We start from the raw sequence: 56,721 nt of genomic DNA, 5'->3' as shown, positions 1-56,721 counted from the left end.
TGATACAGAGAGTCACGTACTGCAATTAAATCAGTATATTCCAGAGAAACTAGTTGATGAACTAGTTGCGAAAGTAGAAGCGCCAGTTTTGACGAATATTATAGAACAAGACTATTTTGGAAAACAGAATTCAAATGAATTAAGTTTATCTGGTGTTATGATTGGCTTAGCTATGTCTTCAAGTGTATCGAATGAAGAAGCTATGTCTAAAGGGTCTGAAGTTGCTAAACAACTTATTGAAGCTATTAACAAAAATGATAAGTATAACAAATCTCCAATTACGTTTGCTATCTTTAAGCAAGAAAGTACTAGTTCTTTAAAAAATGGTACGTATATTGCTAGTGCTACTGTTCAAAAGAATGATACGAACCTTGGAAATTGGAGTACAATTGATGAAAAGTCGTATTCATATCCTTCTGATGAATTTACACAAGCACATGGAGAAGATAATACAAAAATAAATAACTTTGCTAAGGAAATAAAAGGTTTTTCTAATGGAGATTTTATTCCAGTCAACGCTAAAGTTTCTTATAAGAAAGATCAAATGGATACATTAAATATGAATATTGTTATTAAATATAACGGTAAAACAGAATTAATGGCTCTTACCCAATTGGCTGCTCAAGGCATGTTAGACAAATTGCCTAAAGATGCGAAAGTACAATTACAGATTAAGTCCGAGAGTAAAATTGAGGCCGTTATTATAAAAGAGAAAAACAGTGATAAACCGTTTGTTTCCTTCTTGTAAAAAAGACAGTATGTAAACTGTCTTTTTTTTATTTTAAATAAAAATATACAATGTTTTTTGATAGTAATTCATTGCTGTATATCGTGTGACAATCGTATATGTATCAGCTATAATAAGTTATCTTAAAAAAGTAATATATAGGAATTTGAAAGAGGTGGCTTTCTTATGGCATCACAACAATTAGGTCGTTTACGTTCTAAAATTGATCAACTTAATTTACAAATATTAGAGTTACTAAACGAAAGAGGTCGTCTCGTACAAGAAGTTGGTAATTTAAAAGAAATACAAGGTGTGAAACGTTTTGATCCTGTACGTGAAAGAAATATGCTGGATTTAATTGCAGAGAATAATAATGGTCCATTTGAAACTTCGACTTTACAACATATTTTCAAACAAATTTTTCAAGCTGGTTTAGAATTACAAGAAGATGATCATCGTAAAGCATTACTTGTTTCTCGTAAGAAAAAAACAGAAGATACAATTGTTGAAATTAATGGTGAAAAAATTGGTGACGGAAATCAGCATTTTATTATGGGACCGTGTGCAGTGGAAAGTTATGAACAAGTACGTCAAGTTGCTGAAGCAATGAAAGAGCAAGGTCTGAAATTAATGCGTGGTGGTGCGTTCAAACCACGTACTTCACCGTATGATTTTCAAGGTCTTGGATTAGAGGGATTACAAATTTTGCGCCAGGTAGCAGATGAATATGATTTGGCTGTTATTAGTGAAATTTTAAATCCGAATGATATTGAGATGTCATTAGATTACGTTGATGTTATTCAAATTGGCGCTCGCAATATGCAAAACTTTGATTTGCTAAGGGCAGCTGGTGCTGTAAATAAACCAGTATTATTAAAACGTGGTCTATCAGCAACGATCGAAGAATTCATTAATGCGGCAGAATATATTATGGCAAAGGGAAATGGAAACATTATTTTATGTGAACGAGGTATTCGCACGTATGAAAGAGCGACGCGTAATACGCTTGATATTTCCGCTGTGCCGATTTTAAAGAAAGAAACACATTTACCTGTCGTTGTCGATGTAACGCATTCTACAGGGCGACGTGACCTTCTCTTACCAACTGCAAAAGCAGCGATGGCAATTGGTGCAGACGCAATTATGGCTGAAGTACATCCAGATCCAGCTGTAGCTTTATCAGATGCGGCGCAGCAAATGAATATACCGCAGTTCAATGATTTTATGAATGAATTAAAATCATTTGGAAGTAAATTATAAAAACTTTTAATGAGCTGTTCCAAGAAGGCATTTTGGAACAGCTTTCTCCTATTGTATAGCGACTGTCATTGTCGATTTTTGTTGATAAGTTGATATATTTAAAAAATCGCTGATATAATTAGAGTTGCGGTCGATATATTTGGAAAATCGCTGATATATTTCGAGTTACAGTCGATATATTCGAAAAATCGCCGATATAAATTTCATTTACTATCGTACTGTTTAAAATAAGATTTCTACTTAGGAAACATCTATTTTTTTACAAAAAATGCCCTTTTTTCATAAAAAATACGAAAATACGAGAAAAGAAGCGAATTTTTTCGAAACTTTTGCGGGAAAATATTGTATGAGCCTGCGTTTTTATCGTATCATTAGTAAAAGGAAGAACTCGGGACGATTGGTGGCATCTGCAAATAGAGTTGATGTCTTTTTTTCATTCAAGTAACCGATACATAAAAATAGATAACAAAAATAGAAGGAGTGTGCGATGAGATGAACGTAACAATATATGATGTAGCGCGCGAAGCAAACGTTTCAATGGCTACCGTATCACGCGTTGTGAACGGTAACCCAAATGTAAAGCCTACAACAAGAAAGAAAGTATTAGAAGCAATTGATCGTTTAGGATACCGCCCAAATGCGGTAGCACGTGGACTAGCAAGTAAGAAGACAACTACAGTAGGTGTTATTATTCCTGATATCTCAAATACGTTTTATGCAGAACTTGCACGTGGAATTGAAGATATCGCAACAATGTACAAATATAACATCATTTTAAGTAACTCTGATCAAAACAAAGAGAAAGAGTTCCATTTATTAAATACGATGCTTGGAAAACAAGTGGACGGAATTGTTTTCATGGGTGAAGATATTACAGACATTCACATTGAAGAATTTAAAAAATCTCCAGTACCAATTGTATTAGCAGCGTCATTTGATGAGCAAAATGAAACGCCATCAGTAAATATTGATTATACACAAGCAGCTTATGATGCAATGAAGCACTTTATTGAGCAAGGACATAAGCGTATCGGTTTCGTCTCTGGTCCTTTCATTGATAAAGCAGGAAGTGCGAAGAAGTTACAAGGTTATAAAAAAGCTCTAGAAGAAGCAAGTATTTCATATGATGAAAATCTTGTAATCGATGGAGATTACACATATGATTCAGGTATTGAAGCATTTGAAAAGCTTTGGAGCAATGATGAAAAGCCAACAGCAATCTTCGTGTCTTCTGATGAAATGGCACTAGGTGTAATCCATGCAGCACAAGACGCTGGACTAAACGTACCAACTGACGTAGAAGTACTTGGTTTCGATAATACACGTCTTGCATTAATGGTTCGTCCGCAGCTTTCAACAGTTGTTCAACCGATGTATGATATCGGTGCAGTAGCAATGCGTTTATTAACAAAGTATATGAACAAAGAAAAAGTGGAAGATCACACTGTTATCTTACCTCACCGTATCCAATTTAGAGATTCAACCAAGTAAGTATAAAAAAGCTCACAGCATTTGCTGTGAGCTTTTATTCGGATTCAGGATAGTATTTTTGTACGACTGTATCCACCGCTTTATTTTTCTTAACGTGTAAAAATCTTGCGTACAATTCTTTTCCAGTTTTAAAGGGGGTATCGTCTAATTCAAACACATGTAACACTTTTCGGAACGTCCACGTTACTTGCTCATCGTACATATTATCGTACATATCTTCAGATTGCATAGCAATTTTTTTACCAAGTTCGTGAGCATCCTCTAAACTGTTTGCTTTAACAAGAATAATGCTTTCTTCAAAAAGTGTATTGTGATTCTCTTCATAATGCCCATCAATTTTCGTAGAATTAGGCTCACTAGAATGAACAGACTCAAACAATAATTTTACAGCGTACATATTATGCTGCATGTTTCACTTTATAAACAATACTTGCGACAAGCGAAGCAGGTATTGTAAATACGTTACTTTGATAATGGTAATGTACTTGGGATTCTTCATAAGACATATTGTCATATAGTTCGTTTTGTGAGACATTCATTTTTTTCTGTTTTTCTTTGAGCATTTTAATGTAGTTGTACTGTATTGGGACGAGAATGATGAAATAAGCTAATACGATTAGTGAAATCCAAATCATTATGAACACTCCCTTACAAAGGATATTTGTATATGGTAATTATATCAATTTACATGAGGGATATCCATATTTTTCTAGTGGTCAATTTCTTTTCCAAAATGCAAAAAGTTCTTCAGGACTTCGTAAATTATGTTCAAGGCATGTTTGTGAAGTGCGTTTAAAATATCCTACAATATCATCTTCCAATTGAAATCCTCCCTAGTATATAGCTTACCTGGAAGAGTTCTCTATAGATTGTATGATTCCTTGTTATATGTCACATAAGTGTAAAAATAACTATTATAGGGCAATGTCATGTATAATAGAAAGAAAAGGCTTGTGAGGGGGGAAAAGAGATGATCGTTCTTTGGATAATTACGCTTTGTATGACTGCTATTTTTGCATATATGACGTTAAAACAAAATGGTTTAAAGCGATTTGTTCCAGGAAGTATTCTTGCAGGAATTGCCCTTATCACGTATGTAATTTCTATTTTTATTGAAAGTGTATCAGTAGATATGAGCAAAAGTTTAATGTTTATTGGTATTACACTATTTGCAGGTAGCATTATGGTACTTATGGTTGCTGGTATTATTTTGTTTATTCATATGAATTCGGAAACGTTATAGCATATAGAAAAGGCATGTCCCGAGGGACATGCCTTTTTATCCGTTCAATTATGCTCTATCTTTAGAAGAATTTTGTTGCTTTAATAAGTCACGAATTTCGCCAAGAAGTTCTTCTTCTTTTGTTGGTTCCGGAAGTGCCTCTTCTTTTTCTTCTTCTCTCTTAGATGTTAGTTTGTTGAATACTTTAACGAACATAAAGATAGCCGCTGCAATAATTAAGAAATCAAAAATAGTTTGGATGAAGTTACCGTACATAATAGATGATTTACCGAATGTAATTTTTAAATCTGTAAAGTCAACGCCACCTAATACCATACCAAGTAATGGTGTGATGATATCTTTTACTAAAGAACTAACGATTTTACCGAATGCAGCACCGATTACAACCCCGACAGCTAAATCGATTACATTCCCTTTGAAGGCGAATTTTTTAAACTCGTTCCACATGTGTTAATCCCATCCTTTCCACGATTCATTATGAAATTTATAATTCCTATCAACATATTCTATAGAAATTTGTGACAGAAATAAAGGGGGAATGGGAATGAAAGTAAATTCTGAAAAATGTATCCGTTTTAATTTTTGCTTACATTATCTAGTAGAGATTGCAATAGTTGCTGCGTTTTTAATCCTTCTAATCCATCTACAACAGGCTTTGTATCTCCGTGTACACATTCAATAAAATGACGAACAGCATCTTCAAAACCACGTTGTTTTAACGTCGTATCCCATGATGGGGAACCACTTTGTGAAACTGAGTTTTCCTGTTCAATTTCAAATGTATTCATATTTTTTACGCGAATGATTTTCCCTGGCGTTACAAGTTCAATTTGTTCTAAATTAGTACCGGCATGGCGATGCATTGCAGTAGAAAGTAATAGTCCACTTGGAGTTGTATATGTATGATGTCCGTAAAGAAGTTCATTCTTTTCATTGATTTGTATCATATTGTGAACGGCGTTAAGGTCATCATTAGCTAACCAGCGAGCAGTATCTACAATGTGTAAATAATCATCTAACATAGTGAAGTCGTACGTATATGGCCCGACTTTATTTGTACGATGCTTTTCAATGCGAATCCATGAAATATCATTAGCCTGTTCTTTGGCAGCGACATACATAGGAACGAATCTGCGATTAAATCCGACCATTAATTTTCGATTATACTTCTCGCTTAACTCGACTAGTTGCTCAGCTTGTTCCACTGTAGCTGCTAGTGGCTTATCAACATAAACGTCGATTCCCTTTTTCAGAAGTTCAGAAACGATTTCATAATGTGAAGCAGTTGAACTATGAACGAAGATTGCATCGCATTCCGAAGCTAACATTTCAATAGAATGAAAGTCTTGAATACGGTATTGCTGGCAAACTTGTTTTCTTTTCTCAGCGTTAGGTGTAAACGCCCCTACAAAATTCCAATCTGTTTCTTTTGTAAGTGTTGGAAGGTAGGCTTTTTGCGCAATACTTCCAAGTCCAATCATCCCAATTTTAGGTTTGTTCATGTGTATTCCCACCCTATTAATAGTAATGTAACGGGTTAAATGTAGCATAGGGCGGGGGAGGAAGGCAAAAAATAGCTTTTTACTTATTCCCTTCTAACAAAATCTTCTCTATCTCTTCAAAGTTATGAGCACGAGCATGCTCTAGCGGGGTAACACCATCGTTGTCTGGAATAGTTACATCTGCGCCGTGCTCAATAAGAAGGCGAATGACTTGTTGCTGTGTTTCGTTTCCGTTACTTAGTACGATGGCTTCCATTAAAGCTGTCCATCCCAGGTTATTTACATGATTTACATCAATATTTGTTCGAGTGAGGAGTTCTTTTATAACGTCAATATAGCCATGTTCTGAGGCTGGGATAAGAGCTGTTCCGCCGTAACGATTTGTAATCGTAGGATCTGCACCAGCATCAATTGTTAGTTTTAAAATGTCTAAGTAACCTTCCGCACCGGCGTATAGAAAGGGATTGTTTTTCATGTCATCTTGGATATTTACGTCAGCACCAGCTTCGATAAGTGCTTTTGCGGTTTTTACATCATTTTTGTATGTAGCAATCATAAGAGGGGTACGTCCTTGATTATCCGTCGCATTTATATTTGCACCTTGTTTTAGTAAAGATATAACAGTATTCGTTTCATTTTTTTCAGTAGCTGCTAGTAGTGCAGTCTCCATGTTTGTCATCTCCTTTTTGACTTCTTGTTCTTGCGAGCATCCTTGTAAAAAAATTACGCAACATATCATACTGAATGTTTTTTTGAACATGGAATTTCAACCTCCTAATTTCAACTGTAAAATAGGAACATTAAATTTTTATAAACTGACGCTAAAATTACTATAAAATTGCTTGAGTAATTGAACATATATTTTTATGCTTATAAATAATAAGGTTTGATAAAGTGAGGATTTAAGATATGTCTATTAAAACAAGGTTTTTATTTTCTTATATTGCTGTTATCCTCGTTTCCATTACGCTTATATTAGTCGCGGGATTTTTAATCGTTTTTTCGATAACAGGTGACTTGGAAGCAGTAAAAAATTTCTATAAAAGTTCTTATATTCAAAAGCCACTTACACCAGAAGAAGAGAATGCCTATCTTGAGTTGAAGTCAGCAGCTAAACAGCATCAATCTCAATTGTTAGATGAGTCGTTTGTCTCAGCAATAGAAAAAGAGGGTGTGAAAATAGTAGTAAGAAAAGGAGAAACACTTTCATATGCTTCAAACGTATTTGAAAGTGTATCTTTAAAAGAAGCCCTTCCGAAATTTGAAGCGGCAAATATTAATAGTCGTGGTACAACGGAACTAGGCGATACATTTTATCGATATGTAAAGTTTGATTTTTATTTTCCTCAGGAAGAAGAGGGAAGTATATTTGTACTAAAAAAGCAAAGTTCATTTGTAGATCTTACACAAAAATTATTTCCAATCTTATTCGTATCTCTCTTACTACTAGCCATTTTACTCATTGGATTATTAAGTTACCTCGTTTCAAGAAGTGTAATAAAACCAATTTTTGTATTGAAAGGCGCAACGGAGAAAATTAAAGAAGGAAATTTAGATTTTCAAATACCAGTTACATCACACGATGAAATAGGGCAATTAAATCAAGGATTTGAGGAAATGAGGAAGAGATTAAAAGAATCGATAGAGATGCAAACACAGTATGAAGAAAATAGAAAAGAGCTTATTTCAAACATCTCTCATGACTTAAAAACACCGATTACATCAATTATCGGATATGTAGAAGGAATAAAGGACGGGGTAGCAAATACGCCAGAAAAAATGGATAAGTATTTAACAACTATCCATACGAAGGCAAAACATATGGACACACTAATTGATGAACTCTTTTTGTTTTCGAAGCTCGATTTGAATCGAGTTCCCTTTCAGTTTGAAACGGTTGAATTAAATATGTTTATGCAAGAGTTAATCGAAGAGATGCAAATGGATTTAAGTAAAGAAGGTATAGAAGTTAACTTACAATTACATGCATCACCACTATATGTAACGGCTGATTGCGAAAAGATCAATAGAGTTATATCAAATTTAATTCATAATAGTGTGAAATACATGGATAAAGAAGAGAAGAAAATTACTGTAACAGTATCGAGTGATAATAATAAAGTTATTGTGAAAGTGATGGACAATGGATCAGGTATAGAATCTGATACATTGCCGTATATCTTTGAACGTTTTTATCGTGCAGAACAATCGCGGAATTCTAGCACAGGTGGAAGTGGACTTGGTTTAGCAATAGCGAAGCAAATTGTTGAAGAACATGGCGGGGAAATTTGGGCGGAAAGCGAGCTTGGTAAAGGGACAAGCATTTTCTTCTCATTGGAAAAAGTAGAGGAATGTGGTGAGTAAATTGAAAAGAATTTTACTAATAGAAGATGAAGTAAGTATTGCAGAATTACAGCGAGATTATTTAGAAATTAATGATTTCCAAGTTGATGTAGAGCATTCAGGAGAAATAGGTTTACAAACAGCCTTGCAAGAAGACTATGATTTAATTATTTTAGATATTATGCTTCCGAAAATGAACGGATTCGAAATTTGTAAACAAATACGTGCTGTAAAAGATATCCCGATTTTACTTGTTTCAGCAAAAAAAGAAGATATAGATAAAATTCGCGGACTCGGATTAGGAGCGGATGATTATATAACGAAACCGTTTAGCCCGAGTGAATTAGTCGCAAGAGTAAAAGCACATATTGCCCGTTATGAAAGATTATTAGGAAATGTGAGTAAGCAACGTGATACGCTATATATTCACGGAATTTCTATCGATCAACGAGCGAGGAAAGTTTTTATAAACAATGAAGAAATCGCGTTTACAACGAAGGAATTTGATTTATTGACATTCTTTGTAACGCATCCAAACCAAGTATTAAATAAAGAACAGTTATTTGAACGCATTTGGGGATTAGATTCCGCTGGTGATTTAGCCACTGTTGTCGTCCACATTAGAAAACTACGTGAAAAAATTGAAAGAGATCCTGCTCACCCGCAATACATTGAAACGGTATGGGGAGCTGGTTATCGTTTTAATGTGTAATATACCTGCCGAGTAATTGGCAGGTTTTTTATATGTTATTCGAATGAAAAGGAAGGAATAGGTAATTTATGTTAAAATGTAAAGAGAAACAAAACAGAGGAGAGCATGAGAGGGTGTGCTACATTTTGGGAGATACATTACAAGATAATAAATCAAACAAGGTCTTAAGGATTGGAACTAATATTATAATTATTTTATTAATTATTGGTGCAATACAAATGTTTTATGATAAAGATTATACAAATGATCATTTCGGCTGGTTATTTTTAGTATTAGGTTGGATAGTTAGAAGCATTTTTAATATTACGATAGGTTTAAAAGAAGGAGATAAAAAGTCAGTGTTGTTTGATGTAGGTTTGGTGCTCTTTTCCTTTTATCTTTTATTTTTATATAGTACGAAATATTTCTTCTGAAAATTTAGCTCATAGTCTTATAGAGACTGTGAGCTTTCCTTAATAATAACGGTACTGGCGTAATGATTTATAAAATGTTTGAGTAGTAGAAGTAAACTGAGCAGCTTCTTCTAAAAAAGGATAATGATTACTCTCTTCAAGTGTCACAAAAATAGAATTACGTATGCCCTCATGCATATCGATAGAATACTGAATCGGGCACTGCACATCGTGTCTTCCGCATATAATAAGGGTCTTTGTTTGGATGGAAGGTAAATTCTTTCTTAAATCAAATGAAAGATATTCATTGGTGAAAGCATTCATACGGCTAGCGGACATAGTTTTTTGGATTGGTTTACAAAAATAAGAATTGTAGTTTTCCGGTTTATATAATGATAATTTTGTTCTCTTAGTAGATAGCTCTTTCCGTTCTTCACTTGTAAGGAGAGGGTTTTTTAAGTTTTCGATGAGTTTTTGCATATAATGAAACTGCGGATGTTCTGGATGATAAATGCAAAAGGGTGTTTCGGTGTAGTTGCTTGCTGCAGCTCCTGCTACGACTAATGATTGTAAGGAATTTGGATATGTAATCGCATATAAAAGTCCAAGCATACCACCTGTTGAATGACCGGCGAAATGCCATGTTGGAAGTTGTAATACTTCTCGTATGGCTTCTAAGTCGTGGATTGTTTCAATCATGCTTAATTCGTTTTCTGACTGGGCGGTTACAGAGCGACCAGTATCTCGTAAATTAATGAGAAATACACGATGCGTAGCAGTAAAAACATCCGCAAAGTAATCCCCAGTTTCATTAAATTGTGAATAGTGATGTGTAATACAAAGCGATTCGCCATTTCCTTTTGTAAAGAGTTCAAATGTACCGCGTTTCGTGTTGATTATTTGTTGTGTCCACATAATATCACGACCTTTTCTCATAAAAGTTGGGCCAGACTGTTATAAAATGAAAATATATCAGCGATTATTAGAATATATCGGCGCAACTCGGAATATATCAGCGATTATCAAAATATATCGGCGTAACTCGGAATATATCAGCGATTATTAACATATATCGACTTACCGACAGAAAACGACAATAATAGCAAGCTTCAAATAAAAGGAGGCTATTCAAAAACGAGCCTCCTTTTCGTTTAGTATAAAGATTTTGTCATATTATTCCGAATAATTTCAAGGGATTTCGCTACAGTTAATGCGTTTTTTTCTTCAATTTCTGGTTTACGGGGGATAGGTTTATACATGTTGTCTGGATCTTCCCATGTGAGGGGAAGTTCTGTTTCTGCTTGTTCTTTCCAAGCTTCAATCCATTCTGGAGGGAGATAACCTGAGATGTTTTGGATGTTGTTCATTTCGAGCCAAATGAGTGCCCAAGCTCTTGGAACGACACGCCAGTGATCGTAGCCACCGCCGCCGACAGCAATCCAGCGACCGTCGCAATATTCGTTAGCGATTTCGCGAGCGAGCTTCGGTATTTCGCGGTAAATATTCATCGTCGCACAAAGATGTGTAAGTGGGTCATAATAATGTGCGTCAGCACCATTTTGCGTTAAAATAATATCCGGTTTAAAGTACGCTGCAACTTCTTTTACAACAGTTCGATATGATTCTAAGAATGATTCATCTTCTGTAAAAGCATCGAGTGGAACGTTAAAAGAATAACTATAACCATTACCTTGTCCACGTTCGTTTACAGCGCCAGTTCCAGGGAATAAATAGCGACCAGTTTCATGCAGTGAAATGGTGCATACGTTAGGGTCATCATAAAACGACCACTGTACGCCATCACCGTGATGAGCATCTGTATCAATATATAAGACGCGTAAACCGTATTTCTTCTGAATATACTTCATTGCTATGGAGCTATCGTTATAAATACAAAAGCCAGATGCTTTACCGCGGAAGCCATGATGTAAGCCGCCTCCTAAGTTAAGCGCGTGTTTTACTTTTCCGGAAAGAACAGCATCGACAGCTGTTAACGTACCACCAACGAGCAATGCACTTGCTTCGTGCATATTTGGGAACATTGGTGTATCTTCTGTTCCGAGTCCATATGTCATCGCAATTGATTTTTCTAACTTTCCTTCTCCAGCACGTTTTACCGCATTTATGTACTCCTCTGTATGAATGTAGGCAATCTCTTTATCTGTAGCCATCCGTGGTGAGATGATTTGAGAGGGAGAGATGAAACCGCCCTTTTGTAATAAATCATACGTAAGTGTGACGCGCAGTTGGTTAAAGGGATGATCAGGGCTAAATGAATAGCCCCGAAAGTCATCCGAATAAATAAACGCGCTACTCATGCCTGCATCCCCATGATGTTTGGCCATAATACGCGGTAACCTTCTGCTTCAAGTGCATCAATCACTTTTAGAGGATTCATCGTTTGAATGCGGAAAACGAGTACTTTATCATTCTCGTCTTTTGCTGGGTAGACGAGAACGCTCACGATATTTATTTGTAAATCACTAAAAATAGCAACGACTTTTCCAAGAATACCAGGTTCGTTTTTTACTTGAATTTCAATTTGCGAACTTGGTTGATGTGCTCCTGTTAATTTTACTAATGTGTGCAGTACTGTAGATTCAGAAATGATTCCAACTAACTTCCCGGCCTTTGTAACAGGAAGACAGCCAATTTTATTTTCAAAAAATAAAGTAGCAATTTCCTCAACGAAATCGAGAGGATGGCAAGTCATAACAGGATGTTTCATAATAAGTTCGAGCGGTTGCTGTAGCATATCGAGTGAAACTTGTTCATCTAGAATAGACGGACTTGCATCTCTTACATCCCGATCAGAAATAATGCCTACGACGTGATTATTTTGATCGACAATTGGAATGTGCCGAATGCCTTTCGTGCGTATCGTTCGGATTGCTGTTTCGATTGTATCGTTTGGATGTAATGTAACTACATTTTGATTCATAATTTCTTCTACAATCATTCCAGTTGCCCCCTTTATTAATACATAAAACGATTGTGAAAACGTAGACGATCAAAAGCTTGAATAGAATCCGTATCAACGCGTTTACCGATGCGGACCATTAAACAGTTGGCAGGATGTGAACAAATTTCAGGATCGTCTGTAGCCATCCATTGTAACCCGCCAGCATTCATCATCTTCTCCATTACTTTTCGGTATTCCCACACATTCAATCCTGTTTGTTTCAAATCCCAGTGCCAATAATATTCAGTCGTCAATATAATGTAATCTTCCATATAATCGTCCATCATAGAAACCTCTAGTAAGTTCTTTCCGACAGAACTCCCGCGGAAGGCTGGGACTACTTCAATTGCCCCAAGCTCAATTAAGTTTTCCATTTTTCCTTCTGACCATCGTTCAAGTGGATCAGGATACAAGTATGTAACATATCCAACAATTGTTTGGTCATGTCTAGCAATAATGAGACGAGCTTCTGGTAATTTAGAAATTTCGACAATTGCTTTATATTGTTGCTCGGCAGGACGAAACGCAATTAAGTCTGGATGAAACTCATACATTTCTAAGTTATGTGTAGAGACAGGACCTTCAATAATTAAAGTGCCTTTCGCTGTTTTTAAGTTTCTAGCATTATATATTTTTTTATGAATCAATGTATTGCTCACCACCTTGAGGGTTTGTGAATCTATTAATATCGTACTTTATAATATATGCGATGTGAATCGAAATTTGTCATTAAAAATTTGTCTAAAAATCAACAAATATACTGAAAATTTTAAATAATGTCATTATAATAGATAATAGAATACATAGGAGGGGGATGTAAAGTATGAAAGTAGAAACGCTTCCTGTCATTAAAGGAGAAAATAATTTGCCGAATTATGATGAGGCATACGCGAATTTTAACTGGGAAGAGGTTAATAAAAACTTTACTTGGAATGAAACAGGCCGAGTAAATATGGCGTATGAGGCAATTGATAAGCATGCGAAATCCGATCGAAAGAATAAAGTAGCTCTTTATTATCAAGATGGATCGCGAAAAGAGAAATATACATTTAAGGAAATGAAGGATTTTTCTAATAAAGCAGGAAACGTCCTTAAGAATTATGGTGATGTAGAAAAAGGCGATCGCGTTTTTATTTTTATGCCACGTTCTCCAGAGTTATATTTCGCACTTTTAGGTGCAGTGAAATTAGGAGCAATTGTTGGACCGCTATTTGAAGCATTTATGGAAGGCGCAGTTCGCGATCGCTTAGAAGATAGCGAAGCAAAGGTGTTAATTACAACGCCTGAATTGTTAGAGCGCGTACCATTAAATGATTTACCGGCTTTAAAAACAGTTTTCCTTGTTGGAGATAATGTAGAAGAAGGCGGTAAAACGGTAGCGTTCAATCCTTTATTTGAACAAGCTTCAAAAGAATTACATATTGAATGGTTAGGCCGTGAAGACGGCTTGATTCTACATTACACGTCTGGTTCTACTGGTAAGCCAAAAGGTGTGCTTCATGCGCAAAACGCAATGGTTCAGCACTATCAAACGGCGAAGTGGGTATTGGATTTAAAAGAAGACGATGTATATTGGTGTACTGCTGACCCGGGCTGGGTAACTGGAACAGCTTACGGTATTTTCGCACCGTGGTTAGTTGGAGCGTCAAACGTTATTTTAGGTGGACGCTTTAGTCCAGAAGCTTGGTATGAAGCACTGCAAGATTACGGTGTGACGGTTTGGTACAGCGCACCAACAGCATTCCGTATGTTAATGGGAGCTGGACAAGACGCAATTAAAAAATATGACTTATCACAAGTTCGTCACGTATTAAGCGTTGGTGAGCCGTTAAATCCAGAAGTAATTCGCTGGGGTATGAACGCATTTGGACTTCGTATTCATGATACGTGGTGGATGACAGAAACAGGTGGACAAGTTATTTGTAACTACCCTTGTATGGAAATCCGTCCAGGTTCAATGGGTAAACCAATTCCAGGTGTGAAAGCAGCGATTGTTGATAATGAAGGAAATGAAGTGCCTCCTTACACAATGGGTAACTTAGCAATTGCGAAAGGTTGGCCATCTATGATGCGCGGGATCTGGAATAACCAGCAAAAATATGAATCTTATTTCATGCCGGGAGATTGGTACGTATCAGGCGACTCTGCCTATATGGATGAAGATGGATACTTCTGGTTCCAAGGACGTATTGACGATGTAATTATGACGTCAGGTGAGCGCGTTGGTCCGTTTGAAGTAGAAAGTAAATTAATCGAGCATGCTGCTGTTGCAGAAGCCGGTGTAATTGGTATTCCTGATCCGGTGCGCGGCGAAATTATTAAAGCATTTATCGCACTTCGAGCAGGATACGAACCATCTGATGAATTAAAAGAAGAAATTCGTCAATTTGTAAAGAAAGGCCTAGCAGCTCATGCAGCGCCGAGACAAATTGAATTTAGAGATAAATTACCGAAAACGAGAAGTGGTAAAATTATGCGCCGCGTATTAAAAGCGTGGGAGTTAAACTTACCAACAGGTGACTTATCAACGATGGAAGATTAAGAGAGAAAGGTCTGAACGAAAAATGTTCAGGCCTTTCTTTTTTATGATATCATGAACTTATATATATAAGTTAAAGGGGGTAGTATGATGAAAACAGAAAAGGAAAAGATGATACTAGGAGAAATGTACATACCGGCTGATCCAGTTTTAGTACAAGAAAGAGAGCAAGCACGTATATTAACGAGAAAATTAAATGATACGCCAGAAGAGCAATTGAAAGAGCGTAGCGAAATCGTAAAAGAATTATTCGGAACGACAGGAGATAATATTCATCTTGAATCTTCTTTTAGATGTGATTACGGCTATAACATTCATGTCGGTGAAAATTTTTACGCGAACTTTGACTGTACGATTTTAGACGTATGCCCGGTAACAATCGGAGTGAACTGTATGTTAGCTCCAGGTGTTCACATTTATACAGCAACGCACCCACTTGATCCGGTAGAGCGTATAAGCGGATCAGAATACGGAAAACCAGTTACAATTGGCGATAACGTATGGATTGGCGGAAGAGCAATTATTAATCCAGGTGTAACAATTGGAGACAATGCGGTGATCGCATCTGGTGCTGTCGTAACGAAAGATGTGCCTAATAATGTAGTAGTTGGCGGGAATCCTGCAAAGATTATAAAAAAACTAAAATAATATTTGAACGAAGTGCCTTCCTCGTCTGTATACATTTATGAAAGAATAGATGAGGGAGGCTTTTATATGTCTAATAAATTACTTCTTACTTTTGCTGTAATTGGAATTATAGTTGTATTTTCTTGTGGTCTTTTCTTACCGATACCAATTGGATATAGAGTATCAATGCTTACAGCTGGAGTTATAATGGGTGTTATGTTTTCAATCATTATTCCATTTGATAGAAAACATATAGTACGGAAAAATGGATATAAAATTGATTTTACAAAAACAAAAGTGTATTTTCGCTGGAATGTATTTGACACTATTTCTATCTGCCTTGCGTTGTATGCATGCATATGTGTGCAAGCGTTAAATACTTTAGTTACAATGGGATTTACGATTCAAAACCCATATGTGCAATTTTTTACAAATCAATCACAATTGTGGATTTTTATTGCGATTGCATATTTAATTTCCCGTATTTCATTAACGTTAAAAGGAATAAAGGAGATCAAAAATCATGGCGCAGATTGGGATTGAGGAGGAGCTCATGCTTGCGTATCAAAGTGGAGATAAACAAGCAGGAGAAAGACTATATGTTTTAATCAAACCAGCGCTATACACATTTTTATATCGATTTAACCGAGATGAACAATTAAGTATCGATCTTGTGCAAGATACGTTTTTGACGCTAGAGCGTAAGAAACATATGTATGAACTTGAAAAAGGTAAAATAAAAACGTATTTATTTCAAATTGGTTATCGTCTTATGATTAATAAATTAAATAGGAGAAAAAAGTGGCGTACGCTTTTGCCATTTTTAGTGCCGATTCCGGAAAAAGAATTTTCTCACGAAGATCGGCTCACAGTAAGAGAAGCAATTTTGAAAGTTCCAGAAGAGCAAAGAGCGGTCCTAATCCTTTCTTATTATCATGACATGCAGCAAAAAGAAATTGCAGAGATATTAAACATTCCGATTGGAACGGTGAAATCGAGACTTCATAACGGGATAAAGAAATTGAAACAATTGCTGGAGGTGGACGAAATTGAGCGAAAATCCCTTTAAGAGTGAATATAAGTTAAAGCAACATTTAGATAGTGATCATGTAGAAATACCAAACTTTCCAAAAACGGTAAGTCGATTCGATCGATTAATCGGGTTTCTTGGTTCCCCAGCGAAAGATCCTGTGGAGGCGACCATTGGGAATGATTTATCGATTGTGTTTCATGTATCATTATTAGTTGGGGTTCCAATTCTTTCTCTTATTACGATACTCTTTATGGTGTTGTAAAGGATTGACAAGAAGGGAAACCTGACCTCTATTTGACACGCCTATATAAATGATGGTATAAAGAAAAGTATATGAATAATTGAGCGTGGAAAGGGAGAAGTAGTGATCATTTCCCTGTTTTAGAGAGCTGATGGCCGGTGAAAATCAGCACATAGATGATCGCGAATTACGCCCCTAGAGCATCTTTTTTCGATTGAATTGTATTCAAAAGGGAAAAGACGGTGCTAAGCCGTTATGTAAATAAGGTGGTAGGCTTTTTTTTGCCTGCAACTAGGGTGGTAACGCGATAATCAAAATCGTCCCTTATTTGAAGGGGCGATTTTTTTATGTTTTCAACTTTCACGCCAGTAATGAACTTAAAGGAGAGTATGTAGGATATGGGTATTTTACAAGATCTTGAATTTCGCGGTCTAATTAATCAGCAAACAGATGCTGAGGGCCTTGAGCAATTATTAGAAAAAGAAAGCGTTAAATTATACTGTGGTTTCGACCCGACAGCGGATAGCTTACACATTGGTCATATGTTACCAGTATTAATGTTACGTCGTTTCCAATTAGCTGGTCACCAACCAATCGCACTTGTTGGCGGTGGTACTGGTATGATCGGTGACCCAAGTGGTAAAAAAGCAGAACGTACATTAAATACGAAAGATACAGTTGCTTACTACACAGAAAGCATTAAAAACCAACTTTCAAACTTCTTAGAGTTTGAAAACGTGGACAACCCAGCAACGATGGCTAACAACTACGACTGGCTTGGTAGCTTAGATGTCATTTCATTCTTACGCGATATCGGTAAAAACTTCGGTTTAAACTATATGTTAGCAAAAGATACAGTAGCATCTCGTTTAGAAACTGGTATTTCATTCACTGAGTTCAGTTACATGATTTTACAATCATACGACTTCTTAAACTTATACCAACAACATAATTGCCGTCTGCAAATCGGTGGTAGTGACCAATGGGGTAACATTACAGCTGGTCTTGAATTAATCCGTAAATCAGAAGAAGATGCGAAAGCATTCGGTTTAACAATTCCACTTGTTACAAAATCTGACGGTACGAAGTTTGGTAAAACAGAAGGCGGCGCAATTTGGTTAGACCCAGAGAAAACAACTCCTTACGAGTTCTACCAATTCTGGATCAACACAGATGACCGCGATGTTGTTAAATACTTAAAATACTTCACATTCTTATCTCATGAAGAAATTCTTGAGCTTGAAAAGCAAGTAGCTGAAGCGCCAGAAAAACGTGCAGCACAAAAAGCGTTAGGTTCTGAAATGACAAAACTTGTTCACGGCGAAGAAGCATTAGAGCAAGCGATTAAAATTTCAGCTGCATTATTCAGCGGTTCTGTAGCAGAACTGACTGCAAGCGAAATCGAGCAAGGATTCAAAGACGTACCATCTGTAGAACGTACTGCAGAAGATACAGTATTAATCGACTTACTTGTAGAAAGCAAAATCTCTCCATCAAAACGTCAAGCACGTGAAGATGTAACGAACGGCGCAATCTACGTAAACGGTGAGCGTACACAAGCATTAGACTACGTTGTAACAGAAAACGACCGCATCGAAGGTAAATTCACAATCATTCGCCGCGGTAAGAAGAAATATTTCTTAATTCGTTACTAATAAATAAAAAGCTTTGAGGAAATTCCTCAAAGCTTTTTTGTTTTAATCTCCTTTTCGAATTCATACGGAAATCACATGTAAGCGGTATGATAAACGTATAACAATTAGAAAGGAGTGGTAAAACGAAATGTCACTAGAAGCATTGATTATTTTTTCTTTGCTAAACGCGGGTCAACTTGCAGAGAATTCGAAGGTTGATATACATAAAGAGCAGAAAGATGCTTATGTATATGTTCAAAAAGAGGAAAATAAATAACTTTAATATATATAAATAAAAGCTACTCGAAGTAACTGTTTTGGTGTCTTCGGTAGCTTTTTGAATTATGAATAAATAGGAATTAATTCTCGCTTGAAATCTTCGTACATTTCAAAGGCGATTTTCATGATTTCTTTGAGTTCATCGTAACTGTGGAAGCATACTGCCGGCAATCTTTCAGAACCATTGGATAATGCTTTTACAAACATATCCCATGAATTCCCAACTCTAACTTCACCATTATACCTTGCAGACCAAATGAACTCAACAAGCCCATATTTTAAGCTGATATTGAATCTGAAAGTATAGAAATCCTTGTTCTTTACTTCACCAACAATAAAAAAGTTTTCCTTTTTCATAAAACGAGCTTTATAGCCAAGAGACTCAAATACTGCAATTACTTTTTCGTTTTCATAGCTTTCAAATGTATTTTCTCTATCAGAAAATTTTTCTGATAAGGCTTTATATCTCTTAATAAAATCAATTTTTGTAAGACTGGCTTGTATTTCAGGTTTTAATGAATACGCCAAAAATTACTCCTCCCTAATTTTTAGTATTAGATCAAATAAAGCAGTATACATTTTAGATACATGAAGAAATCCGTCTTTTGTGAGTCGGATTTTTCTTAGTTTAATTCTATTCAAATATTATAATTGTTAATTGAAATGTAGTTATTTTTAGCAAGATTTTGCAGTTAGCTATTTAAAAGTGTAAGTATATCTCCTTTAAATATAGCAGCTATTTCCGCTTCCTCTAATGAATCTCCCCATCTAAAAACTATATCATCTTTTGGGCAGAGATGAATGGAAAGGTTAAAATAATCTATTTCATCTTTCCATTTGTTATATTCATTAAATGCTTTTTTGAAGATTTTTCTAACATTTTCTTCCGCAATTATATCATTATTTTTACTTGCAATGATTGTAAATCTTTTAGGATTACTAGAAACTATTTCAATGGCATCTGGAAGTTTCTCGAGACAAAACTCTGCAATACTTGAGTAGAAAGTTGTTCCCCCAACTTCCATTTCAACTTCTGGACCCTTATTAAATCCCTCAAGTTTCCATTTGGTTTGAAGAGCTTTCCATACCTTTCGGTATTTTTCAATTTTAGAGTTTTTGTCTTTGATTTCAATAGCTGCAAGCAAGTAGAATTTGTAGACATTAGTCAAATCATGTTTCATAAATACTTGCTTGATTTCAGTGCCGCATACTTCTTTGAATTGATTTTTTTCATCTGAGCTAAATAACATGGAGCCATTAACACTGAATAAACTTAAATTTGGTAAATTACCGACTCTTTTGATTGCTTCATCCTTACTAAACCATTTGTAGTATGAGAATGCATCTTCTTCTACTTCATTCCAACACTTCATTTTACCACCTCAATTTTAATAGTCATAATGATTCCCATGTACATCATTGAAATGTGATCCTCTGTTTTGAGATGGATCATCTGGATAAGTATGACCGCCTGAATGCTCTCTTATAATCTTACCATCTTTGAAATGATAGTCTCTTCCAGGGATAGGATTCCCTCTTTTATCTACAGCTGGTGTAACCTTAGTTGGCTGTTCATTAACAGGAATACCGCTTGCTCTCTTAGCTTCGTTGAAAGCTCCACCTCTCTTAGCTCCTTTAGGAGTAAAATTTGGCGGTCTTTGTCCTTTTTCTGCTTTTATATAGTCTTTGTAGTTAGGTTTTACTGTCTGCGTAACTCTTTCGCCAGACTTACCAAAAGAAGACTGAAACCTTTGCAAAGTATCAATACTATTTTGAACGGTATTATACCATACAAATGTACCATGTGTAGCAACACCTGCTCCAGCGGTTGTAAGAGCTAAATCAGCTGGGATAACAATTGGTGATGCTGCCCCGAAAGTTACTCCTTCTAACAATACGGTTCCAACATTTGATCCTGTTACAATAGCTATACCACCCAAAATTTCAAAAATAGATCCTACCCCTGATACAAAATTACCCACAAGATTTCCGGCTTGAAAGGTTGTTTTGTTTTCTAATTCATTGCCCATTGGTAATTCCACGCCTGTAAAGTTTTCAGCAGCTGAATTACAAATTCCTTGGAAGAATTCCCAAGCGCCAATAGCTGTTTTTTGGTACCACGGTCTATTAGCTTCTTGTTCCTGCAAAGCCATTTTTTCTTCAATTTCTTTTTTTATTTCGGCTTCTTGAACTCTTTCCTCTGCAATTTTTTGAATAGAGGCTATCCATTCCATATTCAACCCTTGTGTACTAAATGTACCACTGGCGGGACTAAAACCTTTTCCGCTTTGTACTTCAGCTAAACCTGTCGTAATACTAGCAGCTAATTGAATCGCTGTATTATAGTTATCACTAGATGTTTGATTAAATTCATATAGGTGCTCTAGCTTTTCTTGCAGTTTACGCCTCATGTCAGCAAATAGATTTACTATAGCATCCATGCCCGAGAGTGGCATAGCTTGATTGATTGTTTCCGTACTTGCTATCATTCGATCGATTTCTCGAATTTGTTCTAATATTTCCTGTTCGATAACATCTGTAGAAGCTACCTGTGATTGAAAGTCTTTTGGAAAAGCATCATTTTGAAGGATTAATTCTTCGCATAAGTAAATGATTCCTTGTGCTAACGGACGAAAGGTTTGTAAGAAATATGCTTTTGCACTGATATATGTTTGTCCTTGTAGAACAGTATCCAATGCAAAAGCGTCAATAGAATGAATAATTTGTTCCATTCCTTGAATAGTAGCGTTACAGAAAGCGTTCATACTTTCTGTTTGAGCTTGTACTTCACTGAGATACATATTTAAAGACATGAACTATCCCTCCCCCTTACAAAAAAAATACCAATTTAAGGAAGAGGTTGTAAATGTAATGTTCTAATTATTCAGTAAACAAAAAACTTGTTCATTAAGTTTTTTAATCTCATTCGGATGCTCTGGTGATGAAGAGGTTTTTAAGTTGAATGTAAATAGAAAAAGGGAAGGTATAGATTATGTACAAATAAATACGTTGTAAAAATAATGTTAAGAAAAGGAGAGTACAGCAAAGAAAAATGAGTTATGGGATAGAATGTAGTGTTTTTAAGTGTTAGAAGAAGAGGGAGGTTTTTATTAATGTGGATAAAAAATGGATGGAATTCTAGAGAGAGGGTTAAGTTTTATTAACTATAGACTTGCAGTTCTTTTTTATTTTGTTACATTGGTCTGTTTCTATACATATAATCGGTTATATTCAATAAAAAAAGCCCAGACCCCTTGATAAACAAGGTTCCTAAGGCTTTTAATACGACTCTTTTCAGAGTACCGAGATTAACGAGAGTAGAACTCTACGATTAATGCTTCGTTGATTTCAGCTGGTAACTCAGAACGCTCAGCGTGACGAGTGTAAGTAGCTTCTAATTTGTCAGCATCGAAAGTTAAGTATTCTGGTACGAAGTTGTTAACTTCGATCGCTTCTTTAACAACAACAAGGCTGTTAGATTTTTCGCGAACGCTGATAGTTTGACCAGGTTTTACACGGTAAGATGGGATATCTACGCGAGCGCCATCAACCATGATGTGACCGTGGTTTACTAATTGGCGAGCTGCACGACGAGTGCGAGCTAAGCCCATACGGTAAACTAAGTTGTCAAGACGAGCTTCAAGAAGGATCATGAAGTTTTCGCCGTGCTTACCAGGCATTTTACCTGCTTGGTCAAATGTGCGACGGAATTGACGCTCAGTCATGCCGTACATGTGACGAAGTTTTTGTTTCTCTTGTAATTGTAAACCGTATTCTGAAAGTTTCTTACGTTGGTTAGGACCGTGAGGACCTGGTGCGTAAGGGCGTTTTTCTAATTCTTTTCCTGTGCCGCTTAGAGAGATTCCAAGACGACGAGACAGTTTCCAAGCTGGACCTGTATAACGAGCCATAGTTGACTCCTCCTTTAAAAATGTTTTTATTTACGTAAAATAAAAACAGACGTAATCGATATTTACGGGCATTTTGTTTTCATGTACCTTCGCTCCAGCAGCAGGGAGTTACGAGATACACCTCCGTAGAGGAACAAAATACAAACGATAAACTCACATTACAAGGCTGCCTTTTTATTTTACACAAACGCTATTATATCTTTTACCCAGAGTTTCGTCAAGCGAGTACGTTTTTGTTTTATGCATAAAAATTTTGGGAATTAATATAAGAAGGAATTTAAAACAATATAGAAGAAGAGATAGAAACACAAATAAAACGCTTACATAAAATGAAAGAAAACGTTCATCAAATTTTTATGGATGAATATGCGGCAATAAAAACATAAGGGGGATGTTTTTATGAAAAAGAAGCATATGGAGACAGCGTTAATTCACCATGGTTATATACCTGAGGAACATAAAGGAAGTTTAACACCACCTTTATTTCAAACTTCTACATTTACATTTGAGACTGCGCAGCAAGGAGAGGCGAGTTTTGCGGGAGTGGATCCATCTTATATTTACTCACGGCTTGGAAATCCAACTGTGAAATTATTTGAAGAACGTATGGCGGTGTTAGAAGGAGGAGAAGAGGCGCTTGCCTTCGGATCTGGTATGGCAGCTATTTCAGCAACTTTAATTGGGTTTTTAAAGGCTGGAGATCATATTATTTGTTCAAATGGATTATATGGGTGTACGTACGGTTTTTTAGAAGTGTTAGAAGAAAAATTTATGATTACGCATTCGTTTTGTGATATGGAGACAGAGGTTGATATTGAAAATAAAATTCGTCCAAATACAAAGCTTATTTTCGTTGAAACACCGATTAATCCGACAATGAAATTAATTGATTTAAAACAAGTGATTCAGGTTGCGAAGCGAAAAGGTTTACTTGTTATTGTTGATAATACATTTTGTTCACCTTATTTACAAAGACCGCTTGAGCTTGGCTGTGACGCTGTTGTGCATAGTGCGACAAAATATATTGGTGGTCACGGTGACGTTGTAGCGGGTGTAACAATTTGTAAAACGAAAGCATTAGCTGAAAAGATTCGCCCGATGCGAAAAGATATCGGCGGTATTATGGCGCCGTTTGATGCGTGGTTATTATTACGCGGGTTAAAGACGTTAGCAGTAAGAATGGATCGTCATTGTGATAATGCAGAAAAAATTGTATCGTTCTTAAGAAAACATGATGCGGTAGAAGGTGTTTGGTATCCAGAAGGGGAGTTAGCATCTCGTCAAATGAAACAAGGGGGCGGTGTTATTTCTTTTTCAGTAAAAGGCGGAAAAGAAGAGACGCAAGCGTTTATTAATGATCTTCACTTTATTACAATTGCGGTGAGTTTAGGAGATACAGAAACGTTAATTCAGCATCCAGCAACGATGACGCATGCTGCGATTCCAGCTGAACTAAGAAAAGAAATGGGCATTTTCGATAATTTAATACGCTTATCAGTCGGTTTAGAATCGTGGGAGGATATCGCTTCTGATTTAGAGCAGGCATTAAAGAAAATATCTACTGTTAATCAATAAAAAAGAGTGAGCTATCGGTTTTGTACAGGACGTACTAAATCGATAACTCGCTCTTTTCTTTTTACATATGTTTTAGGAGTGTTTCCACAAACTTTTCTAAATAGCGCTGATCTACTTCATCAAAACGATTCTTTTCAGGACTATCAATGTCAAGTACACCAATGACAACTCCTTCTTTCACAATCGGTACAACGATTTCTGAATTAGAAGCACTATCGCAAGCGATGTGACCTGGGAATTGGTGAACGTCTGCTACAAGCTGTGTTGTTTTCGTTTCAGCTGCTACACCGCAAACGCCTCGTCCAAATGGAATGCGCACGCAAGCAGGCATTCCTTGGAACGGTCCAAGAACAAGCTGAGTTCCTTCTGTTACGTAAAAGCCAACCCAATTAACGCGATCTAAAAATTGGTTTAATAATGCGGACGCATTTGATAAGTTTGCGACTACGTTTGATTCGCCAGTTAATAACGCATCCAGTTGTTTAATTACTGTCTCATATTGCTGCACGCGAGATCCTGCATAACTTTCTTTAGTAAACATGGAAACAGCTCCTTTTTTATCGAGATGTGTAAAATATTAGCAAAATACGATGTATTTCACATGACTTTGTCGATAGAAAATTAAAGGAATTTGTCTTAAAAGTCAAGAAATTTAAACTATAGCTGTTCATTGAAGGGAAGTGAGCGCATGAAGCAGACGAAACAAAAAGTAATTGATGCGGCAATATCGTTGTTTAATACGAAAGGTTATGATGGAACGTCGGTGCGAGACATTGCAAAGCGAGCGGATGTGAATGTAGCGAATATTTCATATTATTTTGCTGGGAAGCAAGGTTTATTAGAACAGCTTATTACTGATTTTTTAGAAGGATATATTCATCTGATTGAAATGTCGTTTGAACAGAGAGAGTATTTGTCGGCTAAAGATGTGATGGTGCAAATGGTGCGCGGGATTTTACGATATCAATTTGAAAATAGAGAACTAACACGTTTCTTCTACCGAGAGCTTTCGCTTGATACGACATTAATTCGTGAAGTGATGACCGTTTATTTTTCTAAAGAAAGATATTATATAGAACAAATGATTAGACAAGGACAAATGAAACAAGAATTTCAGAAAGTATCATTTACAATGTTTATGACGCAATTAAAAGGTATGATAAGTATGCCGTTTTTATATCCACAATATATATCAGAAGTACTCCATTCTTTCCCGTCTGAGACATTTTTCATAGAAATGTATACGAAAGAGATTGAGCAATGGATGGAACAAGCATTATGTAAAGCGAATATGTACCATGAATGGCCAAGAGCTGTTCATATGTGAAGAATCCCCACCTAACGAACTGAGGTGGGGATTTTTATGTTTACTTTTCTTTGCCATAAATTGTTACATAATAGCGCGATAATTGTTAATGCAGCTCCAGCGATTTCAATTTTATCCACTGTATAACCTCGAAAGATAGAACCGATTAGTGCAAGGATAGGAACTAAATTCATAAATAATATGCCGTTAATAGATGAAATATAGCGATTTCCCATATTCCAGCAAAATACAGCGATAACGCCTGCGATAATCGACATATAAAAGAGCTCAAAACGAACGCTCACAACTGTACGCAGTGACGGTATAGTAACTATATTTGTGTACGTTAAGAAAGTAACAATAACGATGAGTGAAATGGAGCCAAATAAACAAGTTAATGTCGTGTACCTAAGTGGTGACCAAGATTGAAAACGAGCACCCCCGTTTGTATAAATGACCCAGCAAGTAACGCCGCATAGCATCAATATATTTGTTGATAAGTGGCTTGCAGCTCCAAATAATAAGTGAATATTTCCTTTTGAAATGACAAGTATAACACCAAGTAATGCAACAAACATACAAAGGAATGTATAGTTTTGTGGGCGGCGATTTTTCGTTATCCATTGCAGTGATAAGGCAATCAGTGGCATAAGGGATTGAATCATAGCTGCATGGATTGCTCCGGAAGGTCCGGCAAGTTGTTGTCCGTAGAAAACGAGAAAACCATACCCCGCGAAACCGACTGTCCCGTAAAAGAATAGAGAAAGTGTTCTTTTTTCTAAGCGGAGTGAAGTCTTTCCTTCAGTAATTAATAGCAAAATAAGAAAAATAATAGCTGCTGATCCATAGCGAAGCGTTGTGAAGAAGAATGGATCGATAAATTGCAGAGCATTTGCCATTACAGGAAACATAAATCCCCAGGCAGTGACGGCGAGTAAGCATAGAAAGGATCCGAGTAGCATTTGTTTTTTGTTCAAGAGTATCTTTCCCCTTTACATTTCGTTATAGTAAGTTGATGAAATAAGTATAAAGAGTAATTGTTTATAGGAGGAAATATCGATTTCTTATAACGGTTATAACTTTTTGTTAGAGGTGTGTACAATGGATTTGGAGGCAGTACGATCGTTTATTGAAGTGAAGCATACGCGAAGTTTATCAAAGGCAAGTAAGATTTTACATATATCTCAACCAGCGCTTAGTAAACAAATTCAAAAGTTAGAAGCGGATTTAGAGGTTACTTTACTTAAGCGTTCTGCGCAAGGAGTAGAGTTAACGGAGGCAGGAGAGTTATTTATAAAAAGAATGCTACCGATTTTGGAGCAAATAAATGAAGTGAAAACAGAAATGAGGGGATATCAAGAGAACCAGAAATTTTCAATTGGTATACTACCGAGTTTAGCAGAGCATTACATATCAGAATGTAAAGATATATTAGGTGATGAGTTCGAAGTGGAATGGCAAATCGGACATACGGAAGTATTAAGAGAGTTATTTAAAGCGCGGGAGATTGACGCGATGTTCATCGATTCAGTAGTAGAAGGTGCTACGTATATAAAAGAAGTGCAACAAGAGAAAATTGTTTGTGCCGTTTCAAATAATCATCCGTACAAAGAGAAGATAGTCATTCAAATAGAAGAGCTGCACAATGAAAAATTAATTGTATATCCAGAAATATGTGATGTAAGGAAAATGATTATGAACATGTTTCATGAAATAGGTGTAAAACCAACTATAGCTGTGGAAACATCTTACGCAGAACCGATGCTTGCAATGGTAAAAGCTGGCCTTGGTATCACGTTACTTCCAGAAAGGGCAGTAGAGCAGTCTGTAAGGCAAGGAAATGTACATGTAATTTCTGTTGAACCACCACTCATGCGGAAAATTTATTTCGTATCCCATACGAAAGATTGTTTGTTATTACAATCATTTGAGGATAGGTAGTGACGTAGGCGGAATATTGAGAAAGATTACAATCACATTGAAAGGAACATGAAATTTTTAAAAAAACTAGGTCAAAAACAAACCATTACATGGTATGATTAGTACATTGTTAGTTGTTAAATATAGGGGAATTCCCTTTTTATACATAATGCCTTCCATTTCATAAACGGAACGGACAAAAAAAGAGATATAACTAGGAGGCTTTTTTGCATGGATTCTATCCTGACGATCGTTATCATTGTAGTAAGCTCTATTCTAGTGCTGCTCATGATAGAGCTTGTGATAAGAAATCGTTCATATAAAGATATTGAAGCACTGGAGCAGTGGAAACAAGAGATAAAAGATAAACCTGTGGCAGATGAACTAAAACGGGTAAAAGATTTAAACATGACGGGTCAAACAGAAGAACTGTTTGGTAAATGGCGTGAAGAATGGGATGAAATTGTATCAACAACCCTTCCGAAAGCTGACAAAGATTTAGCGCAAGCGCGAAAATTCGCCTCGCAATTCTCCTTCCGAAAAGCAAAGCATGCGATGAACGAATCCATAAGTGGTTTAGATGACGCTGATAATCGTATTACGGACATTTTAAATGAATTACAGCAATTGTTAGAAAGCCATGAGAAAAATAGCTCGGAAATTGAAGGGTTACGTGATACATATCGTAGTATGAAAAAGAGTGTTCTTGCTCATAGACATATGTATGGAGCAGCAGAGCAGAAAATCGAAGAGATGCTAGACGCTGAATCTGAGAAATTTAAAACCTTTGAAGAAGCGACAAACAATGGCGACTATTTAAAAGCGAGAGAAATTGTTATTAGTTTGGAAGAAGGTTTAGCAGATTTAGAAATCATTATTCACCAAATTCCAGATTTATTGGTAGAGTGTCAAGCGACGTTACCAGTTCAGCTGGAAGATTTATTACACGGACACAATGATATGGTAAGACAAGGTTATGTATTAGATTATTTGGAAGTCCCTAAAGAAGTTCGTGATATGACGAAACAACTACAAACATGTTTAATGGATATACAGGAGCTTCATATAACAGAAGCGGCTGAAAAAGTAGAAAACTTAAAAACACGTTTAGATGGCTTCTACGATCAACTGGAACAAGAAGTACATGCGAGACATTATGTGGAGCAAAAAACACTTTCTGTTTATGATGATTTAGAAGAAATGCGCATCGAAACGATTGAAACGAAAACAGAAACACAACTTGTGAAACAAAGCTATCAGTTACAAGATAAAGACATTGAGTCTCAAAAAGTAATTGAAAAGCAAATGCACATTTTAACGAAACGTTTTGAAATGCTACAATTACGCGTTGCAGAACAAGATATTGCCTTCTCTATTATTCGCGAGGAACTAGAAGAGGTTTATGAGCAATGTGAAACGTTAAAAGTACTTCATGCAGAATATAAAGAAATGCTGCAAACGATGCGCAAAGAAGAATTTGAAGCGCGTGAGAAGTTACAAGAAATGCGAAATACTATTTTCGAAACGAAACGCTTTATGCAAAAGTCGAATTTGCCAGGTCTTCCAGAGAGTATTATGGAAGATTTAAAAAGAGGGCAAATGGCAATGCAAGCTGTATATGAACAATTAGAAGTGAAGCCGTTAAATATGAACGCTGTAAATAGCAGTTTAGAAGAAGCATATACAACTGTGAACGATGTAGCTGAAATGACAGAAGAGTTAATTGGACAAGCATATTTAGTGGAAAAATTAATTCAGTACGGTAACCGTTACCGCAGTCATGATGAAAACCTAGCAGAAAGTTTAAATTATGCTGAGAAATTATTCCGTGAATACCAATACGATGCAGCTTTAGAACAAGCGGCTTCAGTATTAGAGCAACTTGAACCTGGCGTTGTTCAAAAAATAGCTGAATATGTAGACAATGAACAAACCCTTTCATAAAAGGGTTTGTTTTTTTATGTAATTTTGCAGGCGATGTTGCTATAATGAATAGCGGAATACAGCAAGGTTATTCGTTTCAAAATAAAGTGAAACTCTAATCGGTGGGAGGATTCATCCCCACTGATTACTAGCCTTCACCAATCGGGCATTTACGGGCAGTTAATCTCCCATCTAACTTCTTTGCTCTAACTGGATTTTGAGGTGAGAGTCTTATTGCCCGTTAACGCGGGATAAAGTGAAACTGTAATAGGAGGGCATCCTCGCCAATTATTAGTCTTCACCAATCGAGATAAAACGGAACCTTTGCGTAGTCTTAGCGTAATGACACGTATTTATGATATGATTATACGATGTGATAGCGCTGAAAGGGGAAGAACGATGATCTATTTTGATAATAGTGCGACGACGAAGCCATATCCAGAAGCTCTTCAATCATACGTGACGGTTGCTGGGAAATATTTTGGTAATCCTTCTTCTATTCATTCGCTTGGAGGAGAGGCAGAGCGTCTATTAACACAATCAAGAACGATTGCAGCGCAGCTTCTTCGTGTTAAACCTTCTGAAATTATTTTCACATCAGGTGGAACGGAAGGGAATAACCTTGCGATTAAAGGGATAGCGATGAGGAATCGTTCGCGCGGCAAACATATCATTACAACAAATATTGAACACGCGTCTGTGTTTGAGGCATATAAGCAATTAGAAGGACTCGGGTTTGATGTAACATATTTACCGGTTAACGAGCATGGGGTTGTATCGGTAGAAGATGTGAAACGAGCACTTCGTGAAGATACGATTCTTGTGTCAATTATTCATGTGAACAACGAAACTGGAGCAATTCAGCCCGTTGCTGAAATTGGAACGTTATTATCGAATCATCCGAAAATAAGATTCCATGTAGATCATGTGCAAGGGATAGGAAAAGTACCGCTTGATTTATATGCTTCTCATATTGATCTTTGCTCAATATCTGGACATAAATTCCACAGTGTAAAAGGAACGGGTCTTCTCTATGTACGCGATGGCGTAAGATTAGATCCAATTTTATCAGGTGGTCAACAAGAGCTTAAGTATCGCTCTGGTACAGAGAATTTACCTGGCATTGTAGCGATGGTGAAAGCACTTCGCATGACAATGGAACAAGTGAAAGAAAAGGTAGCTCATTTGCAAAGTTTACAAGCAGAGCTTGTTCGTTTCTTTAAAGAGATGGAAGATGTAACGATTAACACGTCGCTTGCCTATGCAGCACCGCACATTTTAAATGTATCATTTGTTGGTTTAAAACCAGAAGTAGTCGTTCATGCTTTAGAAGAACACGGTGTATATGTGTCAACGAAATCTGCTTGTTCTTCAAAAGCAAATGAAGTGAGCAGAGTGTTAGTGTCAATGGGAGTGCCGCATGCAGCAGCTGCAAGCGCTATTCGTATTAGTTTGGCACCAGAAAACACAATGGAAGAAGTAAAACAATTTGAAGGTATTGTAAAAGAGACGATGCCAAAATTATATGAAGTGATGAGGTAAAGAAATTATGTTGAAATATGAATATATTTTAGTGCGTTATGGAGAAATGACGACAAAAGGTAAGAACCGTTCTAAGTTTGTAAGCACATTAAAAGATAACGTGAAGTTCAAACTGAAAAAATTCCCAAATATTAAAATCGATGCAACACATGATCGTATGTACATCCAGTTAAATGGTGAAGATCATGAAGCAGTCTCTGAAAGATTGAAGGATGTATTCGGTATTCATAAATTTAACTTAGCGATGAAAGTACCATCAGAATTAGAAGACATTAAAGAAGGTGCATTAGCAGCTTTCTTACAAGTAAAAGGTGATGTGAAAACATTTAAAATTACTGTACACCGTTCTTATAAGCATTTCCCAATGAGAACGATGGAATTATTACCTGAGATTGGCGGACATATTCTAGAAAACACAGAAGATATTACAGTAGATGTTCATAATCCAGATGTAAATGTACGCGTAGAGATCCGCAGTGGCTATAGCTATATCATGTGCGATGAGCGTATGGGAGCTGGCGGTTTACCAGTTGGCGTTGGCGGAAAAGTAATGGTACTTCTTTCTGGTGGTATTGATAGCCCAGTAGCAGCGTACTTAACGATGAAACGCGGCGTATCTGTGGAAGCAGTTCACTTCCATAGTCCACCTTTCACAAGTGAGCGTGCAAAACAAAAAGTAATCGATTTAGCGCAAGAGTTAACGAAGTATTGTAAACGAGTAACGCTTCACCTTGTTCCGTTTACAGAAGTGCAAAAAACGATTAATAAAGAAATCCCATCTAGCTATTCAATGACGGTTATGCGCCGTATGATGATGCGTATTACAGAACGTATTGCTGAGGAGCGTAACGCACTTGCAATTACGACTGGTGAAAGTCTTGGACAAGTAGCAAGCCAAACGTTAGATAGTATGCATACGATTAACGAAGTAACAAACTACCCAGTTATTCGTCCGCTTATTACGATGGATAAATTAGAGATTATTAAAATCGCTGAAGAAATCGGCACATATGATATTTCAATTCGTCCATATGAAGATTGCTGTACTGTATTCACACCAGCAAGCCCAGCGACAAAGCCGAAACGTGAAAAAGCAAATCGTTTTGAAGCGAAATACGATTTCACGCCATTAATCGATGAAGCTGTAGGGAACAAAGAAACAATGGTATTACAAACGGTAGAAGTAGTGGCGGAAGAAGAAAAATTTGAAGAACTTTTCTAAAACCATAAATTACCATATCTAAAACGTGTATGAAGTCATGTTATTTATCACACTCTATACTCACAAGGAGGTGATATAACATGTCACGTAGCACAAATAAATTAGCGGTTCCTGGTGCTGAATCAGCATTAGACCAAATGAAATACGAAATCGCTCAAGAGTTTGGTGTTCAACTTGGAGCTGATGCAACAGCTCGCGCTAACGGTTCTGTTGGTGGTGAAATCACTAAACGTCTAGTTTCACTAGCTGAGCAACAATTAGGCGGTTACCAAAAATAATCCCATATGATGGCTTAGAAAGAGCGGGTTCTCCCGCTCTTTCTTTTTTGTGTTGTGTCGCTATTTGTCGGTAAGTCGATGTAATTTCGTTTGCTAATTCGACAGAACTGAAAAATTTGTCAAAAGAAGAGGGTTCAAAATTGACAGAAAATTCTTTATTATATAAAGGAGGCATAAAGAAAAGGGAGGATATTTTATGAAGCGAGAAGAATTGTTGGCGCCACCGTCTTATAATTTAGTTTCTGAAATAGAGAAATATACGGGTGATAAAGGGAAGTTAGCTTTAATTTGGCAAGATGATAAAGGGAATCGAAGGGAAGTTACATACGCTGAATTAATGCAAGGTGCGAATAAAATTGGAAACGCTTTTATAAAAAGTGGTTTGCAAAAAGGGGACAAGCTTCTCATTATGATGCCGCGTTTAATTGAAGCGTACATGACGTATATTGCTGCTATTAAAGCAGGATTTGTCGTAATTCCAAGCTCGGAAATGTTACGTAAAAAAGATATAGAATATCGAATTGGACATGGAGAAGTAAAAGCGATAGTAAGTTATGAGCCGTATATTAGGCAATTTGATGATATAAAAGCGATGGAATCTCTTCGAAAATTTGTCCTGAGCGAGCAATCAGTAGATGGATGGGTTAATTTGAAAACAGCGTTAGAAACAGAGAGTGACATGTTAGAAATGGCGAAGACAGATAAAGAAGATATGGTCTTTTTATCTTACACGTCAGGAACGACAGGAAATCCAAAAGGTGTCGTTCATACACATGCGTGGGCATACGCTCATTTACGTACGAGCGCTCCAAATTGGCTCGGAATTGAAGAGAATGATATTGTATGGGCAACAGCTAGTCCAGGCTGGCAAAAGTGGATTTGGAGCCCGTTTTTAGCAACGCTAGGATCAGGGGCAACAGGATTTGTATATCACGGTAAGTTTGAACCGAAAACGTACCTGAATTTATTAGACGATAATAAGGTGAATGTGCTTTGTTGTACACCGACTGAGTATAGATTAATGGCAAAGGTAGAAGATTTAAGCCAGTACAATTTAGAGGCATTACATAGCGCTGTATCCGCAGGAGAGCCGTTAAATAGAGAAGTCATTGAAACGTTCCAAAAGCACTTTCATATTACAGTAAGAGACGGCTATGGGCAAACGGAAAATACATTACTTGTTGGTGTAATGAAAGGGATGGATATTAGACCAGGATCAATGGGGAAACCAACGCCAGGTAACCACGTCGATATCGTAAATGAGGAAGGTACTCCAGTTAAAGTAGGCGAAGTTGGTGATATTGCAGTTCACATTGAAACGCCGGCCCTCTTTAAACAATATTACAAAGACAATGAACGTACAGCGATGCAATTTCGCGGTGATTATTATATTACAGGTGATAAAGCGAAGAAAGATGAAGACGGCTACTTCTGGTTTGAAGGGCGCGGTGATGATATCATTATTAGTTCTGGTTATACAATCGGGCCATTTGAAGTAGAGGATGCTCTTGTAAAACATCCGTACGTAAGAGAATGTGCAGTTGTCGCAAGTCCTGATGAAATTCGTGGAAGTGTCGTGAAGGCATTTATCGTATTAAGAGAGAATATAGAAAAGAACGAAGAAACATTAATTCCAACACTCCAACAACACGTCAAAGAACTCACTGCACCATATAAATACCCTCGCAAAATTGAATTTGTAGATGAACTACCAAAAACGATTTCTGGAAAAATTCGCCGTATTGAACTTAGAAAACAAGAGATGGAGATTCCGTCAAAATAATTTTGAAAACAGTGAAGTAAATAGTTGAATGAAATGCAAAACAATGATAAAATAAAAAACGAACACAAGTTCGATTTTATAAACTAAAAAAAGAGGTGTCCGTATGATTTTAGGTATTAATCCGTACTTAGTTTTAGATGGCAGTGGGCAAGAAGCTGTACAGTTTTATAAAGAGGCTTTAGATGCAAAAGTAGAAGTCATGCAAACTTTTGGTGATATGCCTGAAAATCCAGAATACCCGGTTCCAGCTGAAGCGAAAGAGCGCGTTTTACACGCTACTTTAAAAGTTGGTAATACGGATCTTATGATTTCTGATACATTCCCGGGTCAAGAGCATGCAATCGGATCTCAAGTAACAATCGCAATTCAAATTAGTAATGCAGAAAAAGCAAAAGAAGTATTCGATAAGTTACAAGAAGGTGGAGAAGTTATCATGCCACTTCAAGAAACATTCTGGAGCCCAGCATACGGACAAGTAAAAGATAAATTTAATATTGAATGGCAAGTTACAACGTCTACTACTGAACAAAAGTAATTTTAAGAAAAGCACCATATTTTGAAATGGTGCTTTTTTTTATACAATAAAAAATAAAGGAGATGGGATATATGGGAGAAATTTGGTATGGCGGCACCATTTACACAATGAGAGAAGAAAATGAAAAAGTGGACGCAGTTTACGTTGAAAACGGCATAATTGTTGATGCTGGTAATAAGGGAGAATTAGAAAGCAGATATTCAAACGTAAAGTTACATGACCTAAAAGGAAAAACAATGATCCCAGGTCTCGTTGATAGCCATATGCATCTTATTGGGCATGGAGAGAGATTACTCCGTCTAGATTTATCAAATTGTACATCTTATAGCGAAGTACTGGCTCTTGTTCAGAAGCGAGTGGAAGAAGCTCCAAAGGGCTCTTGGATTATTGGAGAAGGATGGAATGAAAATAACTTTACAGATACGAAAGATGTTCACGCGCGTGATTTAGATGAAATTTCGAAAGACCATCCTATTTTATTAAAGAGAGTTTGTCGTCACGTTACATGGGTGAATTCATACATACTGCAAGAAGTGAATATAACAGAAGCGACAGAAGATCCAAAAGGCGGGAAAATTGGCAGGGATTCATCAAATAAGTTAACAGGACTTTTATATGAACAAGGGCAAGAATTAATTAAACATGTTCAGCCAGAAATTGATGAAGCTTATTTACAAAGAGCTCTGCAAACAGCGATTAAAGATTGCTGGAAATACGGACTTGTTGGCGGGCATACGGAAGATTTAAATTATTATGGTGGTTTTAGAAAAACGCATAATGCGTTTTCTCATGTGATAAAAGAAATGCCATTTAAAGCCCATTTGCTCGTTCACCATGAAGTAGCACATGAACGAAAAGAATATGAAAATGAACATTATATTGAATTTGGGGCAATGAAAATTTTTTCTGACGGTTCTTTTGGCGGAAGAACAGCATTATTAAGTGAACCGTATGAAGATGCTAAGGAAACGAATGGGGTTGCGATTTTCTCACGTGAAGAACTTGCAGAATTAGTGAAGAAAGCACGAGATTTACATATGCCAGTTGCGATTCATACTATCGGTGATTTATCGCTTGAATATGTCATTGATGCACTCGAATTATATCCACCAGCAAAAGGGTTACGTGACCGCATTATTCATTGTCAGCTTGCTCGTGAGGAGTTAATTGAAAGAATGAAAAACTTGCAAGTCATTATAGATATACAGCCAGTCTTTCTTTCATCAGATTTTCCGTCAGTCATTGAAAAACTAGGAGAGCGCCGTCTTCGTTATGCGTATGCTTGGAAGACATTACTGGAAGCAGGGCTACATTGTAATGGTGGCTCAGATGCCCCCATTGAACAAGTAAATCCGTTTCTAGGTATATATAGCGCTGTTACACGTAGAAGTTTTATTGACGGTGTATGCTATATGCCTGAGGAAAGATTAACGGTATATGAGGCTGTTTCTTTATTTACAACAGGAAGTGCCTATGCAATTGGAAAAGAAGCGAAGCGAGGGCAAATTACAAAAGGATATGAAGCAGACTTTACAATATTAGACCGCAATATGTTTGAAATTGAGGCAGAAGAAATAAAAGAAGTGCAAGCAGAAATGACCGTAATAGATGGCCAAGTTGTCTATAGAAAAGATGAGTAAAAATATATGAGCGATTATTAAAATATATCGACTTACCGACAAAAACTGACAAGAATAACGGCCGGATAGTAAGAGATTATTGTCCGCGTCAATTGGGGTAAATAAATAACCGCAGAATTATGGAATTACATAATTCTGCGGTTATTTTAATTCTATAAAAACGTTCTTTGTACTTTTTCCCAGAAAGAATTGTTTTTTAATTTAACTGTTTTAATTTGTTTATCGCTTAAGCGTACAACAGCTTTTTCTACTTGTTTAATGCTAAGCGCTTCGTTATCCATGCCGATAACAGGATAATCGTTACCGTCTGGTTTTAGTTTTAAAGTTAATGTACGTTCGTGATTTAAAATGAACGGTGAACCGAGTGTACGATATGTGTTGTTATTTAATGATGCTAGTTCGCTTACTTGGAAACATGGGATAAGCGGGTCAACAACTGCACCATGCAATGATTTATTGTAAGCAGTACTTCCTGTTGGGGTAGAAACTACTAAACCGTCCCCTCTAAATGTTTCGAAGTATAAATCATCAACGTGAACATCTACAACGAATGTTTTTATAATACTAGAACGTAATGAGAACTCATTTAAACAATGGAAAGATGTACTGTGATCTACATCTACCTGAATTGTTGGATATTTACGCACTTCAATTTCATTTTTTGTAATTTCTTGAAGGGCTGTATCAACGTGATCAATATGGAAATCGCAGTAGAACGAAGTTTCATCTTTCGTAGAAATCCCTGCGTATAAGCAATCTTCCCTAAAACCAGTTTTACGAACGGCTTGTAAGAAGGTTGCATCATCTCCAACACTGACGATAGCGTTTGCATTTTTTGGATGATCTAATATGGTAAATCCATTCTCTTCTAAAATACGATAGATTGGTTTCATTTTTTCAACGAGCGTTGCTTTGTCATCACCATAAAAGAAAAATAAATTGCGACGATCTGCCATTATGTATCCCTCCACTGCAGTTAAATTTTCTGTTTTTCGTGCTACATATCATTAGAGTCCGTTCCCTGATGATATGTTCAAATAATATATTTCGATATAAAATGTCAAAATACCTTTTTATTTTTAGAAAAATTTTTATATTCAATCTTATAGAACTCTGTTTAATGATGAATAAAGTTGTCGATAATGGGTACGGAGTGAAAGGATGATACGTATGAAGTGGCTCGTAATTGGAATAATAATTCTTCTTCTTTTTATTTTGTTTATACTATTGTCAAAAATAAAGCTTAAGGTGACATTTTTATATTCAGAAATGGAAAAGCAATGTTTGCTTCAAGTGAAAATATGGATGATTCGATATACATTTGATGTGTTGGAAAGAATTGAAAAACAGCAGAAAAAAACAGGACAGAAAATCGAAAAAGCTGAAGAGGACGGCGGACTCGATAATAAAATTATGGCGCAACTTGACAGCATTGTTGAACTGATAAAAAAGCTGCAAGAAGTTCATACTATTGTTAAAGATTTTCTCAAACGAGTGAAAATCAATGGTTGGAAATGGCATACGCAAATTGGAGCAGGCGACGCAGCTAGTACTGGAATTGTCACTGGATATGCATGGGGGACAAAAGGTATGGCTGCTGGAGTTGTCGGACAATATATGCATATTGTCGATGTACCAGAATTTGAAATTACTCCTGTTTTTCAAGGGAAGGGATTTGCATCAAGATGCGAGTTAACAGCATCTTTTCGTATATTCCGCGCTATAAAAACTGGCGTCAAATTAATCATATTTATGAGAAGACAAAGATCTGGTATGACAGAAAAATCTGTTCAAGCATAGGGGGGATATAGAATGGACCATCCAATTCAAGGTTTAATGACAACCGCAATGCAGCATTTAAAACAAATGACTGATGTAAATACAATTGTTGGTGACCCAATTAAAGCGGCAGATGGAAGTGTAATTCTTACTGTTTCGAAAGTAAGTTTTGGATTTGCTGCTGGTGGAAGTGAATTTGGTAAAGTAGAACATTCAGGCCGCCATCCATTTGGCGGGGGAAGTGGTGGAGGAGTTTCTATTAATCCTGTTGCCTTTCTTGTTATAAATGGAGATGGTGTGAAAGTATTGCACTTAGATAAACAAACACACGTCATCGATAAAATAATTGAATTAGCTCCACAAGCTGTTGATAAAGTGAAAGAAATGATGGATAAACGAAAAGAAGATGATCCTGAATTTCAAATTTAACGAATAAAGAAGCTAATCAATAGGTTAGCTTCTTTAATTTTTTTGTAAATAAAGCGATTTTATTTGCATTATCGATAGGGACAAACTATCATTTACATTGTACATATTTTGTTTAAATAAGGGAGGATTTTCAAGTGGCAAACGTAACTTTTAAAGGTAATCCAATGACTTTAGTTGGAACAGAAGTTAAAGTTGGCGATCAAGCGCCAAACTTCCAAGTATTAGCAAACGACTTATCTCCAGTAAGTTTAGAAACATACAAAGGCGAAGTGAAATTAATTAGTGTTGTACCTTCAATCGACACAGGTGTTTGTGATGCACAAACACGTCGTTTTAACCAAGATGCAGCAGGTATTGAAAACGCGAAAGTATTAACAATTAGCGCTGATTTACCATTCGCTCAAAAACGCTGGTGTGCAGCAAACGGTTTAGAAAATGTTGTAACACTTTCTGACCACCGTGACCTTTCATTCGGTGAAGCTTACGGCTTAGTAATGAAAGAGCTTCGTTTACTTGCTCGTGCAGTATTCGTAGTAGATAGCAACGACAAAGTAGTTTACGCAGAGTACGTAAGCGAAGGTACAAGCCATCCAAACTATGAAGCAGCATTAGAAGCAGCTAAATCTGCGAAGTAATGTGAAGGAAATGACCTCTTATAAAGAGGTCGTTTTTTCTCATATATTGCTCTGTAACGGCATCGATATATGAGAAAAAACGTTATATCATATATAACTTAAAAGGGAGCTCTTTACAGGAGGTCGCTTTTTCTTTTTGGAAAAAAACACTTTGTGGTATGATATAAGTTATGTGTAAAAGAGAGAAGGAGGAATGTACGTGAGTCAGACAGTAGAAACATTATTTTCTATTTTTGATTCTTCTGCGGTAGTTTTACGTAAAGAATTAGATGTAACATATTTAGAGGCGCTTGTAGAGACAGGTGATAACTTGTTTGAGGGAGCGATTTTACAAGAAGAATTATCCGAATCAGCAATTGAAAGGCTGAATCGTGAATATAGTACGTTTAATGAAGAAACATATAAAGGTGAAGAAATTCGTAAAGCATTTCAGTTAGCCATCTTAAAAGGAATGAAAGAAGGCGTACAAGCGAATCATGAAATGACACCTGATGCAGTTGGTATGTTTATGAGTTATTTATTCCATAAATTTATGCAAGGGCAAAATGAAATTACAGTTTTAGATCCTGCAATTGGAACAGGTAACTTAATGACTACAGTGTTTAATAGCGCCAAAGAAGGACTAACAATGAGTGGATTTGGTGTAGAAGTGGATGAAGTGCTAATTAAACTTGCTTTAGTAAATGCAAATTTACAAAAGCATGCAATCGAATTCTTCCATCAAGATGGACTAGCACCACTTTATATCGATCCAGTTGATGCAGTCGTTTCAGACTTGCCAGTTGGTTATTATCCAAACGAAATCGGTGCAAGTGAATATAAATTAAAAGCAGATGAAGGAATGTCATATGCCCATCACTTATTTATTGAACAAAGTGTGAAACATACGAAAGAGGGCGGGTACTTATTCTTCTTAGTACCAAACTTCATTTTTGAAAGTGACCAGGCACCAAAATTACATGCATTTATTAAAGAAACATGCTTTATTCAAGGGTTATTACAGCTTCCTGTTTCCATGTTTAAAAACGAGAAAAATGCAAAAAGTATATTTGTTCTCCAAAAGAAAGGCGCTAATGTAACAATGCCAAAACAGGCGTTATTAGTGGAGTTGCCTAAATTCTCTAACATGAAGGCGATGGAAGACATTATGGATCAATTAAATACTTGGTTTGCAACACATAAATAAAGCTAGGTATATGTAACAGCATTAGTGATTCATGTAGTACAGTTTTATATAATATGTCATATTTTTAAATATATACAAGATTTAACTGAATTTTTTTGAAATCTGTAATATATATTTTTTCTTGGTGTTACAATTTTTTCACTTGAAATATATGTCGGACGATGTTTAAATTAAAATCGTGAGTATAAAATTTGCTAATGATGAAACGTTTTCATATTTAGTGAATTTGATCAGATAAAATCGAGCGGTTTGTGGAAACATCCACACAACTACCAAGAGAAAAAGGGGCGAAAGACTAGATGTCAAAAATCATCGCGATTAACGCAGGAAGCTCTTCCTTAAAATTCCAATTATTTGAAATGCCAAGTGAAACAGTATTAACAAAAGGTTTAGTAGAACGTATCGGTTTAGAAGATAGTATCTTCACTATTACTGTAGATGGCGAAAAACAAAAAGAAATTACAAACATTCCAGATCACGCAGTAGCAGTTAATATGCTTCTAAAAAAATTAACTGAAAACGGAATCGTTAAATCTCTAGATGAGATTGGCGGTATCGGTCACCGTGTTGTTCACGGCGGCGAAAAATTTGCTGACTCTGTTTTAATTACTGATGAAGTATTAGCTGATATCGAAGAATTAAGCGATTTAGCACCACTTCATAACCCAGCAAACGTTGTTGGTATTAAAGCATTCCAAGAAGTATTACCAAACGTACCAGCAGTAGCAGTATTCGATACAGCATTCCACCAAACAATGCCGGAATCTGCATTCCTATACAGCCTACCATATGAGTACTATGAAAAATTCGGCATCCGTAAATACGGTTTCCACGGAACTTCTCATAAATATGTAACTGAGCGTGCGGCTGAATTATTAGGTCGTCCAATTGAAAGCTTAAGCTTACTTTCTTGTCACTTAGGTAACGGTGCAAGTATCGCAGCAGTAGAAGGCGGTAAATCTATCGATACTTCTATGGGCTTCACTCCACTTGCTGGTGTAACAATGGGTACACGTTCTGGTAACCTTGACCCTGCGTTAATTCCATACATCATGGAAAAAACAGGCCAAACAGTAGAAGAAGTAGTTAACGTATTAAACAAGAAGAGTGGTATGTTAGGTCTTACTGGTTACTCTAGTGACCTACGTGACATCATTGCGAAAGAAGAAGAAGGCGACCACCGTGCGAAAGTAGCACTTGATGTATTCGTAAGCCGTATCCACAAATACATCGGTTCTTACACTGCTCGTATGAAAGGTGTAGACGCAATCATCTTCACAGCTGGTGTAGGTGAAAACAGTGCGATTATTCGTGAGCGCGTATTAGAAGGCCTTGAGTACATGGGCGTATACTTTGATGCAAAACGTAATAACGTATTCGGTGAAGAAGCATTCATCAGCTTCCCACACTCTCCAGTAAAAATTATCGTAATTCCAACTGACGAAGAAGTTATGATTGCTCGTGATGTACTACGTCTTGGAGATATTGGTTAATATATGAAAAGAAAGACGAGATCCTATAGGATTTCGTCTTTTTTCTTTCTGAATGAATGCCGTAATAGGAATCCATTTCGCATAAGATATTGTTTGCTCATCTTGTATATTCACTTTTTCCATTTCATATAGTGACGTGTCTAATAAACGTAAAGAATATAGTTGAATGATTTCATGAGCAATTTCTCCATCTAGATGAAAGACATTTTCTAAACAACCTAAATAATTGGTGATTTCTATCTCCGTATGAAGCTCTTCTTTAAACTCCCGAATAACAGTATGTGCTGATTTTTCACCAAGTTCAATTGAACCGCCAAGAGGACGATAATATATTTCGCCTTCTGTATAATATTCTTGTACGAGAAGGCGATCTTGATGTACAGCAAGACCGAAAGCTTTTGCACGTGGATACATATACAATCACTCCTTATTTGTTTTGTATAAGGACGATTATAATGTATGGTGTGATAAAAGTATCGTGTATTTAAGTGTGCGGTCTAACTATAATTCCATCAAATAAGTCTTTCCAAAATGCTTCATTGTATTGGTATACATCCATAATAGGACATTTTATAACGCAAATATTTTGTAATCCCCAATCTTCTTGGGTGATGGTTGGTACATCTTCAGGAATGAGTAATAGGACAGAGAATGTATGTGTAACGATTTGAGATAAAATTTGTTCTAGGGAACATGCTTCTTCATATGTTCCTCCAGTTCGAATAAATAATATGGATGCTGCCGTTTCAATTGTAGTTAGAAAACGATTAATACGATGTTCATAGTTTAACTTAATTTCTGTATAAGAAGGCCAAGAAGCTGGTGTGTTTACATCTGTTTTAAAGTCATGGCAAGAGTCGATTTCATATAGATTATCACGGAGTCTTAATTTTGCACCATCATCCCAAAATGAGATGAAGGATAAATTTTCGAAATTTAAAAAGCGGTCAAATCGATTTTGTAATAATACATTCACTTTTTCTAATGAGGGGCTTAGCATAAAATCAATAACGCCAAAAAAAGGTGATAATTCGAATTGATATAATGCCCAAGCAGGCCAGCAGTTTTGTCCTAAGCTGAATACTGCGTTATAATTTTGTTTTAGATTGGATAGATTCATGTGATGCAACTCATCCTTTTTGTTAATATTTTATGCCATTCAAAAATGGTATGTGAATAAAGATAGACAAGCATATTTGCAAAGAATAAGCAGAAATATGTTACAATAGAAAAAAATCGAACGAGGTGGTTGTTACGATGCGATCGAAGCGAGAACAAGCCATTTTAGACAATATAAAAGAATGGGAAGCGCAATTAGTTGAGCAAGAAGCGACCGATTTTCAAAAAGTGTTTGATAAATGGTTACATAGTACAGTTGCGAAATTACCTGAGAAAAAGCGAAAAGAATTCTTCACGAAAGCAGATGGATGGCTCTTTCATTTGCATGCATTTATTCAAAGTTCACAAGCACAGTTAGATGCACGTAATCGGATTTTAGGAACATCAAGATTATTTGATGAATCGATTGAACAGCTTGAAGATTTGAAAGCATTATCTATTGATCAATTAACATACATAGCAGAGCAGCAAACAGCACGTCATCGTCTATATTCATTTGTACAAGGCGGGGCAACAGGTGCTGGAGGTTTATTATTATTAACGGCGGATTTTCCGGTTATGATCGCGTTAAATGTGAAGGCAGTCCAACTTATTGCAACATCATTTGGACATGATGTGAACAAGCCGTATGAAATGATGCTTGCGTTAAAGGTGTTTCATGCGTCATTACTACCAGGAAGACTTCAGCAATATGCATGGTACAATTTATTGCAAGAGCTGGAACAAGAAGATTCGTTCTTCTACGAAGGAGACGAAGCAGTGCTACAAACAGCTTCTACTGAGGTTGTGTTAAAACAAATTTTGAAGACATTTTCGATTTATGCTCTTCGTCGTAAATTATTCCAAGGTATACCGGTAATTGGAATGGCAATTGGATCTACAGTGAATTATCGTTTAACAAGAAACGTTACTGAATTTGCAAATAGATTTTATCAAGTGCGTCACATAGTCGAGAAAGAAAAAAGAGCATAAAAAAAGCGAGAGGCCGAAGCCTTTCGCTTTTTTAATTTGTTGCATGCTTTTTGGACATTGGAATAGATACTGGTTGCTTTTCTTCTGCTTTTGGATAATAAATTAAATCCAATGTTTTTGCCTGTACGGCAATTGAAAGAATAGTAAAAGCAATTTCTGTCCAATTTAAATAATATAATGAAAGCGCAAGAACAATCGCGTCAAAGACGAAGAAAATTTGCCCAATTGTAAAACGTGTTTTTTTACTTAATACAATTGTTAAAATATCGTCTCCACCGGTTGCACCGCCAAATCGCAATATAAAACCGAGTCCAATACCAGCTAACGCACCGCCAACTACTGCAGCTATAAATAAATTGTTTGATAAATCGACCGTAAATGGAGAATAATTTTCCATAAGAGAATAAAATACTCCGAATGAAATTGAACCTAAGAATGAATAGCCAACCATTTTTCTACCTAACAATGAAGCACATAGTAGAATAATTGGGATATCCATCATTACAGTTGAAATAGATGGTGAAATATCATAAAAATTTTGGATGAATAGTGCGATACCTACAAAGCCACCTTCTGTTAAGTGGTTTTGGAAGTGAATGTGATATAGCGCTGCTGCTAAAATAAATGAACCGATTAAAACCATAAAAACTTCTTTAATAATTTGTCGACTTTGGATGTTCCTCATCGTTATTCCTTCTTTCCGTAGTTAGTAGTCCTTTTTGTGTTGTAAACTAACTACGAGCTCACATGTAGCTTTCAGTTAGTTTACGAAAAAAACTAACTACGCTATATGTCGCTGAAGAAATAACGAATAATCCTCTCGTCCATCAATTCTCCCTACCTTCGTTTTAGTTTAAGTCTTAAAACGACTAAACAAAACGTGGAGTAGGATTCGTCATTTAGCAATCCTGCTCTTCTTTGTTTTGTTTAGCTAGTAACAATTAAGTCCTAAACAAAACGCTATGTGTAAGAAGAGTCTTTTTTTTGCCAAATTATCCTTCGGGCAATCATAATTTCCCCACTCTCGTATTTTTTTTCGCTAGACTAAAGTATCTGAGCTGAAAAATACGCTACGTGTATGATTCGTCAATACGATGCCACATGCTCCTTCGAGCGATCATGATATCAAAATCCCTTCCTTCAAGATTTATACTATTATATCATACTTTTAAAAAATGTATGCGGATGGAAACCGACAATAAACGGAGGGAATCTACAAAAAATGTTATGTTTAAATATTTTTGTAGAAAAGCCTAAGTTATTTCTTACTTATTGGACAGTTTGTAACGGTTTGTCCAATAAGTAAGAAAAAAAGGGTTTTATTCCGTTGTATTCTTTTCATCACTTTTATCTTTAAAAAACGCATCCCAACTAATCACACTTAAAAAAGTTAAAGCGATAATAACGAAAGCACGCATAAGCTTTAGACCTCCTTTTGTACATAGTATATGAATCATTCGATTCGGAATGTGTCATTTTTTTACAAGTCTTAACTGTTATGAGAGTATATTAATATAGATAGATGATGGGGGAGTGAAGGTATGCTAAAAGAAATGTTCAAAAGAAAAGAATTAATATGTATTTCATGTCAGAAAAAAATTCAATATGAAGAAGAACTCGTCGCTTTTGTAAAGTTGCCGAAAGAAAGAAGTATATTAGTTGGTCCATTCGATGTATGTTTGGCGAAAACAGCACAAGAAATATATTGTAAATCATGTTACGACAAAAAAAGCATGACCCAAAGTAATTGAGGGGCATGCTTTTTTCATTGGTGTGCTTTCCCCTCAGATACATTTTGAGTGAGTCGATACCAAAGCCAAAGGTCATTAATGATGGAAGCAAGATCGGCAATTTCTGAATTTAGTTTACAAGAAACTTCGAAGTCTTCTTCGTTATTTAAATAATGTTGTTTTGTATTAATATAGTGCTCAAGTTCTTTTATACGATCAGGAATTTTCCCGCGAACTTGTTCCCATTTTAATAAAATAGCGTGTTGCATTTTTTCGGGGATATCTTCCCAATCTTCTTGTAAATGCGGAATTTCAATGCCGAGATGTTCATCGTAAAAGAAATACTTTTCCATAAGTTCACCCCCGTTTTCCTGCTTATATTGTACATAAAAACAGAAAGAAGTTCGACGGAATTGTTTGAAAAAATTTGAAAATGACTCTTGATACATTTTGTAAAAGGTGTTAAAGTGTGAATTATTATAAAAGAAAATGAATATTTATTCTTTAGGGGGATGCAAAATGGAGAAGAAAAAAGTTGTATTAGCATATTCCGGAGGTCTTGATACTTCCGTTGCAATTAAATGGTTACAAGAGAAGGATTATGATATTATCGCGCTTTGTTTAGACTTAGGGGAAGGCAAAGACTTAGCATTTGTAAAAGAAAAGGCACTTTCAGTAGGTGCAATTAAATCATATATGATTGATGTTCAAGAAGAATTTGCAAACGAATATGCATTGATGGCGATGCAAGCACACACATTATACGAAGGGAAATATCCTCTTGTTTCGGCGCTATCACGCCCACTTATCGCGAAGAAATTAGTAGAAATTGCAGAGCAAGAAGGAGCGACTGCAGTTGCACATGGATGTACAGGGAAAGGAAATGATCAAGTTCGTTTTGAAGTTTCTATTCAAGCATTAAATCCTTACTTAGAAGTGATTGCACCTGTACGTGAATGGAAGTGGTCACGTGAAGAAGAAATTGCCTATGCAAAAGAAAACGATGTACCAATTCCGATTAATTTAGATAGCCCATTTTCAATCGATCAAAACTTATGGGGACGCAGCAACGAATGTGGAATTTTAGAAGATCCATGGGCAGCACCGCCAGAAGATGCATATGAGATGACACTGGCATTAGAAGATACACCGAATAAACCAGAGTTTGTAGAAATCGGATTTGAAGCAGGCGTACCGACGACTTTAAATGGTACTGCATATTCACTTGCAGAATTAATTAAAACGCTAAATGCACTTGCTGGAAAACATGGCGTTGGACGTATTGATCACGTAGAAAATCGTCTTGTCGGTATTAAATCTCGTGAAGTATACGAATGCCCAGCAGCAATGACGTTAATTACTGCGCATAAAGAGTTGGAAGATTTAACACACGTAAAAGAAGTAGCGCATTTTAAACCAGTGATTGAACAGAAAATAACAGAACTTATTTATAATGGTTTATGGTTCTCGCCTTTAAAACAAGCGCTTCATGCATTTTTACAAGAAACGCAAAAGAATGTAACAGGTACAGTGCGTGTGAAATTATTTAAAGGTCATGCGATTGTAGAAGGACGTAAATCTGAATACTCTTTATACGATGAAAAATTAGCAACATATACTGCTCAAGATGAATTTAATCATGATGCAGCAGTTGGATTCATTTCATTATTCGGTTTACCGACGAAAGTATACAGCCAAGTGAATCAAAAGAAGGTGGAAGCGTGAGCAAACTTTGGGGCGGACGTTTTACAGAAGAAGCGGAAGCATGGGTTGAAGAGTTCGGAGCATCCATCTCCTTCGATCAACAATTAGTAAATCAAGATATAAACGGAAGTATTGCACACGTAACGATGCTAGCAAAGCAAGGCATCGTTACGAAAGAGGAAGCCGAGAAAATAAAGATAGGTCTTCAATATTTATTAGAAGAAGCGAAACAAAATAAATTGCATTTTTCAGTTGAAGCGGAAGACATTCATTTAAATATCGAAAAGATGTTAATTGAAAAAATCGGTGAAGTGGGAGGGAAACTTCATACTGGCCGAAGCCGTAATGATCAAGTAGCGACAGATATGCACTTATATTTAAAAGAAAAAGTAGAACATATTATAAAAACTACAAAACAATTGCAGACGGTTCTTGTTCATCAAGCAGAAAATAATATTGAAACGATTATGCCTGGCTATACGCATTTGCAGCGTGCGCAGCCGATTTCATTTGCTCATCATATTCTCGCTTATTTTTGGATGTTAGAGCGTGATGTGAGTCGTTATGAAGATTCGTTAAAGCGTATTAACATTTCGCCGTTAGGGGCAGGAGCGTTAGCAGGGACAACATTCCCGATTGACAGAGAATATAGTGCGGAGCTTCTTGGATTTAATGGAATCTATGAAAATAGTTTAGATGCAGTAAGCGATCGTGATTTCATACTGGAGTTCCTAAGTAACTCATCTATGCTCATGATGCACTTATCACGCTTTTGCGAAGAACTTATTTTATGGAGTAGCCAAGAGTTTCAATTTATTGAAATGAGCGATCAATACGCAACGGGAAGTAGTATTATGCCGCAAAAGAAAAATCCTGATATGGCGGAACTAATCCGCGGTAAAACAGGCAGAGTATACGGTAATTTATTTAGTTTACTTACAGTCATGAAAGGATTACCACTCGCTTACAATAAAGACTTACAAGAAGATAAAGAAGGAATGTTTGATACAGTTAAAACAGTAGAAGGTTGCCTTCATATTATGGCGGGCATGCTTGAAACGATGACTGTAAACAAAGAAAAAATGGGGCAAGCTGTGACGCAAGATTTCTCCAACGCAACAGAAATTGCCGACTACTTAGCAAGTAAAGGACTACCATTCCGTCAAGCTCATGAAATTGTTGGGAAGCTAGTGCTACACTGCACACAAAACGGAATTTATTTAGTAGATGTCCCACTTGCAACGTATAAAGAGATGAGTTCGTTATTTGAAGAAGATTTGTATGAAGTTCTTTCAACATATGAGGCTGTAAAGCGTCGTAATAGTGCTGGTGGGACAGGGTTTGAGCAAATTGAAAAAGCTTTGGAGAAGGCGAAAGGATTAGTTGGAGAGTTTGTTGGAAGTTGATTGATAGGAAAGAAGGTACGCTAACCTTAGTACAGGAAAGCGTACCTTCTTTTTGATTTTTACAGCTTAAAATGAATCATACTTATGTCGATCTTCCGTAATTCGAATATACTCAATATCCATTAAATCTCGTAGTAATGCACCGTTACTTAGTTCAATTCCGTGTGTCTCTTTAAAATGTTCACGGATTGTCTCTAACATTTCAATTTCTTTTCCATTCACATCTAAAATAATACGTTCAGAATCATCCATATAGCATCCTCCTTTTTTAAACATATATATTTTGTCCGTCTATTTCTAAAAAATGTATGTTAACGTAATGTTAGGAAATAAGAAAGGAATGGAAAATGAGGCGTATTTATTTTATAGGGGTAATTTTGTATACGTTAGTTGTATTACATGTTGCATTCCCAAATATCTTTTCATTTGAGGATTTAGAAACAGTACACGTTGCGATATTTATTTTTGCTCTATTTGTAGTAGATTGCTTTATTTCTATATGGCTTTCGAAAAGAAAAGATATACAAGGTAAAAAAGAAATGGAACGGAAAAGGAGAAAACGTTCATTTTGGATGACGACGTATTGCTTTTCTTTAGCAATTGCTGCTGCTTTTCTTTAGCAATTGCTGCTGCTTTTTTTAGTGAGCATATTCCGTTAGAAAGATTAAATATTGGATTTGGAGCGTTCGTATTTGCATACTATTTTTTTATGCACTTTCTTCCTTATATGAAAGAAAAGAGAGGAGAAGAGGAAGACCAGCTTGTAGAAGAAGCGAGAGAACAAGAGAGTAAGAGATTTGAAGGAGATATAAAGAAACTTGGAGAACAAAAGTGGTATTTAAAATCAAAAATCATATACGTTCTTTGCTTTATTACGCCGCCAATTGGTTATTTATATGTTTTCTTTCTTCGTAAAAAAATGACAGAAGGTGCAAAGCAAACGTACTTAATGGTTGCGACGATTATGATGGCATTATGGTCTTTGAAGTTTCTACCTCCTTATATCTTGGCAATTACCGTTGTTGTTATAGCTTGTCTTGTATTTCTAGTAAAATATGTGAAATGAAAAACACCAAGCCCATGTGGACTTGGTGTTTTATCTATAAATTAAAGCTCACCTTGTTCCTCATCACCACGAACAACAAGGACATCGCATTTCGCATAGCGAATAATATGTTCAGAGACGCTACCAATTAGGAAACGCTCAACAGCATTTAAACCAGTCGCGCCACACATAATTAAATCTACTTTATGGTTTGGAGCGATTTCTTTTGAAATTTTAGATTTAGGGTTACCAAATTCTAATACAGTTTCAATTTTTTCAAGACCAGCTTCAAGCGCAGTTTTTTTGTAGTCTTCTAATAAGTCTTCTGCAAATAGATTTGCACGTTCAGCAATTGCACGGCTATAAGCCTCTACTGCTGAGTACGCTTTTACATCAACGATATGAGCAATTGTTAATGTTGCATTATTGCGCTTTGCGACTTGAATTGCTTTTTTAAAGGCTTTTTCTGCTTCTTTAGAACCATCCACCGCGATTAAAATATTTGTATATGTATTATTCATAGTAAATTCCTCCCAATCTGTTTTATAACTGTTTACAACTTAATTATAAAACAAATTTTGGTAACGTGCTTGCCAGAAACGTTACAGAATTTTGAAAACTCTGTTTCAATTCATTTTAGTTGTAATTGGAGCGAGAACTTGTTACATATGAAGTATAGCAATTTAAAAGGGGGCAGTTTTGTGAGACATGCGCTCATTACAGCCGGTACGAAAGGTTTAGGAAAGCAAGTAACAGAAAAGTTATTGGCTAAAGGCTATTCAGTAACAGTAACATATCATAGCGATATAACGGCTATGGAAACGATGAAAGAAACATATAAAAACGTAGAAGAGCGTCTACAATTCGTGCAAGCGGATGTCACGAAAAAGGAAGATTTACATAAAATGGTAGAAGAAGCGATAAGCCGTTTTGGCAAAATTGATTTCTTAATTAATAATGCTGGTCCATATGTATTTGAACGAAAAAAGTTAGTCGATTATGAAGAAGATGAATGGAATGAAATGATTCAGGGTAATTTAACAGCGGTATTTCATTTGTTGAAACTTGTCGTTCCGGTTATGAGAAAACAGAACTTTGGCCGTATTATTAATTACGGATTCCAAGGGGCAGATAGTGCACCGGGATGGATTTATCGTTCAGCTTTTGCAGCAGCGAAAGTAGGACTTGTTTCATTAACGAAAACTGTTGCTTACGAAGAAGCAGAATATGGAATTACTGCAAATATGGTATGCCCTGGTGATATTATTGGTGAAATGAAAGAAGCGACAATTCAAGAAGCACGTCAGTTGAAAGAACGTAAAACACCAATTGGTAGATCTGGAACAGGCGAAGATATCGCAAGAACGATTTCGTTTTTATGTGAGGAAGATTCCGATATGATTACCGGTACAATTATTGAAGTAACTGGTGCAGTAGATGTTATTCATAGACATCGATAGAGAAAAATAAAGTGAAGATTCGAATGATTGGACAGTTTATCCTTTATGCTGATAGGTGCGGATAATACTGTCCTTTAATATAAAATTAAATCTATCGGAAAACTTATATTATTTTTTGTCAAATATTGAGATATTATGTTAAAATATAAGAGCGTAGAAAGCGCTTTAAAAAATGATTCAGGGGTCATTTCATAACTCAAGGGGGAACTAATAATGCGTATCGGTATTCCAACAGAAATTAAAAACAATGAAAACCGCGTGGCAATGACGCCAGCGGGAGCAGTACATTTAGTGCAAAATGGTCATGAAGTTTTTGTTCAAAAAGGAGCAGGTTTAGGGTCTGGCTTTACGGATGAAGAATACGTACAAGCTGGTGCGAAACTTGTTGAAACTGCTGAAGAAGCATGGAATCAAGATATGGTTATGAAGGTAAAAGAGCCAGTAGCAAGTGAATACGGCTATTTTCGCGAAGGTTTAATTTTATTCACATACTTACACTTAGCTCCAGAACCAGAATTAACGAAAGCATTAATTGATAACAAAGTTGTATCAATTGCATACGAAACAGTACAATTAGATAATCGTTCATTACCATTACTTGCACCTATGAGTGAAGTAGCAGGTCGTATGTCTGCACAAATCGGTGCACAATTCCTTGAGAAAAACAAAGGCGGTAAAGGTATTTTACTTGCAGGCGTTCCAGGGGTAAAACGCGGCAAAGTAACAATTATCGGCGGTGGTCAAGCTGGTACAAACGCAGCGAAGATTGCAGTAGGTTTAGGTGCAGATGTAACAATCATCGACTTAAGCGCAGAACGTCTTCGTCAACTAGATGACATTTTCGGTAACCAAGTAAAAACATTAATGTCTAATCCATACAACATTGCAGAAGCTGTAAAAGAATCTGACCTTGTTATTGGTGCAGTATTAATTCCAGGTGCAAAAGCGCCAAAACTTGTAACTGAAGAAATGATTCAATCAATGGAACCAGGTTCTGTCGTTGTAGATATCGCGATTGACCAAGGTGGTATTTTCGAAACAACTGATCGTATTACAACTCATGATAACCCAACTTACGAAAAACACGGCGTTGTTCATTATGCAGTTGCTAATATGCCAGGTGCGGTTCCACGTACGTCAACTCTTGCATTAACAAACGTAACAGTACCATATGCAGTGCAAATTGCGAACAAAGGCTACAAAGATGCTTGCCTAGGCAACACTGCATTATTAAAAGGTATTAACACATTAGACGGATATGTAACATTCGAAGCAGTTGCAGAAGCGCACGGCTTACAATACGCTGATGCGAAAGAGCTTCTTGAAAAAGCTCCTGCTTTATCATAATAGAGACAAATTCAAGACCTTCCTTTATGAGGAGGGTCTTTTTTTATGGAGAAATAACATGTGAATAATTGTTATTTATTGGTGTAAATTGATTTTCATTATGATAATTTAGAATTATATAACAAAAAGAGGGGATTCAATGGGGAGCAAAAAGAGGAAGAAAAAGCAAGCTAAAAGACAAAAGTATATAAAGAAAAAACAGGAACAGAACATACCTCTTTCAAAAAAAGTGGTCATTATGATAGAGAAAACATTTCGGTATATTTGTATGGCTCTGTATGTGATTTTGTGTATGTATTCATTTGGAGTGTTGTACAGTTTTGAGATAACCCCCAATATTATTGAGAGCATTCTAGAAGTTGCACTTGTCGTAATAGAATTAGCCTTATTCGTTATACTCTTTGCTACAGTATGGCCTAGTCATGAAAGTAAGAAAGATAAGCAAAGAAAAATGAGAAAAAAATCTTCATATGCTTCAAGTTCATCAAGTGGATTCAGTGACTACAGTGGCAATGATTGTAGCAGCTCAAGTGATGATGAGGGAGATTGCGGAGGTGGTGGAGACTAAGCTAGTTTTTCAGAAGAACGACTAATGAAAGGATGAGACGAAAGATGGAAACTGTGAACTTAATAGAATTAACAAAGGACATTCAAGATCAACATAAAAACTTCGTCGTTTCAAATGTAAATAGTCATTGCTTACGAATCGCTGTATTTACTGGTGAATATGATTGGCACTATCATTCTAATTCGGATGAATTATTCATTGTATTAGAGGGAGAATTACTTATTGATTTTGAGGATGGAGAAACAGCGGTATTAAAGCCAAATGATTCTATTTTAATTCCAGCATGTACGATTCATAGAACGAGAGCATTAAAGAGAACGGTAAATCTTTGTTTTGAAAATATAGAGGCGGATACAATTATAGTGGAGCAATTATGAAAAAATTATCTGTAGCCGAGTATAGAAAAATCCTTCCGATTTTAGAAAGTTATACAAAAACGACGACGTTTGCTTATGCGGTATGTGATCAAATGATAGATGGTGAAGTTTTTACAAACGGGCAGTTAACAGCAGGATTAATTATTACAGGTAACGGTATCTATTATTTATTTGGTGATACGGATGATCACAAGTATAACGAAAATTTATTTGCATATTTAAAAATGGCTATTGAAAAAACAGAGAAGAGATTTACACTCTTTACTTCAAGTGAAGAGTGGGAAATGATGATAGAAGGGCAATTTAGTAATATACTTCGGAACATTCCGCGAATGAAATTTCAAAGCATAACCTTTGAAGAGAAAAAACAAGATTGTAACATAAATACATATGAAGTGAAGCGTATTGATAGAAAAGATATAGCACAAAGCAATGAATTTACAGAGGAATATTATAAAGAATATTGGGGATCAACTAAAGTGTTTTTAAATAATGGCTTTGGATTCTGTATAGAACAAGATGGGATAATTGTAGCGGAATGTGTTTCGATATTTAACGGGAATGGATTTGCTGAAATTGATATTGTAACGCATGAAGCATATCAAGGGAAAGGATTAGCCCAAGCTGTTGCAATGCGGTTCATTGAACATTGTATGAAAAATAATATTACACCGTGCTGGGATTGTTATGTAGACAATATTCCTTCGCAAAAATTAGCTAGTAAATTAAGTTTTTATCATCCAATAGAATATAGATTGCTTGTACGTAAGAAAACGGGGGAATAAAAATGAATGTGGAGTTAACGAGATTCAAAGTGAAACAAGGTAAAAGTCGTCGTGTAGATGAATGGATGCAGCTTCTGAATGACAATATGAAAGAAGTGCTGTTGACACTAAACGACGAAAAAATGTACGTTGAGACAATTTTCCGGGAAATAAGAGATGGAGAAGAGTACTTATATTGGTATTCTGTGCAAGGAAAAGGTGGTATTTTTGTCGAAAATTCGCATCATGAAATTGATAAAAAGCATTTAGCGTTTTGGTATGAATGTATTGATGAAGAAGCACCATCTGTTGATATGAAAACAGAAGTTGTTATGATTCAAGATGTTGTGAAGGAAGCGATGAAATAATAGAATAGTATTTCAGATAGAAGCGCATCAAAATGGATGTGCTTTTTATTATGGAATTTTTTTTAGAAAAGCTGTATACATTTTACGCTCTCAAACGTTGAGTATATAGAGAGGAGAGCCGAATGAGTCATGATACGTTTGAATCGTTATTAATAGAGAAATCAAAAGCTGTGTTTGGATACTTAATTAAGATTGGAGCAGATAGAAAAGAAGCAGAAGATATTGTGCAAGATACGTTGTATAAAGCTTTATTGCTTATGGAGGAAATACCGTTAGGACATTTAGCACCGTGGCTATTTAGAGTTGCGATAAATCAGCACCGAGATTTACATCGAAAAGAAAAAAGGCTAAATCCCATTGCGATTGAATCTGTCGTTCTTATTGGGCAAAAGTCATTAGATGAAGTGCTTTTAACAAGTGAGTTACAAGGAGAAGTACAAGAAATATTGGAGACGATGACGGGGGATTATCGTCATATTTTACTGTTGAAATATGAGTATGAACTATCTTATAAGGAAATTGCCATTTTATTAAGTATGAAAGAAGATACAGTAAAAACAAGCTTGTACCGTGCAAGAAATCAATTTAAAAAACTGTATAGGAGGAGAAATGATGAGTCGGAAGGACTTTGATTTGAATATGAATGATAAGCAAGTGAAGACTTTGATGAAGAGAGCGAAGAGGAAGCAGTTTTGGAGAAACTGGCTTATTTCTATTTGTGCGTCCATTATGGTTATAGTAATTTTGTTTTTGGGTGCAGCTTACTTTTCTCAGCAAACATTTAGAAAAATGGAAAGAGAAATGAATGCACTACATATGGTTCAAGGGCCTAATATCCGTTTCAGCGGAAGTATGTATTTAAGTCTTGGTATGACAGGAAGTACAGTAATATATAACTCTTATAAAAATATAGCTGGTCAACCAGTGAAATGGGTAAATGATATATACGAATCTGGTATATGGAGTTATAGTATGAAGCATTACAATGGTGAACTTGTTAGTCTAGATGAGGAAAAAAGGGGTGAAGAGGCTGTTACGATACCAGATTATAATGTGCAAACAATGCAGAGGGAAATGAGGTTTTATTTACCTTTCGTTACTTATAAAAATTATGTGGATGACCTGAAAAATATTGGAGATTTGCAAAATAAAGTTGCAGAAGTAGCCTTATCTTTTGATAAATCGTATACAGCTGAACAAATTACTGAGATGCTTCCGAAAAGTGTACAGCCAGTTTGGTTTTGGGTAGATACATATAATGAAAAGAAAAGTGATTCTTATGTAGGGTTAAAAGATCCTAAAAATGGCGCAATATTAAATGCGGAAATGGCTAGAAATGTTTTTGGATTTGAAGGAAGTTATGCAAAAGTAAAAGAAGATGTGAAAAACGATTTAACAATAAACTCAAAAGAGTTTCTGTACCAAATGAAGCATTTAGCAAAAAATAGTGAAGGTATACCAAGTGATTATTTTGAACAATATTATAAAGAAATAAAAAACACCAAACCAAAAGACTTACCAATATACGGTGTAGTCGTAACAGGGAAAACAGAGGATTTACAAAGTTTACAAGGGTCACCGTATATTAAGGCTGCTGTAAGAGGTGTAACAGTTGAGAAATATTAATTACAGTCTATTAATGTGAATAATCAGAAAATTTATGGTATACTATGTGAAAAGGAGGTTTATATGAGGCAAATACATGGAGCAATTTATATT

At 36.1% G+C, this 56,721-nt stretch carries 64 protein-coding genes, 1 pseudogene and 1 other annotated feature (2 of these 66 only partly in view); of the genes and pseudogenes, 43 read left to right on the top strand and 22 right to left on the bottom strand.

Going from position 1 to position 56,721, the window contains the following annotated elements; translation table 11 throughout:
- The 3 genes from F3I02_RS08070 to ccpA all read left to right on the top strand — a co-directional run.
- Positions 1 to 748: the 3' portion of a CamS family sex pheromone protein gene (locus F3I02_RS08070; RefSeq protein WP_000738000.1), read on the top strand. 275 nt of this gene lie to the left of the window's left edge; the window shows 748 of its 1,023 coding nt (coding positions 276-1,023); its start codon lies off the left edge, out of view; its stop codon occupies positions 746 to 748.
- Positions 749 to 913: 165 nt separating this feature from the next.
- Positions 914 to 1,987: a bifunctional 3-deoxy-7-phosphoheptulonate synthase/chorismate mutase gene (locus tag F3I02_RS08065; RefSeq protein WP_000168215.1), complete on the top strand. Its 1,074-nt coding sequence runs from the start codon at positions 914 to 916 to the stop codon at positions 1,985 to 1,987.
- Between the two features lie 492 nt (positions 1,988 to 2,479).
- On the top strand, positions 2,480 to 3,478 hold the full coding sequence (ccpA, locus tag F3I02_RS08060; RefSeq protein ID WP_001103300.1) for a catabolite control protein A: 999 nt from the start codon (positions 2,480 to 2,482) through the stop codon (positions 3,476 to 3,478).
- Between the two features lie 34 nt (positions 3,479 to 3,512).
- On the opposite strand, the gene F3I02_RS08055 is transcribed toward ccpA, so the two are convergent.
- Positions 3,513 to 3,875 (bottom strand): DUF4288 domain-containing protein, encoded by a 363-nt coding sequence (locus F3I02_RS08055; RefSeq protein WP_196477810.1) that lies wholly within the window; start codon positions 3,873 to 3,875, stop codon positions 3,513 to 3,515.
- Between the two features lies 1 nt (position 3,876).
- Complete coding sequence (locus F3I02_RS08050; protein WP_000637900.1) at positions 3,877 to 4,113, bottom strand: DUF3949 domain-containing protein; 237 nt, start codon at positions 4,111 to 4,113, stop codon at positions 3,877 to 3,879.
- A 335-nt stretch (positions 4,114 to 4,448) separates the two neighbouring features.
- On the opposite strand from F3I02_RS08050, the gene F3I02_RS08045 reads away from it, so the two are divergent.
- Positions 4,449 to 4,721 carry a DUF3917 domain-containing protein gene (locus F3I02_RS08045; protein ID WP_000636586.1) on the top strand — a complete coding sequence of 91 codons (273 nt, stop codon included), beginning with the start codon at positions 4,449 to 4,451 and terminating at the stop codon, positions 4,719 to 4,721.
- 48 nt (positions 4,722 to 4,769) lie between these two features.
- On the opposite strand, the gene mscL is transcribed toward F3I02_RS08045, so the two are convergent.
- The 3 genes from mscL to F3I02_RS08030 all read right to left on the bottom strand — a co-directional run bounded on the left by mscL (position 4,770) and on the right by F3I02_RS08030 (position 6,983).
- Positions 4,770 to 5,168 (bottom strand): large-conductance mechanosensitive channel protein MscL, encoded by a 399-nt coding sequence (gene mscL, locus F3I02_RS08040; protein WP_000266999.1) that lies wholly within the window; start codon positions 5,166 to 5,168, stop codon positions 4,770 to 4,772.
- A 128-nt stretch (positions 5,169 to 5,296) separates the two neighbouring features.
- Positions 5,297 to 6,223: a Gfo/Idh/MocA family protein gene (locus F3I02_RS08035; protein ID WP_001039692.1), complete on the bottom strand. Its 927-nt coding sequence runs from the start codon at positions 6,221 to 6,223 to the stop codon at positions 5,297 to 5,299.
- Positions 6,224 to 6,302: 79 nt separating this feature from the next.
- The gene (locus F3I02_RS08030) at positions 6,303 to 6,983 is read right to left on the bottom strand and encodes an ankyrin repeat domain-containing protein (RefSeq protein ID WP_196477809.1); all 681 of its coding nucleotides are present in this window, start codon (positions 6,981 to 6,983) and stop codon (positions 6,303 to 6,305) included.
- Positions 6,984 to 7,132: 149 nt separating this feature from the next.
- On the opposite strand from F3I02_RS08030, the gene F3I02_RS08025 reads away from it, so the two are divergent.
- The 3 genes from F3I02_RS08025 to F3I02_RS08015 all read left to right on the top strand — a co-directional run bounded on the left by F3I02_RS08025 (position 7,133) and on the right by F3I02_RS08015 (position 9,691).
- The gene (locus F3I02_RS08025) at positions 7,133 to 8,587 is read left to right on the top strand and encodes a sensor histidine kinase (RefSeq protein ID WP_000023862.1); all 1,455 of its coding nucleotides are present in this window, start codon (positions 7,133 to 7,135) and stop codon (positions 8,585 to 8,587) included.
- Between the two features lies 1 nt (position 8,588).
- A complete protein-coding gene (locus F3I02_RS08020; protein ID WP_033673118.1) occupies positions 8,589 to 9,278 on the top strand; it encodes a response regulator transcription factor in 690 nt (229 codons plus the stop codon).
- A 125-nt stretch (positions 9,279 to 9,403) separates the two neighbouring features.
- Entirely contained in the window at positions 9,404 to 9,691 is a 288-nt protein-coding gene (locus F3I02_RS08015) for a hypothetical protein (protein ID WP_000502934.1), read from the top strand.
- Between the two features lie 39 nt (positions 9,692 to 9,730).
- On the opposite strand, the gene F3I02_RS08010 is transcribed toward F3I02_RS08015, so the two are convergent.
- The 4 genes from F3I02_RS08010 to acuA form a co-directional block, all read right to left on the bottom strand.
- Positions 9,731 to 10,606, bottom strand: a complete 876-nt coding sequence (locus F3I02_RS08010; protein ID WP_196477808.1) for an alpha/beta fold hydrolase — start codon at positions 10,604 to 10,606, stop codon at positions 9,731 to 9,733.
- Positions 10,607 to 10,821: 215 nt separating this feature from the next.
- Complete coding sequence (gene acuC, locus F3I02_RS08005; RefSeq protein WP_080345739.1) at positions 10,822 to 11,988, bottom strand: acetoin utilization protein AcuC; 1,167 nt, start codon at positions 11,986 to 11,988, stop codon at positions 10,822 to 10,824.
- A complete protein-coding gene (locus F3I02_RS08000) occupies positions 11,985 to 12,629 on the bottom strand; it encodes an acetoin utilization AcuB family protein (RefSeq protein WP_000634583.1) in 645 nt (214 codons plus the stop codon). The genes acuC and F3I02_RS08000 overlap by 4 nt, the downstream gene beginning before the upstream one ends.
- A 17-nt stretch (positions 12,630 to 12,646) precedes the next feature.
- The gene (acuA, locus tag F3I02_RS07995) at positions 12,647 to 13,279 is read right to left on the bottom strand and encodes an acetoin utilization protein acetyltransferase AcuA (RefSeq protein ID WP_000581388.1); all 633 of its coding nucleotides are present in this window, start codon (positions 13,277 to 13,279) and stop codon (positions 12,647 to 12,649) included.
- Positions 13,280 to 13,455: 176 nt separating this feature from the next.
- Between acuA and acsA the strand changes: the two genes are divergently transcribed.
- The 7 genes from acsA to F3I02_RS07960 all read left to right on the top strand — a co-directional run bounded on the left by acsA (position 13,456) and on the right by F3I02_RS07960 (position 18,983).
- Positions 13,456 to 15,174: an acetate--CoA ligase gene (acsA, locus tag F3I02_RS07990; protein WP_000862049.1), complete on the top strand. Its 1,719-nt coding sequence runs from the start codon at positions 13,456 to 13,458 to the stop codon at positions 15,172 to 15,174.
- 84 nt (positions 15,175 to 15,258) lie between these two features.
- Positions 15,259 to 15,819 carry a maltose acetyltransferase domain-containing protein gene (locus F3I02_RS07985; RefSeq protein WP_002026426.1) on the top strand — a complete coding sequence of 187 codons (561 nt, stop codon included), beginning with the start codon at positions 15,259 to 15,261 and terminating at the stop codon, positions 15,817 to 15,819.
- Positions 15,820 to 15,885: 66 nt separating this feature from the next.
- Complete coding sequence (locus F3I02_RS07980; protein WP_000066457.1) at positions 15,886 to 16,341, top strand: hypothetical protein; 456 nt, start codon at positions 15,886 to 15,888, stop codon at positions 16,339 to 16,341.
- Entirely contained in the window at positions 16,322 to 16,867 is a 546-nt protein-coding gene (locus F3I02_RS07975) for an RNA polymerase sigma factor (protein ID WP_000057201.1), read from the top strand. The genes F3I02_RS07980 and F3I02_RS07975 overlap by 20 nt, the downstream gene beginning before the upstream one ends.
- Positions 16,848 to 17,093, top strand: a complete 246-nt coding sequence (locus F3I02_RS07970) for a hypothetical protein (protein ID WP_001293792.1) — start codon at positions 16,848 to 16,850, stop codon at positions 17,091 to 17,093. The genes F3I02_RS07975 and F3I02_RS07970 overlap by 20 nt, the downstream gene beginning before the upstream one ends.
- A gap of 77 nt (positions 17,094 to 17,170) precedes the next feature.
- Positions 17,171 to 17,400 (top strand) — a binding site (T-box leader).
- 70 nt (positions 17,401 to 17,470) lie between these two features.
- Positions 17,471 to 18,727: a tyrosine--tRNA ligase gene (tyrS, locus tag F3I02_RS07965; protein WP_000512092.1), complete on the top strand. Its 1,257-nt coding sequence runs from the start codon at positions 17,471 to 17,473 to the stop codon at positions 18,725 to 18,727.
- Positions 18,728 to 18,854: 127 nt separating this feature from the next.
- Positions 18,855 to 18,983 (top strand): hypothetical protein, encoded by a 129-nt coding sequence (locus tag F3I02_RS07960; protein ID WP_000050940.1) that lies wholly within the window; start codon positions 18,855 to 18,857, stop codon positions 18,981 to 18,983.
- 65 nt (positions 18,984 to 19,048) lie between these two features.
- On the opposite strand, the gene F3I02_RS07955 is transcribed toward F3I02_RS07960, so the two are convergent.
- The 4 genes from F3I02_RS07955 to rpsD form a co-directional block, all read right to left on the bottom strand.
- Positions 19,049 to 19,513, bottom strand: coding sequence for a hypothetical protein (locus F3I02_RS07955; protein ID WP_030028566.1), 465 nt, complete (start codon positions 19,511 to 19,513; stop codon positions 19,049 to 19,051).
- Between the two features lie 164 nt (positions 19,514 to 19,677).
- Entirely contained in the window at positions 19,678 to 20,358 is a 681-nt protein-coding gene (locus tag F3I02_RS07950; protein ID WP_000650403.1) for a hypothetical protein, read from the bottom strand.
- A gap of 15 nt (positions 20,359 to 20,373) precedes the next feature.
- Entirely contained in the window at positions 20,374 to 21,798 is a 1,425-nt protein-coding gene (locus F3I02_RS07945) for an HNH/endonuclease VII fold putative polymorphic toxin (RefSeq protein WP_196477807.1), read from the bottom strand.
- 495 nt (positions 21,799 to 22,293) lie between these two features.
- On the bottom strand, positions 22,294 to 22,896 hold the full coding sequence (gene rpsD / locus F3I02_RS07940; protein ID WP_000135317.1) for a 30S ribosomal protein S4: 603 nt from the start codon (positions 22,894 to 22,896) through the stop codon (positions 22,294 to 22,296).
- 399 nt (positions 22,897 to 23,295) lie between these two features.
- On the opposite strand from rpsD, the gene megL reads away from it, so the two are divergent.
- Positions 23,296 to 24,471: a methionine gamma-lyase gene (gene megL, locus F3I02_RS07935; protein ID WP_196477806.1), complete on the top strand. Its 1,176-nt coding sequence runs from the start codon at positions 23,296 to 23,298 to the stop codon at positions 24,469 to 24,471.
- A 61-nt stretch (positions 24,472 to 24,532) separates the two neighbouring features.
- On the opposite strand, the gene F3I02_RS07930 is transcribed toward megL, so the two are convergent.
- On the bottom strand, positions 24,533 to 25,012 hold the full coding sequence (locus F3I02_RS07930) for a GAF domain-containing protein (protein WP_000494343.1): 480 nt from the start codon (positions 25,010 to 25,012) through the stop codon (positions 24,533 to 24,535).
- A 147-nt stretch (positions 25,013 to 25,159) separates the two neighbouring features.
- Between F3I02_RS07930 and refZ the strand changes: the two genes are divergently transcribed.
- The gene (gene refZ, locus F3I02_RS07925; RefSeq protein WP_196477805.1) at positions 25,160 to 25,798 is read left to right on the top strand and encodes a forespore capture DNA-binding protein RefZ; all 639 of its coding nucleotides are present in this window, start codon (positions 25,160 to 25,162) and stop codon (positions 25,796 to 25,798) included.
- Positions 25,799 to 25,809: 11 nt separating this feature from the next.
- Here the strand turns inward: refZ and F3I02_RS07920 are convergent, their stop codons facing one another.
- Positions 25,810 to 26,754 (bottom strand): DMT family transporter, encoded by a 945-nt coding sequence (locus F3I02_RS07920; RefSeq protein WP_196477804.1) that lies wholly within the window; start codon positions 26,752 to 26,754, stop codon positions 25,810 to 25,812.
- Positions 26,755 to 26,878: 124 nt separating this feature from the next.
- Between F3I02_RS07920 and F3I02_RS07915 the strand changes: the two genes are divergently transcribed.
- The 8 genes from F3I02_RS07915 (at position 26,879) to F3I02_RS07880 (ending at position 36,620) form a co-directional block, all read left to right on the top strand.
- Positions 26,879 to 27,718, top strand: coding sequence for a LysR family transcriptional regulator (locus tag F3I02_RS07915; protein ID WP_196477803.1), 840 nt, complete (start codon positions 26,879 to 26,881; stop codon positions 27,716 to 27,718).
- A gap of 210 nt (positions 27,719 to 27,928) precedes the next feature.
- A complete protein-coding gene (gene ezrA / locus F3I02_RS07910; protein WP_196477802.1) occupies positions 27,929 to 29,641 on the top strand; it encodes a septation ring formation regulator EzrA in 1,713 nt (570 codons plus the stop codon).
- Between the two features lie 378 nt (positions 29,642 to 30,019).
- Positions 30,020 to 31,162, top strand: a complete 1,143-nt coding sequence (locus tag F3I02_RS07905; RefSeq protein ID WP_074593285.1) for a cysteine desulfurase family protein — start codon at positions 30,020 to 30,022, stop codon at positions 31,160 to 31,162.
- Between the two features lie 7 nt (positions 31,163 to 31,169).
- Positions 31,170 to 32,384 (top strand): tRNA uracil 4-sulfurtransferase ThiI, encoded by a 1,215-nt coding sequence (thiI, locus tag F3I02_RS07900; RefSeq protein ID WP_074593284.1) that lies wholly within the window; start codon positions 31,170 to 31,172, stop codon positions 32,382 to 32,384.
- A gap of 80 nt (positions 32,385 to 32,464) precedes the next feature.
- Positions 32,465 to 32,662, top strand: a complete 198-nt coding sequence (locus F3I02_RS07895; protein WP_000091640.1) for an alpha/beta-type small acid-soluble spore protein — start codon at positions 32,465 to 32,467, stop codon at positions 32,660 to 32,662.
- Positions 32,663 to 32,858: 196 nt separating this feature from the next.
- On the top strand, positions 32,859 to 34,445 hold the full coding sequence (gene mbcS, locus F3I02_RS07890; RefSeq protein ID WP_000817776.1) for an acyl-CoA synthetase MbcS: 1,587 nt from the start codon (positions 32,859 to 32,861) through the stop codon (positions 34,443 to 34,445).
- Positions 34,446 to 34,548: 103 nt separating this feature from the next.
- A complete protein-coding gene (locus F3I02_RS07885; protein ID WP_000600361.1) occupies positions 34,549 to 34,980 on the top strand; it encodes a VOC family protein in 432 nt (143 codons plus the stop codon).
- A gap of 71 nt (positions 34,981 to 35,051) precedes the next feature.
- Positions 35,052 to 36,620 carry an amidohydrolase gene (locus F3I02_RS07880; RefSeq protein ID WP_196477801.1) on the top strand — a complete coding sequence of 523 codons (1,569 nt, stop codon included), beginning with the start codon at positions 35,052 to 35,054 and terminating at the stop codon, positions 36,618 to 36,620.
- A 152-nt stretch (positions 36,621 to 36,772) separates the two neighbouring features.
- Here F3I02_RS07880 and F3I02_RS07875 read toward each other — a convergent pair whose 3' ends face one another.
- Positions 36,773 to 37,576 (bottom strand): NAD kinase, encoded by an 804-nt coding sequence (locus F3I02_RS07875; protein ID WP_000785185.1) that lies wholly within the window; start codon positions 37,574 to 37,576, stop codon positions 36,773 to 36,775.
- 205 nt (positions 37,577 to 37,781) lie between these two features.
- On the opposite strand from F3I02_RS07875, the gene F3I02_RS07870 reads away from it, so the two are divergent.
- The 5 genes from F3I02_RS07870 (at position 37,782) to ackA (ending at position 42,142) form a co-directional block, all read left to right on the top strand.
- Positions 37,782 to 38,420 carry a DUF2953 domain-containing protein gene (locus tag F3I02_RS07870; RefSeq protein ID WP_196477800.1) on the top strand — a complete coding sequence of 213 codons (639 nt, stop codon included), beginning with the start codon at positions 37,782 to 37,784 and terminating at the stop codon, positions 38,418 to 38,420.
- 12 nt (positions 38,421 to 38,432) lie between these two features.
- A complete protein-coding gene (gene ytfJ / locus F3I02_RS07865; protein WP_000350003.1) occupies positions 38,433 to 38,828 on the top strand; it encodes a GerW family sporulation protein in 396 nt (131 codons plus the stop codon).
- Between the two features lie 134 nt (positions 38,829 to 38,962).
- On the top strand, positions 38,963 to 39,463 hold the full coding sequence (gene tpx, locus F3I02_RS07860) for a thiol peroxidase (RefSeq protein WP_000024525.1): 501 nt from the start codon (positions 38,963 to 38,965) through the stop codon (positions 39,461 to 39,463).
- A gap of 199 nt (positions 39,464 to 39,662) precedes the next feature.
- Complete coding sequence (locus tag F3I02_RS07855) at positions 39,663 to 40,649, top strand: class I SAM-dependent methyltransferase (protein ID WP_000084367.1); 987 nt, start codon at positions 39,663 to 39,665, stop codon at positions 40,647 to 40,649.
- Between the two features lie 299 nt (positions 40,650 to 40,948).
- Entirely contained in the window at positions 40,949 to 42,142 is a 1,194-nt protein-coding gene (gene ackA / locus F3I02_RS07850) for an acetate kinase (RefSeq protein WP_000034575.1), read from the top strand.
- On the opposite strand, the gene F3I02_RS07845 is transcribed toward ackA, so the two are convergent.
- Both F3I02_RS07845 and F3I02_RS07840 read right to left on the bottom strand, forming a co-directional pair.
- Positions 42,119 to 42,556, bottom strand: coding sequence for an NUDIX hydrolase (locus tag F3I02_RS07845; protein WP_196477799.1), 438 nt, complete (start codon positions 42,554 to 42,556; stop codon positions 42,119 to 42,121). The genes ackA and F3I02_RS07845 overlap by 24 nt on opposite strands.
- A 70-nt stretch (positions 42,557 to 42,626) precedes the next feature.
- Positions 42,627 to 43,262, bottom strand: coding sequence for a DUF1796 family putative cysteine peptidase (locus F3I02_RS07840; protein WP_196477798.1), 636 nt, complete (start codon positions 43,260 to 43,262; stop codon positions 42,627 to 42,629).
- 137 nt (positions 43,263 to 43,399) lie between these two features.
- Here F3I02_RS07840 and F3I02_RS07835 point away from each other — a divergent pair, with 137 nt between their 5' ends.
- Entirely contained in the window at positions 43,400 to 44,233 is an 834-nt protein-coding gene (locus F3I02_RS07835) for an EcsC family protein (RefSeq protein WP_196477797.1), read from the top strand.
- 31 nt (positions 44,234 to 44,264) lie between these two features.
- On the opposite strand, the gene F3I02_RS07830 is transcribed toward F3I02_RS07835, so the two are convergent.
- On the bottom strand, positions 44,265 to 44,918 hold the full coding sequence (locus F3I02_RS07830; RefSeq protein ID WP_089148226.1) for a YitT family protein: 654 nt from the start codon (positions 44,916 to 44,918) through the stop codon (positions 44,265 to 44,267).
- Between the two features lie 856 nt (positions 44,919 to 45,774).
- Here F3I02_RS07830 and F3I02_RS07825 point away from each other — a divergent pair.
- Positions 45,775 to 45,984 (top strand): hypothetical protein, encoded by a 210-nt coding sequence (locus F3I02_RS07825; RefSeq protein WP_000910674.1) that lies wholly within the window; start codon positions 45,775 to 45,777, stop codon positions 45,982 to 45,984.
- Positions 45,985 to 45,998: 14 nt separating this feature from the next.
- Here the strand turns inward: F3I02_RS07825 and F3I02_RS07820 are convergent, their stop codons facing one another.
- The gene (locus F3I02_RS07820; protein WP_000417120.1) at positions 45,999 to 46,316 is read right to left on the bottom strand and encodes a hypothetical protein; all 318 of its coding nucleotides are present in this window, start codon (positions 46,314 to 46,316) and stop codon (positions 45,999 to 46,001) included.
- A 166-nt stretch (positions 46,317 to 46,482) separates the two neighbouring features.
- On the opposite strand from F3I02_RS07820, the gene F3I02_RS07815 reads away from it, so the two are divergent.
- Together F3I02_RS07815 and argH are read left to right on the top strand one after the other, a co-directional pair.
- Positions 46,483 to 47,688 (top strand): argininosuccinate synthase, encoded by a 1,206-nt coding sequence (locus F3I02_RS07815; protein WP_000412307.1) that lies wholly within the window; start codon positions 46,483 to 46,485, stop codon positions 47,686 to 47,688.
- Positions 47,685 to 49,073: an argininosuccinate lyase gene (argH, locus tag F3I02_RS07810; protein WP_196477796.1), complete on the top strand. Its 1,389-nt coding sequence runs from the start codon at positions 47,685 to 47,687 to the stop codon at positions 49,071 to 49,073. The genes F3I02_RS07815 and argH overlap by 4 nt, the downstream gene beginning before the upstream one ends.
- 66 nt (positions 49,074 to 49,139) lie before the next feature.
- On the opposite strand, the gene F3I02_RS07805 is transcribed toward argH, so the two are convergent.
- A complete protein-coding gene (locus tag F3I02_RS07805; protein WP_000342764.1) occupies positions 49,140 to 49,325 on the bottom strand; it encodes a hypothetical protein in 186 nt (61 codons plus the stop codon).
- Positions 49,326 to 49,420: 95 nt separating this feature from the next.
- Between F3I02_RS07805 and F3I02_RS07800 the strand changes: the two are divergent.
- A pseudogene (locus F3I02_RS07800) lies at positions 49,421 to 50,139 on the top strand (hypothetical protein).
- Positions 50,140 to 50,180: 41 nt separating this feature from the next.
- On the opposite strand, the gene F3I02_RS07795 reads toward F3I02_RS07800, so the two are convergent.
- Positions 50,181 to 50,639 (bottom strand): universal stress protein, encoded by a 459-nt coding sequence (locus F3I02_RS07795; RefSeq protein WP_001066673.1) that lies wholly within the window; start codon positions 50,637 to 50,639, stop codon positions 50,181 to 50,183.
- A 147-nt stretch (positions 50,640 to 50,786) separates the two neighbouring features.
- Between F3I02_RS07795 and F3I02_RS07790 the strand changes: the two genes are divergently transcribed.
- From F3I02_RS07790 to F3I02_RS07750, 9 genes are all read left to right on the top strand, one after another.
- Complete coding sequence (locus F3I02_RS07790; RefSeq protein WP_033703588.1) at positions 50,787 to 51,578, top strand: SDR family oxidoreductase; 792 nt, start codon at positions 50,787 to 50,789, stop codon at positions 51,576 to 51,578.
- Positions 51,579 to 51,791: 213 nt separating this feature from the next.
- Complete coding sequence (gene ald, locus F3I02_RS07785; RefSeq protein ID WP_001219405.1) at positions 51,792 to 52,925, top strand: alanine dehydrogenase; 1,134 nt, start codon at positions 51,792 to 51,794, stop codon at positions 52,923 to 52,925.
- A 139-nt stretch (positions 52,926 to 53,064) separates the two neighbouring features.
- Complete coding sequence (locus tag F3I02_RS07780; protein ID WP_196477795.1) at positions 53,065 to 53,493, top strand: hypothetical protein; 429 nt, start codon at positions 53,065 to 53,067, stop codon at positions 53,491 to 53,493.
- A gap of 44 nt (positions 53,494 to 53,537) precedes the next feature.
- Positions 53,538 to 53,870: a cupin domain-containing protein gene (locus F3I02_RS07775; RefSeq protein ID WP_000450939.1), complete on the top strand. Its 333-nt coding sequence runs from the start codon at positions 53,538 to 53,540 to the stop codon at positions 53,868 to 53,870.
- Positions 53,867 to 54,655: a GNAT family N-acetyltransferase gene (locus F3I02_RS07770; protein ID WP_196477794.1), complete on the top strand. Its 789-nt coding sequence runs from the start codon at positions 53,867 to 53,869 to the stop codon at positions 54,653 to 54,655. The genes F3I02_RS07775 and F3I02_RS07770 overlap by 4 nt, the downstream gene beginning before the upstream one ends.
- Positions 54,656 to 54,657: 2 nt before the next feature.
- On the top strand, positions 54,658 to 55,002 hold the full coding sequence (locus tag F3I02_RS07765; protein WP_001100236.1) for a DUF6176 family protein: 345 nt from the start codon (positions 54,658 to 54,660) through the stop codon (positions 55,000 to 55,002).
- Between the two features lie 122 nt (positions 55,003 to 55,124).
- Positions 55,125 to 55,634 carry an RNA polymerase sigma factor gene (locus F3I02_RS07760; protein ID WP_196477793.1) on the top strand — a complete coding sequence of 170 codons (510 nt, stop codon included), beginning with the start codon at positions 55,125 to 55,127 and terminating at the stop codon, positions 55,632 to 55,634.
- Positions 55,615 to 56,628 (top strand): anti sigma factor C-terminal domain-containing protein, encoded by a 1,014-nt coding sequence (locus F3I02_RS07755; protein ID WP_000087172.1) that lies wholly within the window; start codon positions 55,615 to 55,617, stop codon positions 56,626 to 56,628. The genes F3I02_RS07760 and F3I02_RS07755 overlap by 20 nt, the downstream gene beginning before the upstream one ends.
- A gap of 63 nt (positions 56,629 to 56,691) precedes the next feature.
- Positions 56,692 to 56,721 carry the start of a hypothetical protein gene (locus F3I02_RS07750; RefSeq protein ID WP_001248905.1) on the top strand. Its footprint extends 177 nt past the window's final position, so the window shows 30 of its 207 coding nt (coding positions 1-30); its start codon is at positions 56,692 to 56,694; the stop codon falls past the right edge of the window.

Source organism: Bacillus sp. SRB3LM, assembly GCF_015712745.1.
Classification (GTDB): Bacteria; Bacillota; Bacilli; order Bacillales; family Bacillaceae_G; genus Bacillus_A; species Bacillus_A thuringiensis_K.
This window is presented reverse-complemented; position numbering and strand designations above follow the sequence as displayed.

Excerpts from the sequence above, each read along its gene's own strand:
- F3I02_RS08065 (WP_000168215.1), top strand. The coding sequence starts at position 914 with ATGGCATCACAACAATTAGGTCGTTTACGTTCTAAAATTGATCAACTT.
- ccpA (WP_001103300.1), top strand. The coding sequence starts at position 2,480 with ATGAACGTAACAATATATGATGTAGCGCGCGAAGCAAACGTTTCAATG.
- F3I02_RS08055 (WP_196477810.1), bottom strand. The coding sequence starts at position 3,875 with ATGTACGCTGTAAAATTATTGTTTGAGTCTGTTCATTCTAGTGAGCCT.
- F3I02_RS08050 (WP_000637900.1), bottom strand. The coding sequence starts at position 4,113 with ATGATTTGGATTTCACTAATCGTATTAGCTTATTTCATCATTCTCGTC.
- F3I02_RS08045 (WP_000636586.1), top strand. The coding sequence starts at position 4,449 with ATGATCGTTCTTTGGATAATTACGCTTTGTATGACTGCTATTTTTGCA.
- mscL (WP_000266999.1), bottom strand. The coding sequence starts at position 5,168 with ATGTGGAACGAGTTTAAAAAATTCGCCTTCAAAGGGAATGTAATCGAT.
- F3I02_RS08035 (WP_001039692.1), bottom strand. The coding sequence starts at position 6,223 with ATGAACAAACCTAAAATTGGGATGATTGGACTTGGAAGTATTGCGCAA.
- F3I02_RS08030 (WP_196477809.1), bottom strand. The coding sequence starts at position 6,983 with ATGTTCAAAAAAACATTCAGTATGATATGTTGCGTAATTTTTTTACAA.
- F3I02_RS08025 (WP_000023862.1), top strand. The coding sequence starts at position 7,133 with ATGTCTATTAAAACAAGGTTTTTATTTTCTTATATTGCTGTTATCCTC.
- F3I02_RS08010 (WP_196477808.1), bottom strand. The coding sequence starts at position 10,606 with ATGAGAAAAGGTCGTGATATTATGTGGACACAACAAATAATCAACACG.
- acuC (WP_080345739.1), bottom strand. The coding sequence starts at position 11,988 with ATGAGTAGCGCGTTTATTTATTCGGATGACTTTCGGGGCTATTCATTT.
- F3I02_RS08000 (WP_000634583.1), bottom strand. The coding sequence starts at position 12,629 with ATGATTGTAGAAGAAATTATGAATCAAAATGTAGTTACATTACATCCA.
- acsA (WP_000862049.1), top strand. The coding sequence starts at position 13,456 with ATGAAAGTAGAAACGCTTCCTGTCATTAAAGGAGAAAATAATTTGCCG.
- F3I02_RS07985 (WP_002026426.1), top strand. The coding sequence starts at position 15,259 with ATGATGAAAACAGAAAAGGAAAAGATGATACTAGGAGAAATGTACATA.
- F3I02_RS07980 (WP_000066457.1), top strand. The coding sequence starts at position 15,886 with ATGTCTAATAAATTACTTCTTACTTTTGCTGTAATTGGAATTATAGTT.
- F3I02_RS07975 (WP_000057201.1), top strand. The coding sequence starts at position 16,322 with ATGGCGCAGATTGGGATTGAGGAGGAGCTCATGCTTGCGTATCAAAGT.
- tyrS (WP_000512092.1), top strand. The coding sequence starts at position 17,471 with ATGGGTATTTTACAAGATCTTGAATTTCGCGGTCTAATTAATCAGCAA.
- F3I02_RS07960 (WP_000050940.1), top strand. The coding sequence starts at position 18,855 with ATGTCACTAGAAGCATTGATTATTTTTTCTTTGCTAAACGCGGGTCAA.
- F3I02_RS07950 (WP_000650403.1), bottom strand. The coding sequence starts at position 20,358 with ATGAAGTGTTGGAATGAAGTAGAAGAAGATGCATTCTCATACTACAAA.
- F3I02_RS07945 (WP_196477807.1), bottom strand. The coding sequence starts at position 21,798 with ATGTCTTTAAATATGTATCTCAGTGAAGTACAAGCTCAAACAGAAAGT.
- rpsD (WP_000135317.1), bottom strand. The coding sequence starts at position 22,896 with ATGGCTCGTTATACAGGTCCAGCTTGGAAACTGTCTCGTCGTCTTGGA.
- megL (WP_196477806.1), top strand. The coding sequence starts at position 23,296 with ATGAAAAAGAAGCATATGGAGACAGCGTTAATTCACCATGGTTATATA.
- F3I02_RS07930 (WP_000494343.1), bottom strand. The coding sequence starts at position 25,012 with ATGTTTACTAAAGAAAGTTATGCAGGATCTCGCGTGCAGCAATATGAG.
- refZ (WP_196477805.1), top strand. The coding sequence starts at position 25,160 with ATGAAGCAGACGAAACAAAAAGTAATTGATGCGGCAATATCGTTGTTT.
- F3I02_RS07915 (WP_196477803.1), top strand. The coding sequence starts at position 26,879 with ATGGATTTGGAGGCAGTACGATCGTTTATTGAAGTGAAGCATACGCGA.
- ezrA (WP_196477802.1), top strand. The coding sequence starts at position 27,929 with ATGGATTCTATCCTGACGATCGTTATCATTGTAGTAAGCTCTATTCTA.
- F3I02_RS07905 (WP_074593285.1), top strand. The coding sequence starts at position 30,020 with ATGATCTATTTTGATAATAGTGCGACGACGAAGCCATATCCAGAAGCT.
- thiI (WP_074593284.1), top strand. The coding sequence starts at position 31,170 with ATGTTGAAATATGAATATATTTTAGTGCGTTATGGAGAAATGACGACA.
- F3I02_RS07895 (WP_000091640.1), top strand. The coding sequence starts at position 32,465 with ATGTCACGTAGCACAAATAAATTAGCGGTTCCTGGTGCTGAATCAGCA.
- mbcS (WP_000817776.1), top strand. The coding sequence starts at position 32,859 with ATGAAGCGAGAAGAATTGTTGGCGCCACCGTCTTATAATTTAGTTTCT.
- F3I02_RS07885 (WP_000600361.1), top strand. The coding sequence starts at position 34,549 with ATGATTTTAGGTATTAATCCGTACTTAGTTTTAGATGGCAGTGGGCAA.
- F3I02_RS07880 (WP_196477801.1), top strand. The coding sequence starts at position 35,052 with ATGGGAGAAATTTGGTATGGCGGCACCATTTACACAATGAGAGAAGAA.
- F3I02_RS07875 (WP_000785185.1), bottom strand. The coding sequence starts at position 37,576 with ATGGCAGATCGTCGCAATTTATTTTTCTTTTATGGTGATGACAAAGCA.
- F3I02_RS07870 (WP_196477800.1), top strand. The coding sequence starts at position 37,782 with ATGATACGTATGAAGTGGCTCGTAATTGGAATAATAATTCTTCTTCTT.
- ytfJ (WP_000350003.1), top strand. The coding sequence starts at position 38,433 with ATGGACCATCCAATTCAAGGTTTAATGACAACCGCAATGCAGCATTTA.
- ackA (WP_000034575.1), top strand. The coding sequence starts at position 40,949 with ATGTCAAAAATCATCGCGATTAACGCAGGAAGCTCTTCCTTAAAATTC.
- F3I02_RS07845 (WP_196477799.1), bottom strand. The coding sequence starts at position 42,556 with ATGTATCCACGTGCAAAAGCTTTCGGTCTTGCTGTACATCAAGATCGC.
- F3I02_RS07840 (WP_196477798.1), bottom strand. The coding sequence starts at position 43,262 with ATGAATCTATCCAATCTAAAACAAAATTATAACGCAGTATTCAGCTTA.
- F3I02_RS07835 (WP_196477797.1), top strand. The coding sequence starts at position 43,400 with ATGCGATCGAAGCGAGAACAAGCCATTTTAGACAATATAAAAGAATGG.
- F3I02_RS07830 (WP_089148226.1), bottom strand. The coding sequence starts at position 44,918 with ATGAGGAACATCCAAAGTCGACAAATTATTAAAGAAGTTTTTATGGTT.
- F3I02_RS07825 (WP_000910674.1), top strand. The coding sequence starts at position 45,775 with ATGCTAAAAGAAATGTTCAAAAGAAAAGAATTAATATGTATTTCATGT.
- F3I02_RS07820 (WP_000417120.1), bottom strand. The coding sequence starts at position 46,316 with ATGGAAAAGTATTTCTTTTACGATGAACATCTCGGCATTGAAATTCCG.
- F3I02_RS07815 (WP_000412307.1), top strand. The coding sequence starts at position 46,483 with ATGGAGAAGAAAAAAGTTGTATTAGCATATTCCGGAGGTCTTGATACT.
- F3I02_RS07805 (WP_000342764.1), bottom strand. The coding sequence starts at position 49,325 with ATGGATGATTCTGAACGTATTATTTTAGATGTGAATGGAAAAGAAATT.
- F3I02_RS07795 (WP_001066673.1), bottom strand. The coding sequence starts at position 50,639 with ATGAATAATACATATACAAATATTTTAATCGCGGTGGATGGTTCTAAA.
- F3I02_RS07790 (WP_033703588.1), top strand. The coding sequence starts at position 50,787 with ATGAAGTATAGCAATTTAAAAGGGGGCAGTTTTGTGAGACATGCGCTC.
- ald (WP_001219405.1), top strand. The coding sequence starts at position 51,792 with ATGCGTATCGGTATTCCAACAGAAATTAAAAACAATGAAAACCGCGTG.
- F3I02_RS07780 (WP_196477795.1), top strand. The coding sequence starts at position 53,065 with ATGGGGAGCAAAAAGAGGAAGAAAAAGCAAGCTAAAAGACAAAAGTAT.
- F3I02_RS07775 (WP_000450939.1), top strand. The coding sequence starts at position 53,538 with ATGGAAACTGTGAACTTAATAGAATTAACAAAGGACATTCAAGATCAA.
- F3I02_RS07770 (WP_196477794.1), top strand. The coding sequence starts at position 53,867 with ATGAAAAAATTATCTGTAGCCGAGTATAGAAAAATCCTTCCGATTTTA.
- F3I02_RS07765 (WP_001100236.1), top strand. The coding sequence starts at position 54,658 with ATGAATGTGGAGTTAACGAGATTCAAAGTGAAACAAGGTAAAAGTCGT.
- F3I02_RS07760 (WP_196477793.1), top strand. The coding sequence starts at position 55,125 with ATGAGTCATGATACGTTTGAATCGTTATTAATAGAGAAATCAAAAGCT.
- F3I02_RS07755 (WP_000087172.1), top strand. The coding sequence starts at position 55,615 with ATGAGTCGGAAGGACTTTGATTTGAATATGAATGATAAGCAAGTGAAG.